The 57,671-nt window shown below is 41.9% G+C and carries 58 protein-coding genes, 3 tRNA genes and 1 other RNA gene (1 of these 62 running past the window's edge); 38 read left to right on the top strand and 24 right to left on the bottom strand.

Going from position 1 to position 57,671, the window contains the following annotated elements:
- The 4 genes in view from CJD30_RS07085 to CJD30_RS07070 are tightly spaced (at most 47 nt apart) and all read right to left on the bottom strand, a layout consistent with a single transcriptional unit that may run on beyond the window.
- Positions 1 to 1,208 carry the 5' portion of a hypothetical protein gene (locus tag CJD30_RS07085; protein WP_294917815.1) on the bottom strand. The gene continues 922 nt to the left of window position 1, outside the view, so only the first 1,208 of its 2,130 coding nucleotides appear in the window; the start codon lies at positions 1,206 to 1,208; its stop codon lies beyond the left edge, outside the window.
- 12 nt (positions 1,209 to 1,220) lie between these two features.
- Positions 1,221 to 2,432, bottom strand: a complete 1,212-nt coding sequence (gene ilvA, locus CJD30_RS07080; protein WP_294917813.1) for a threonine ammonia-lyase — start codon at positions 2,430 to 2,432, stop codon at positions 1,221 to 1,223.
- Between the two features lie 9 nt (positions 2,433 to 2,441).
- Positions 2,442 to 2,873, bottom strand: coding sequence for a CoA-binding protein (locus CJD30_RS07075; protein ID WP_294917811.1), 432 nt, complete (start codon positions 2,871 to 2,873; stop codon positions 2,442 to 2,444).
- Positions 2,874 to 2,920: 47 nt separating this feature from the next.
- Positions 2,921 to 4,189, bottom strand: a complete 1,269-nt coding sequence (locus tag CJD30_RS07070) for a citrate synthase (RefSeq protein WP_294917810.1) — start codon at positions 4,187 to 4,189, stop codon at positions 2,921 to 2,923.
- 127 nt (positions 4,190 to 4,316) lie between these two features.
- Between CJD30_RS07070 and CJD30_RS07065 the strand changes: the two genes are divergently transcribed.
- The gene (locus CJD30_RS07065; protein WP_294917808.1) at positions 4,317 to 5,825 is read left to right on the top strand and encodes an FAD-dependent oxidoreductase; all 1,509 of its coding nucleotides are present in this window, start codon (positions 4,317 to 4,319) and stop codon (positions 5,823 to 5,825) included.
- Positions 5,826 to 6,008: 183 nt separating this feature from the next.
- Here CJD30_RS07065 and CJD30_RS07060 read toward each other — a convergent pair whose 3' ends face one another.
- Entirely contained in the window at positions 6,009 to 6,260 is a 252-nt protein-coding gene (locus CJD30_RS07060) for a hypothetical protein (protein WP_294917806.1), read from the bottom strand.
- Between the two features lie 35 nt (positions 6,261 to 6,295).
- Positions 6,296 to 6,958 carry a hypothetical protein gene (locus CJD30_RS07055; RefSeq protein WP_294917804.1) on the bottom strand — a complete coding sequence of 221 codons (663 nt, stop codon included), beginning with the start codon at positions 6,956 to 6,958 and terminating at the stop codon, positions 6,296 to 6,298.
- A 238-nt stretch (positions 6,959 to 7,196) separates the two neighbouring features.
- Between CJD30_RS07055 and CJD30_RS07050 the strand changes: the two genes are divergently transcribed.
- Complete coding sequence (locus tag CJD30_RS07050; protein ID WP_294917803.1) at positions 7,197 to 8,285, top strand: methyl-accepting chemotaxis protein; 1,089 nt, start codon at positions 7,197 to 7,199, stop codon at positions 8,283 to 8,285.
- On the opposite strand, the gene rnpB is transcribed toward CJD30_RS07050, so the two are convergent.
- From rnpB to mltG, 13 genes are all read right to left on the bottom strand, one after another.
- Positions 8,285 to 8,613, bottom strand: an RNA gene (gene rnpB / locus CJD30_RS07045) — RNase P RNA component class A. The genes CJD30_RS07050 and rnpB overlap by 1 nt on opposite strands.
- A 49-nt stretch (positions 8,614 to 8,662) precedes the next feature.
- The gene (locus CJD30_RS07040) at positions 8,663 to 8,959 is read right to left on the bottom strand and encodes a DUF2018 family protein (protein WP_294917800.1); all 297 of its coding nucleotides are present in this window, start codon (positions 8,957 to 8,959) and stop codon (positions 8,663 to 8,665) included.
- A gap of 135 nt (positions 8,960 to 9,094) precedes the next feature.
- On the bottom strand, positions 9,095 to 9,652 hold the full coding sequence (locus tag CJD30_RS07035) for a 2-oxoacid:acceptor oxidoreductase family protein (protein WP_294917797.1): 558 nt from the start codon (positions 9,650 to 9,652) through the stop codon (positions 9,095 to 9,097).
- Positions 9,653 to 9,663: 11 nt separating this feature from the next.
- Positions 9,664 to 10,521 (bottom strand): 2-oxoglutarate ferredoxin oxidoreductase subunit beta, encoded by an 858-nt coding sequence (locus tag CJD30_RS07030; RefSeq protein ID WP_294917795.1) that lies wholly within the window; start codon positions 10,519 to 10,521, stop codon positions 9,664 to 9,666.
- Positions 10,521 to 11,666: a 2-oxoglutarate synthase subunit alpha gene (locus CJD30_RS07025; RefSeq protein ID WP_294917794.1), complete on the bottom strand. Its 1,146-nt coding sequence runs from the start codon at positions 11,664 to 11,666 to the stop codon at positions 10,521 to 10,523. Before CJD30_RS07025 ends, CJD30_RS07030 begins: the two co-directional genes overlap by 1 nt.
- An 11-nt stretch (positions 11,667 to 11,677) precedes the next feature.
- Entirely contained in the window at positions 11,678 to 11,995 is a 318-nt protein-coding gene (locus CJD30_RS07020; protein ID WP_294917791.1) for a 4Fe-4S binding protein, read from the bottom strand.
- Positions 11,996 to 12,017: 22 nt separating this feature from the next.
- Positions 12,018 to 12,299 (bottom strand): heavy metal-associated domain-containing protein, encoded by a 282-nt coding sequence (locus CJD30_RS07015; RefSeq protein ID WP_294917789.1) that lies wholly within the window; start codon positions 12,297 to 12,299, stop codon positions 12,018 to 12,020.
- On the bottom strand, positions 12,299 to 13,171 hold the full coding sequence (sucD, locus tag CJD30_RS07010) for a succinate--CoA ligase subunit alpha (protein ID WP_294917787.1): 873 nt from the start codon (positions 13,169 to 13,171) through the stop codon (positions 12,299 to 12,301). Before sucD ends, CJD30_RS07015 begins: the two co-directional genes overlap by 1 nt.
- Before the next feature lie 3 nt (positions 13,172 to 13,174).
- Positions 13,175 to 14,344, bottom strand: a complete 1,170-nt coding sequence (gene sucC, locus CJD30_RS07005) for an ADP-forming succinate--CoA ligase subunit beta (protein ID WP_294917784.1) — start codon at positions 14,342 to 14,344, stop codon at positions 13,175 to 13,177.
- Positions 14,345 to 14,365: 21 nt separating this feature from the next.
- Positions 14,366 to 15,757 carry a class II fumarate hydratase gene (gene fumC / locus CJD30_RS07000; protein ID WP_294917781.1) on the bottom strand — a complete coding sequence of 464 codons (1,392 nt, stop codon included), beginning with the start codon at positions 15,755 to 15,757 and terminating at the stop codon, positions 14,366 to 14,368.
- Positions 15,757 to 16,716, bottom strand: coding sequence for a malate dehydrogenase (mdh, locus tag CJD30_RS06995; RefSeq protein WP_294917779.1), 960 nt, complete (start codon positions 16,714 to 16,716; stop codon positions 15,757 to 15,759). The genes fumC and mdh overlap by 1 nt, the downstream gene beginning before the upstream one ends.
- Before the next feature lie 137 nt (positions 16,717 to 16,853).
- Entirely contained in the window at positions 16,854 to 19,028 is a 2,175-nt protein-coding gene (locus CJD30_RS06990) for an NADP-dependent isocitrate dehydrogenase (protein ID WP_294917777.1), read from the bottom strand.
- A 100-nt stretch (positions 19,029 to 19,128) separates the two neighbouring features.
- Positions 19,129 to 20,073, bottom strand: coding sequence for an endolytic transglycosylase MltG (gene mltG / locus CJD30_RS06985; protein WP_294917774.1), 945 nt, complete (start codon positions 20,071 to 20,073; stop codon positions 19,129 to 19,131).
- 211 nt (positions 20,074 to 20,284) lie between these two features.
- Between mltG and CJD30_RS06980 the strand changes: the two genes are divergently transcribed.
- Entirely contained in the window at positions 20,285 to 23,188 is a 2,904-nt protein-coding gene (locus tag CJD30_RS06980; RefSeq protein ID WP_294917772.1) for an AsmA-like C-terminal domain-containing protein, read from the top strand.
- 54 nt (positions 23,189 to 23,242) lie between these two features.
- On the top strand, positions 23,243 to 23,416 hold the full coding sequence (locus CJD30_RS06975) for a hypothetical protein (protein ID WP_294917771.1): 174 nt from the start codon (positions 23,243 to 23,245) through the stop codon (positions 23,414 to 23,416).
- A gap of 30 nt (positions 23,417 to 23,446) precedes the next feature.
- Here CJD30_RS06975 and CJD30_RS06970 read toward each other — a convergent pair whose 3' ends face one another.
- Positions 23,447 to 24,643 (bottom strand): ABC transporter permease, encoded by a 1,197-nt coding sequence (locus CJD30_RS06970; protein WP_294917770.1) that lies wholly within the window; start codon positions 24,641 to 24,643, stop codon positions 23,447 to 23,449.
- Positions 24,640 to 27,207 (bottom strand): preprotein translocase subunit SecA, encoded by a 2,568-nt coding sequence (secA, locus tag CJD30_RS06965; protein WP_294917768.1) that lies wholly within the window; start codon positions 27,205 to 27,207, stop codon positions 24,640 to 24,642. The genes CJD30_RS06970 and secA overlap by 4 nt, the downstream gene beginning before the upstream one ends.
- 118 nt (positions 27,208 to 27,325) lie before the next feature.
- On the opposite strand from secA, the gene lolA reads away from it, so the two are divergent.
- From lolA to CJD30_RS06940, 5 genes are all read left to right on the top strand, one after another.
- A complete protein-coding gene (lolA, locus tag CJD30_RS06960; protein WP_294917767.1) occupies positions 27,326 to 27,844 on the top strand; it encodes a LolA-like outer membrane lipoprotein chaperone in 519 nt (172 codons plus the stop codon).
- Between the two features lie 94 nt (positions 27,845 to 27,938).
- A complete protein-coding gene (locus tag CJD30_RS06955) occupies positions 27,939 to 28,592 on the top strand; it encodes an EF-hand domain-containing protein (RefSeq protein ID WP_294917765.1) in 654 nt (217 codons plus the stop codon).
- Between the two features lie 64 nt (positions 28,593 to 28,656).
- A complete protein-coding gene (locus CJD30_RS06950; protein WP_294917763.1) occupies positions 28,657 to 29,325 on the top strand; it encodes a response regulator transcription factor in 669 nt (222 codons plus the stop codon).
- Entirely contained in the window at positions 29,312 to 30,562 is a 1,251-nt protein-coding gene (locus CJD30_RS06945; RefSeq protein WP_294917761.1) for an ArsS family sensor histidine kinase, read from the top strand. Before CJD30_RS06950 ends, CJD30_RS06945 begins: the two co-directional genes overlap by 14 nt.
- A 27-nt stretch (positions 30,563 to 30,589) precedes the next feature.
- The gene (locus CJD30_RS06940) at positions 30,590 to 31,351 is read left to right on the top strand and encodes a hypothetical protein (protein WP_294917758.1); all 762 of its coding nucleotides are present in this window, start codon (positions 30,590 to 30,592) and stop codon (positions 31,349 to 31,351) included.
- Here CJD30_RS06940 and CJD30_RS06935 read toward each other — a convergent pair.
- Complete coding sequence (locus CJD30_RS06935) at positions 31,348 to 32,601, bottom strand: arsenic transporter (protein ID WP_294917755.1); 1,254 nt, start codon at positions 32,599 to 32,601, stop codon at positions 31,348 to 31,350. The genes CJD30_RS06940 and CJD30_RS06935 overlap by 4 nt on opposite strands.
- Before the next feature lie 99 nt (positions 32,602 to 32,700).
- On the opposite strand from CJD30_RS06935, the gene CJD30_RS06930 reads away from it, so the two are divergent.
- From CJD30_RS06930 to CJD30_RS06880, 11 genes are all read left to right on the top strand, one after another.
- Positions 32,701 to 33,024, top strand: coding sequence for a metalloregulator ArsR/SmtB family transcription factor (locus CJD30_RS06930; protein ID WP_294917752.1), 324 nt, complete (start codon positions 32,701 to 32,703; stop codon positions 33,022 to 33,024).
- Positions 33,021 to 33,425, top strand: a complete 405-nt coding sequence (locus CJD30_RS06925; RefSeq protein ID WP_294917750.1) for an arsenate reductase ArsC — start codon at positions 33,021 to 33,023, stop codon at positions 33,423 to 33,425. The genes CJD30_RS06930 and CJD30_RS06925 overlap by 4 nt, the downstream gene beginning before the upstream one ends.
- Positions 33,425 to 34,369, top strand: a complete 945-nt coding sequence (locus CJD30_RS06920) for a permease (RefSeq protein WP_294917851.1) — start codon at positions 33,425 to 33,427, stop codon at positions 34,367 to 34,369. Before CJD30_RS06925 ends, CJD30_RS06920 begins: the two co-directional genes overlap by 1 nt.
- Positions 34,370 to 34,378: 9 nt before the next feature.
- A complete protein-coding gene (locus tag CJD30_RS06915; RefSeq protein WP_294917748.1) occupies positions 34,379 to 34,639 on the top strand; it encodes a hypothetical protein in 261 nt (86 codons plus the stop codon).
- The gene (locus CJD30_RS06910; RefSeq protein ID WP_294917746.1) at positions 34,636 to 34,866 is read left to right on the top strand and encodes a thioredoxin family protein; all 231 of its coding nucleotides are present in this window, start codon (positions 34,636 to 34,638) and stop codon (positions 34,864 to 34,866) included. The genes CJD30_RS06915 and CJD30_RS06910 overlap by 4 nt, the downstream gene beginning before the upstream one ends.
- 42 nt (positions 34,867 to 34,908) lie before the next feature.
- Positions 34,909 to 35,301, top strand: a complete 393-nt coding sequence (crcB, locus tag CJD30_RS06905) for a fluoride efflux transporter CrcB (protein ID WP_294917744.1) — start codon at positions 34,909 to 34,911, stop codon at positions 35,299 to 35,301.
- Positions 35,298 to 35,609, top strand: coding sequence for a DUF190 domain-containing protein (locus CJD30_RS06900; protein ID WP_294917742.1), 312 nt, complete (start codon positions 35,298 to 35,300; stop codon positions 35,607 to 35,609). Before crcB ends, CJD30_RS06900 begins: the two co-directional genes overlap by 4 nt.
- Positions 35,610 to 35,765: 156 nt before the next feature.
- Positions 35,766 to 36,590, top strand: a complete 825-nt coding sequence (locus CJD30_RS06895; protein WP_294917740.1) for a phosphate ABC transporter substrate-binding protein — start codon at positions 35,766 to 35,768, stop codon at positions 36,588 to 36,590.
- On the top strand, positions 36,580 to 38,043 hold the full coding sequence (locus CJD30_RS06890) for a sensor domain-containing diguanylate cyclase (protein WP_294917739.1): 1,464 nt from the start codon (positions 36,580 to 36,582) through the stop codon (positions 38,041 to 38,043). Before CJD30_RS06895 ends, CJD30_RS06890 begins: the two co-directional genes overlap by 11 nt.
- Before the next feature lie 10 nt (positions 38,044 to 38,053).
- On the top strand, positions 38,054 to 39,226 hold the full coding sequence (locus CJD30_RS06885) for an MFS transporter (RefSeq protein WP_294917738.1): 1,173 nt from the start codon (positions 38,054 to 38,056) through the stop codon (positions 39,224 to 39,226).
- A 44-nt stretch (positions 39,227 to 39,270) separates the two neighbouring features.
- The gene (locus CJD30_RS06880) at positions 39,271 to 40,932 is read left to right on the top strand and encodes a SulP family inorganic anion transporter (protein WP_294917736.1); all 1,662 of its coding nucleotides are present in this window, start codon (positions 39,271 to 39,273) and stop codon (positions 40,930 to 40,932) included.
- On the opposite strand, the gene CJD30_RS06875 is transcribed toward CJD30_RS06880, so the two are convergent.
- A complete protein-coding gene (locus CJD30_RS06875) occupies positions 40,929 to 43,268 on the bottom strand; it encodes an EAL domain-containing protein (RefSeq protein ID WP_294917734.1) in 2,340 nt (779 codons plus the stop codon). The two genes, CJD30_RS06880 and CJD30_RS06875, sit on opposite strands and share 4 nt — an antisense overlap.
- 89 nt (positions 43,269 to 43,357) lie before the next feature.
- On the opposite strand from CJD30_RS06875, the gene CJD30_RS06870 reads away from it, so the two are divergent.
- From CJD30_RS06870 to CJD30_RS06815, 12 genes are all read left to right on the top strand, one after another.
- Positions 43,358 to 44,221 (top strand): flagella basal body P-ring formation protein FlgA, encoded by an 864-nt coding sequence (locus tag CJD30_RS06870; RefSeq protein ID WP_294917732.1) that lies wholly within the window; start codon positions 43,358 to 43,360, stop codon positions 44,219 to 44,221.
- On the top strand, positions 44,218 to 44,748 hold the full coding sequence (locus CJD30_RS06865) for a UbiX family flavin prenyltransferase (protein WP_294917730.1): 531 nt from the start codon (positions 44,218 to 44,220) through the stop codon (positions 44,746 to 44,748). The genes CJD30_RS06870 and CJD30_RS06865 overlap by 4 nt, the downstream gene beginning before the upstream one ends.
- Positions 44,741 to 45,232 carry a pantetheine-phosphate adenylyltransferase gene (coaD, locus tag CJD30_RS06860; RefSeq protein WP_294917848.1) on the top strand — a complete coding sequence of 164 codons (492 nt, stop codon included), beginning with the start codon at positions 44,741 to 44,743 and terminating at the stop codon, positions 45,230 to 45,232. Before CJD30_RS06865 ends, coaD begins: the two co-directional genes overlap by 8 nt.
- A complete protein-coding gene (gene tmk / locus CJD30_RS06855; protein ID WP_294917721.1) occupies positions 45,217 to 45,798 on the top strand; it encodes a dTMP kinase in 582 nt (193 codons plus the stop codon). Before coaD ends, tmk begins: the two co-directional genes overlap by 16 nt.
- Complete coding sequence (gene hisS / locus CJD30_RS06850) at positions 45,795 to 47,012, top strand: histidine--tRNA ligase (RefSeq protein ID WP_294917718.1); 1,218 nt, start codon at positions 45,795 to 45,797, stop codon at positions 47,010 to 47,012. Before tmk ends, hisS begins: the two co-directional genes overlap by 4 nt.
- 9 nt (positions 47,013 to 47,021) lie before the next feature.
- Complete coding sequence (gene speA, locus CJD30_RS06845; RefSeq protein WP_294917716.1) at positions 47,022 to 48,851, top strand: biosynthetic arginine decarboxylase; 1,830 nt, start codon at positions 47,022 to 47,024, stop codon at positions 48,849 to 48,851.
- A 9-nt stretch (positions 48,852 to 48,860) separates the two neighbouring features.
- Complete coding sequence (gene cysE / locus CJD30_RS06840) at positions 48,861 to 49,562, top strand: serine O-acetyltransferase (RefSeq protein WP_294917714.1); 702 nt, start codon at positions 48,861 to 48,863, stop codon at positions 49,560 to 49,562.
- A 76-nt stretch (positions 49,563 to 49,638) separates the two neighbouring features.
- Entirely contained in the window at positions 49,639 to 51,060 is a 1,422-nt protein-coding gene (locus CJD30_RS06835; protein WP_294917712.1) for a hypothetical protein, read from the top strand.
- Positions 51,047 to 51,415: a DUF1425 domain-containing protein gene (locus CJD30_RS06830; protein ID WP_294917709.1), complete on the top strand. Its 369-nt coding sequence runs from the start codon at positions 51,047 to 51,049 to the stop codon at positions 51,413 to 51,415. The genes CJD30_RS06835 and CJD30_RS06830 overlap by 14 nt, the downstream gene beginning before the upstream one ends.
- Positions 51,416 to 51,427: 12 nt before the next feature.
- Positions 51,428 to 52,045, top strand: a complete 618-nt coding sequence (locus tag CJD30_RS06825) for a penicillin-binding protein activator LpoB (protein ID WP_294917707.1) — start codon at positions 51,428 to 51,430, stop codon at positions 52,043 to 52,045.
- A 2-nt stretch (positions 52,046 to 52,047) separates the two neighbouring features.
- Positions 52,048 to 52,806, top strand: a complete 759-nt coding sequence (locus CJD30_RS06820; protein ID WP_294917706.1) for a hypothetical protein — start codon at positions 52,048 to 52,050, stop codon at positions 52,804 to 52,806.
- Positions 52,807 to 52,821: 15 nt separating this feature from the next.
- Complete coding sequence (locus CJD30_RS06815; RefSeq protein ID WP_294917704.1) at positions 52,822 to 53,208, top strand: glycine zipper 2TM domain-containing protein; 387 nt, start codon at positions 52,822 to 52,824, stop codon at positions 53,206 to 53,208.
- A 9-nt stretch (positions 53,209 to 53,217) separates the two neighbouring features.
- Here the strand turns inward: CJD30_RS06815 and CJD30_RS06810 are convergent, their stop codons facing one another.
- On the bottom strand, positions 53,218 to 54,255 hold the full coding sequence (locus tag CJD30_RS06810) for a bifunctional 3,4-dihydroxy-2-butanone 4-phosphate synthase/GTP cyclohydrolase II (protein ID WP_294917702.1): 1,038 nt from the start codon (positions 54,253 to 54,255) through the stop codon (positions 53,218 to 53,220).
- 159 nt (positions 54,256 to 54,414) lie between these two features.
- Between CJD30_RS06810 and CJD30_RS06805 the strand changes: the two genes are divergently transcribed.
- The 6 genes from CJD30_RS06805 (at position 54,415) to CJD30_RS06780 (ending at position 57,505) form a co-directional block, all read left to right on the top strand.
- Positions 54,415 to 54,489: transfer RNA gene (locus CJD30_RS06805), tRNA-Gln, on the top strand.
- A 25-nt stretch (positions 54,490 to 54,514) separates the two neighbouring features.
- Positions 54,515 to 54,591, top strand: a tRNA-Met gene (locus CJD30_RS06800).
- Between the two features lie 103 nt (positions 54,592 to 54,694).
- Positions 54,695 to 54,771, top strand: a tRNA-Met gene (locus CJD30_RS06795).
- 161 nt (positions 54,772 to 54,932) lie between these two features.
- Positions 54,933 to 55,865: a matrixin family metalloprotease gene (locus tag CJD30_RS06790; RefSeq protein WP_294917700.1), complete on the top strand. Its 933-nt coding sequence runs from the start codon at positions 54,933 to 54,935 to the stop codon at positions 55,863 to 55,865.
- A gap of 13 nt (positions 55,866 to 55,878) precedes the next feature.
- Positions 55,879 to 56,391: a lipocalin family protein gene (locus CJD30_RS06785; protein WP_294917698.1), complete on the top strand. Its 513-nt coding sequence runs from the start codon at positions 55,879 to 55,881 to the stop codon at positions 56,389 to 56,391.
- Between the two features lie 121 nt (positions 56,392 to 56,512).
- On the top strand, positions 56,513 to 57,505 hold the full coding sequence (locus CJD30_RS06780; RefSeq protein WP_294917697.1) for a hypothetical protein: 993 nt from the start codon (positions 56,513 to 56,515) through the stop codon (positions 57,503 to 57,505).
- Positions 57,506 to 57,671: the final 166 nt, after the last annotated feature.

Below are 57,671 nucleotides of genomic sequence, written 5' to 3'. Positions count from 1 at the left end.
TTCGCCAATGAATATGCGATGGATAAACGCCCCTCTTCAGCCGAATTTTTAAATTGCTCGTATTTCTCATACGATCGAAACATTTGGGTAATAAGTGCATTTTTTTTCGGAACGAGTGTAAATGGAGTAAAAACCTCTTTTGCTTTTGGAATTTGACTTTTTTCGAGATACCCTCGCCCTTTTTCTAAAACATCCATCCATATTTTTTCGGCTAATTCATACGTTTTAGAGTACAAAAGCATCGGATTGTCATCGAGTGCGTCATAAAAAGGCTTATATTGTCCCTCTTTGAATAATGATGCGTAGCGTTCTTCATTTCCCAACAGAGAATAAATGAGAATTTTTCCCTCTAGCGTACCAATAGCCAACCGAATAGGATCACTCAAAAATTCGGATGAAGTAATAATATCGTTCACTTTAAGATATCTAGAAGAGATTTGCTCCATAACGTTCATATCATACAAACCGATATTACCCAGCTTTGTGGTTACAAACACAAAGCGTTTGCTGGTGCTGATAGAGAGGGAGGTGATTTCATCATTCATTCTTTGAAGCCGCTTGATCACTTTTCCGCTACTCATATCCCATACGATCAGTCCCCCTTCTTTATCGGCGGAGAGGAGCTTGGCATCAGGAAGAAAAATGATTTTCACGATAGGAGCTTTGTGTCCGCGAAGTTTGATAGGTTTGTTCATCATTGCAATGTTGAGAAGATTGATCGTGGTATCAAAACTCCCCGTAGCTATCCATTGACCATTATCGTTAAAGGCAACGGTTGTAACATAATCAGCATGAGGAGGGAGAGTAAAAGCGAGCCGTGAAGTTTTCAAAACCCATCCAAACGATTTCCCATCTTGCCCACACGTGACAAAATATCGTCCATTCGGATCCAGCCCTACACTCTCAACCTCTCCATTGTGAAATCCGGCTTTGTAGAGCAATTTACGTTGTGACAAACTAAACAATGCTGCTTGATTGGTCCCTAAAATCGCTGACACCGAATATTCTCCATCAGGGGTCAAATCGACATAGCTACCGATCAGGCGTTCGTGCAAAATATTGGTTTTAAATCCATCCAATACTTGATACGTCGAAGAATCTATAATTCTCAACGCATTTTGTGCATCAATAGCGGCTAAATTACCATTTGAAAGTGTTTTAAGAAAGAGGATAGGATGTTTAAAACTTAAAACTTTTGAAACATCCATATTTATGCTTCCTTAGTGTTCTTCACTGATTAAATATCGATTATCTTTTAAAGCACTGCGAATTTGTTGTTGATGTGCTTCCCCTTTTGTCTCAAGGTGTATGGTTACATTTGCATCCCCATACGCCAATGATGTAGAAGTACGATCATACTCAATATGAACAATATTGGCATTCAAATCTTGGAGCATTCGGGTTAGCTGCATCAAAGTTCCCGGTTTGTCGATCAATGTAACCGTCAGCTTCATTTTACGACCCGATTTGATTAACCCTTTTTCGATAATAATCGAAAGCAAAGTGACATCCATATTCCCGCCGCTTAGAACTACACCTACATTTTTATCTTTCAAATGGTCCATTTTGTGATGAAGCAATGCGGCAACACCTGCAGCACCTGCCCCTTCTACTACCAATTTTTGACGTTCCAACAAAAATAAAATCGCATTCGCTATCTCTTCATCATCAACACTCACAAATTCATCGACAGAATCAAGAATATGTGCGAGGGTAATCGGTGATGTATCTCTAACTGCAATTCCATCAGCAATGGTTCGAACACTCGTCGTATCGATAGCAGTCTTTGCATCAAATGATTGACGCATGGCAGGCGCTCCAGCTGCACCGACACCGATCACACGGATATGCGGGGCAAGTGCTTTGATGGCTGAGGCCATACCTGAAATGAGCCCACCACCACCGACAGGGATGATGATTGCATCTAAATTGTCCATACATTCGAGCATCTCAAGAGCAAGTGTACCCTGCCCCGCCATAACAGCTTCATCTGCAAACGGATGAACAAAGACCAACCCGTGTTCAGCCCCATACGATGATGCATAAGCATACGCTTCATCATAATTAGAACCTGCCAAAATGACTTCCGCACCGTAATAGCTTACCCCGTTAATTTTTGTCAAAGGGGTTGATTCAGGCATGACGATAAGAGCTCGGGTTCCGAACATTTGAGCTGCCATGGCAACTCCTTGGGCATGGTTGCCTGCACTGGCCGCAATAACACCGCGAGAGCGTTCTTCATCACTGAGAGAAGCTATTTTATTATACGCCCCTCGAATTTTGAATGCTCCGGTGACTTGAAGATTCTCTTTTTTGAGATAGACGTTACATCCTGATTCTTGACTCAGTCTCGGAGCATGCCCAAAAGGGGTTTTCACGATGACATCTTTGATCCGTTCATTCGCTTCATATATAGTTTGTAAATCGATCAAACTTTCCCTTTAACCATGGATGAGACGATGCTCAACCATACTGCAATGATTTTGTACCACTTTCATCCCGGCATTACGTGCTTTCTCGGCGGCTTCGTTATTCACAATCCCTTGTTGTGCCCAAAATACTTTCACATCTTTGCGTGCAATACACGCATCTGCAATAGCGTCCAATGCATCAGGCTTACGAAATATATTCACCATATCCACTGAAAACGGGATTTCCGCTAATGATCGATATACTTTTTCCCCTAAAATCGTTTCCTCTTTCGGATAGACAGGGACAATCGTATAACCGGCATTTTTAAGATACTCAGCTACACGGTAGCTGTCTTTTGTCGAATCAGGGGAGAGCCCTAAGACCGCAATCGTTTTCACCTCATCCAAAATCGTTTTAATTTCATCATTGGTCGAATTGACGGTTGGAAATTCGCATTCCATATTAGCTCCTTCTTTGATAGATAACTTTCTTATTATAGCTAAATTATTTAAACACTTTTTTTCACTTCGCCGATATAACGCTGTCTTGGGCGAGCTATTTTCATCTCACGATCATTTTTGAGTTCAATCCATTGGGTAATCCACCCTACCGATCGACCAATAACGAAGATAATAGTAAACATCGATTTTGGAACTTTAAGTGCCGTAAGAATCAGTCCCGAATAAAAATCGATATTCGGATAGAGTTTACGCTGTATAAAGTATTCATCGCTCAATGCAATCTGTTCTATTCTCTCGGCAACCTTCAACAATTCGCTGTTGACACCGAGCTCATCTTTTAACTGATCCAAAAGATTTTTGAGTATCTTCGCCCGCGGATCAAAGTTTTTATAAACACGGTGACCAAATCCCATCAATTTAAACTCATCATTCGGATCTTTTGCACGTGCAATAAAATCATCTACTTTGTCTATACTACCAATATATTCAAGCTGTGCTATGACCGATTCATTTGCTCCACCATGTGCTCTTCCCCATAATGCGTTGATCCCTGCCGATAATGCAGCATACGGATGAGCTCCCGTAGAAGCAACGGCTCTGACAGTAGAAGTAGAAGCATTTTGTTCATGATCGGCATGGAGAGTAAAAATGGTGTCAAGGGCTTTGATTTCTACATCACGTATTTCAAGATTCTCTCCCGGATATGCACGCATCATATAAAGAAAATTTTCGGTAAATGGGCGTTCTATGTCAGGATAAATATAGGGAATACCAAACATTCTGCGATGTGTAAATGCGGCTAATGTTGGGATTTTAGCGATAATACGCCGCGCCATGATTTGCGCTTCTTCTTCGCTCTTTACGTTTAGATGTTCGAAATAAAATGTCGATAATGCGGATACAGCTGATGACATCATCGCCATCGGATGCGCTTTATCGGGAAACGCATCAAATAACCGCTTTAGCCCCTCGTGGACAAAAGAGCGTTTTCGCAATTCCATATCAAAAGAAGCCCGTTCTTTCTCATTCGGCAATTTTCCCGTTAAAAGTAAATAGGCTACATCCAGATAGCTTTTTTTTGTCGCCAAATCACCGATATTATATCCGCGATAGAGCAGTTCTCCTTTTTCACCGTCAATATAGGTGATAGATGAACTGCAGCTTGCTGTTGAAGTAAATCCAGGATCATAGGTAAACATACCCGTGTCTTTGTAGAGAGTACGTACATCTATCACATCGGGACCTATATTTCCCTCTAAAATTGGAAATTCATAACTTTTTCCCGTACGGTTATCGGTTAGGGTAACGCTTTTCATACCGTTTCCTTCTGACTTATTAAGAGGTAATATAGCATTTTTCATGTAATTTTCCCGTTATAACCTTCTTTTTGAATTTTATACTATAGAATATTCTTATTCTATCCAACCCTTTAAAAAGAGCAATATGAAGAATCACCATTATGAAGTTTTGATTGTCGGTGCAGGTATATCAGGATGTGCGTTAGCGTATGAACTCGCTCGATATACCGATATCACCCAGATTGCGGTTGTAGAAAAATATGGTTCGATTGCATCGTTAAACTCCAAAGGAACTGCGAATTCTCAAACCATTCATGTGGGTGATATCGAAACTAACTATACCCTCTCAAAAGCTGCAATTACAAAACGTACCGCTAAAATGGTCGAAAAATATTGCCTTCAGCACGGCTACCAAAATGACATCATCTTTTCCCACCAAAAAATGGCGCTTGGGATCGGGGAAGAAGAAGTAGAATTTCTACTCCATCGGTATGAAGAGTTTTCTGAACTTTTTCCGTATCTCGAAGTATGGGACAAAGAACAGCTCAAAACGCTTGAACCGCGTATTGTATTTGATCATGAGGGTAAAGAGCGTCCTGAACAAATCGTCGGCATCGGTGCTAAAGATCAATGGACGACAGTCGATTATGGCAAAATGGCTGAATCTTTCATTACAAATTCCAACAATGAACCCCATACCACGGTTGATCTCTTTTTGGATTCTCCGATCATCAACATCGAAAAAAATAGTTCTCGCGGCTATACTGTCCATACCAAAAACGGTATTTATACCGCAGACTTTGTTGTGGTCGATGCGGGTGCTCACAGTCTTTATTTAGCCCACTCTTTGGGATATGGACTAGAGTATGCGTGTCTTCCGGTAGCGGGGAGTTTTTATCTCACCAATGAGAAACTCCTCAACGGAAAAGTCTATATGATTCAAAATCCAAAACTCCCGTTTGCAGCTCTGCACGGAGATCCAGATATATTAGCAGGGGGCAATACGCGGTTCGGTCCTACAGCTCTCGTTTTACCAAAACTTGAACGCTTTACCGGCGGCACCTATCTGGATTTTTGGAAGACCTTACGGCTCGATCGAAACGTATTCAGTGCATTATGGAAACTTTTGCGGGAATCCGATATCCGAAACTATATTTTTCGTAATTTTTTATTCGAAATTCCATGGTTAAACAAACGCCTGTTTTTACACGATGCTCGTAAAATCGTCCCGTCCCTACAGCTTCATGAATTTAGCTATGCACACGGCTTTGGAGGAGTCCGTCCCCAAGTCATCGATAAAAAACAGCAAAAACTTCTTTTAGGAGAAGCGTCCATCAATACCGGCGAGGGGATTATTTTCAATATGACGCCATCTCCGGGTGCAACCAGTTGTCTAGGTAATGCAGAGAGAGATGTACGTTATATTGTCCAATATCTTGGTAAAAAGTTTGACGAAGAACGCTTTAATAATGAACTGACCGATGGCGAATATTGCGTTTTGTCAGCACCGATAGAAGCGCAAAAGAAAACCGTCAATGCAATACGCGAAGCGATGCATCAACATGAAAAAGAGTACTTTGAAGAGATCCATATCGGTAAGCCGCATGAATCATTCTGGGATAAACCCCATAGTTTATGGAAAAAGAATAAGTGATCTGAAGGATTAAAAAATCTTTTCAGCCCATACGTCACTGAATACTTCAATGTACTCATAAATAGCCGAATAGACACTTCCGATAGCAATGCTCATAACTCTTCCTTAATCCGATAAGATTAAAATGTACAAGCAAAGTTTATTCCATTTTTTTGATACGGTTAGTAAACCGAAAGTTACTGATTACTCTGCTCCGTATGCTTGTTTGATGTAATTTTCCAACTTTCCATCCATCGCACTAACGATTGAAGCCAAAATTTTATCCTTCTCATCATTGGTCAGTTTATTACCGGTTGATTTTTCGATAGAGTAAATTGCGGTTGATGCAGCCGTATCCAAAACATAGTTGTTAAGTGCCATTGCCATTTTAGCCGTATGATCGCCGACAACTTGTGATATATGATGTTGAAGTTCTAATAACAGTTGTTCATTCATTTTACTGTCCTATTTTTGATTTTCAACATTATAGCTTAGAGGATAGGTTGTATTGATTCGATCGGTATATTCTTCTTTTCATTGACATGATAAATCCCTTGAAATTGATGAGGATATATATCATTAAATTTTCCGACATATCCCTTCGGATCTGTCACTTCCGCATAAAAATACTCTTTACCGCCAATAGTTAAACGTGCGCTATTGGGATCCATTTTGGACGGATTATTAATCTCGACCGCAATAAACGCATGATCTTTAGTATAAACCAAAAGACAGTTATGGTGTGTCTCGAGAAGTATCATCGCGAGCAACTGCGCTTTTTCGTCACAATCACCCCCATTTTTATTGATCACTTCAACAGGGGTTCTATGTTTGTTCGATCGGACATAAGGGATATGCGATACATAAGTAAAGGCTTGATTTACTTCACACGCTTCATTACCGCTGCACCGATCTTGAAGATTATTGATAATCGTTTTTAGAGTACTGTGCTCATCAATGTAATACGGTGCATACAGTTCACCTACTTTGATTGCATTTGGCGGAGGGATGATTATGGTTTTCACGTGTGTGCGATTAGTATCAGGAGAAATACTTTTGCTGTTTCCCGTGTGATTTTTATAAACAGCAATGATCAAAATAAGCAAAAGAGGATAAATAACGATACGGATACTGAATGGTTTATGTTCTTTCACACGTAATACCCTCTGTTTCTGACCTTTAATATTTCATGCATTAAAATACATATAATACAACAAATTTATTCAAGAGATATCATTGAAGCTTCAATTCTCATTTGGAATCTCGATATGGACTCAATATTTAAATAATTCAACTAAATAAATTCAATCAGCATTTTGCAACAAAAATGCGTCACTAAATCTATATACTCTGAAAAATATTCCACCCTATTCGTATGAAGGCAGATGACGCATGTTTATTTCAAAAAGCAGATACAACGATTTAGAAACCCAATACAATGCATTGCTACATGAAAACAAGCTACTAAAAAATGAGATTGCAGGCTATAAAGGGAAAGAAGAAGAGAGCCTATTTGAATCCTTGTCCATGTCTGATGATAGTCAAAAATATCATCTTGAACATACTGTAGCCTCAAAATTTACAACTTCTATTATCAACGGTCTTGATATTGTTCAAAAGAATTTTGAACACACATTGGACGGGTTACAGCAAATCAGAAATCTCATTCTCAAAGAGTCAAAAGATTTACAAGATTCCAAACAAGGGATTACCCAGCTCTCCAGTTCTCTTGAGATACTTACCCATTCGTTGTTTGATTCCAACAGTAAAATGGAAGGGCTATTGCAAGGAATAAATGATGTCGGTCAAATTATGTCTTTGATCAATGATATTGCAGATCAAACAAACCTGCTAGCACTCAATGCAGCAATCGAAGCAGCCCGTGCAGGAGAGCATGGACGCGGATTTGCCGTGGTGGCCGATGAGGTGAGAAAACTTGCAGAGCGTACCCAAAAAGCGACCAAAGAGGTAGAAAACAATATTCAAATCGTGCGGCAACAATCCGGTGATATCAGTACGAGCAGCGATCACATGGTAGAAACGGCAAAAGAGGTTCAAAAAACCATTGCCTCATTCCATGAAACAATGAATCAATTTATTACAACATCCAATGGAATCACCGATAAAAGCGAAAATCTGATTGATTACGCATTTGGCAGCTTTGCGAAGATCGACCATCTCTCTTATAAAGCAAATACCTATGCATCCGTGTTCAGTTCATCACCAACGATCGATGCTAAAATGCCTATCAAACAAAATATTCGTGAGTGGTATGATCTTATTCGCCAAAACACACCGAATAAAAATCATGATTTTGAAACAATTGAAACATTACAGCGGGAAATTTTGTCTGCCGTCACCGATATTATACGTATGTTAGAAAGCGGTACCTATGGGACAAGAAAAGAAAATATCATTGAGTTGTTTGAAACGATAGAATCTATATCGCCAAAACTGTTTAACGCAATTGATAAAGCGTAAAACTAGGTATAGCGTAAGCCGGGTTCTGGATATGGCAATAATTAATCTAATACTCTGATCACTCAGAGTCTTTAGCGAAACAATAGCGATGTAGGACGCTAACCATCTGTTTCTTGCTGCGCGGTTGGGTTTACATAGCTCTCTTAGTTGCCTAAGAGACTGGTGGGCTCTTACCCCACCGTTTCACCCTCACCTCTTTCGAGGCGGTCTACTCTCTGTTGCACTGTCCCTCACGTTACCGTGGCCATCCGTTAGATGGAACCGTGTCCTACGGCAGCCCGGACTTTACCTCTTGAGTTTTAGCTCAAGCTATCACCTGCTATACCTATATGTATTATAAAACAATTTTAATTAGAAACGACTCAATACAGAGTGATTTAATCAGAAAGTTTATAGATTAAGCGCCCTGCATATTCCATATAAAGACTTTTTTTGTGAAGTTCAATCTCTTCTTGATGCATCAATGCATAGCTTTCAACAATTCGATTTAATTCATCTTCATTGTGCTGTTGCATTAACATCTTTTCCATAACAGCGATTTTAGTCATAATTTCGTCAAAATCGTATTGATACAAATCTTCACTGACTTGCTTTGCGATATCCCAGTATTTCGATTGAGGTGAACCGCTGAAAATATCGTCTTCGTCTTCAAATAATGCTTCAAATCTTGACATTATGGACTCCTTTTGTATTGCAACAGAGTATCAAACTATTGATTAATAGTAACGTATTCTGGAGAAATTAAAATTATTTTATTAAAAATGTGAAAAAAAAAAGTGTCTTGGGGAATTTTCCGCAGATGCGGAAAATTAAGAAGCCATCGCTTCAAGAGCGTATTTTTTACCGAGGTCATAAGCCTTATTATTAACATCATGAACTTTTGCCGGCACTTTTGAAAGCATAACTTCTCGAAGTAAATCATCATCCAATGCTTTCATAAACGTATTAGCGATCGCCAAAGCAACAACCGATTGAGTAATAACGTTTCCGATTTCATCTTTAGCAATCGTGATAATTGGAATCTCAACGATATTCCATTTTTTACGATCCTCTTCCGTTGGATGAACCAAGTTTGGTTCAACAACGATTGTACCACCTTCAGAAACACCGTTTTTGAAAAGGTTGTAGCTTGCTTGCGCAACGGAGAGCATGAAGTCAATCTCACCGTCATTAGCATACGGATAGAAAATTTCTTCATCGTCCAATGTGATATCAACAACCGTTGGTCCACCACGAACTTGTGAAGTATAGGTAGCGGTTTTTAGACCATGACCACCCTCTTTAATTTTTGCAGCTGCGAAAATTTCACCTGCAAGAAGTACACCCTGTCCGCCAACACCTGTAAATCTCATTAATGTTCTAGCCATTGTGTATCTCCTTAAATTTTCTTCGCGAAATCGTCTTGGGTAATCGCTTTACGTTTACCTTGATGGAATGCTTGTACCTCTTTGTACATGTCGCAGTATTCGCGTGCATTTTCATCGTGTTTCAAAACACCCGTAGGGAATTTGTTTAATTTTTCTTCATCGCTTAATGCTTCCCATTTTTTCAATGGAGTAGTAATGCTATCAATCCATTCAAGGTTCTCCATAGCACTTTGCATTTTGTTTTTACGGCCAAGGTTGATATGGCAGTTCGACATTACGTCAAAGAAAGCGAATCCGTTGTGTTGGAATCCTTTTACAAGGACTTTTTCCAATTTTTTAGGATCAAGCATCGTTTCACGCGCTACGAAAGAAGCACCAGATGCAATCGCCAAATCACATGCGTTAAATGTTGGATCGATATTTCCTGATTTTTGGCTCACTGTCCACATCCCTTGAGGAGTTGTCGGAGATGTTTGTGAGTTTGTCAACCCGTAAATAAAGTTATTGATCATAATGAATTTGATGTCAATATTACGTCGGCATCCGTGAATGGTGTGGTTACCACCGATTGCCAATGCGTCACCGTCACCAGCAACACAAATAACTTTTTTATCCGGATACGCCAATTTGATTCCGGTTGCAAACGCTACCGTACGTCCGTGCGTTGTGTGAACAGTGTTAAAATCAACATACGATGAAAAACGTCCCGAACATCCGATACCGGAAACGACACATACATCGTTTTGATCCCATCCACACGCTTCGATCGCACGAATAACGGCTTTAAGAATAACACCGTCACCACATCCCCAACACCAAAGTGTCGGCATTTTTTCTAAACGTAAATATTGGTCATAATTGAAAGCCATTAGATTATCTCCTTCACTTTGTTAACAATTTCATATGGAGAGATTGCTCGTCCGTTAACTTTATACAAACCGTGGATATCTAAACGGCTTGAAACACGTTCGACCTCTTCAGTATATTGGCGGATATTCAACTCAACACAAAGAACATTTTTGACTTTGTCTGTAAAATGTTTGATGCGATCCGCCGGACTTGGCCACAATGTGATCGGACGGAAAAGACCTGCTTTAATTCCTGCTGCACGAAGGTGACGAATCGCCTCTTTTGCCGCAAGCGATACAGAACCGTATGCGATGATAAGAACATCGTTTTCTTCAAGATCATCACACATAAACTCTTCATTAAGCTCAAGCTCATCGGTGTGCATCATAACTTTGTCTTCAAGACGTTGAATCAATTTACGGCATGTTTCAATCTCTTCAGTCGGAAACCCTTTTCCGTCATGGTGCAACCCTGTAAAATGATAGCGATACCCTTGGAACATTGGGTTCAAAACTGCTGCTTCATCCGCACCAACACCGTATGGACGATAATCTTCCGGTGCCCCAGTAAATGTTTTACGCGGAACAATCCCTTTTTTTACCTCTTCAACGGTCGGGATCATTGCTTTACCGTGCATATGTCCGATAGTCTCATCCAAAAGAACGATAACCGGTTGCATAAAGCGGTCTGCAAGATTAAATGCACGAACTGTCTCCGTATAACACTCAGCCAAGTTTCCGGCACATAAAGTTATAGAACGGTAATCTCCGTGTGATGGGTTACGTGCTTGACGAACGTCACCTTGTGATACACGAGTCGGAAGACCGGTTGATGGACCTCCACGCATAACGTTGACAAGAACCAACGGAACTTCTGCCATTTGTGCAAGCCCTAGGTTTTCAGCTTTGAGTGAAACCCCTGGACCTGATGTAGCCGTCATTGTACGAACACCTGCCATACCGGCACCGACTGCAGCTGCGATACCTGCAATTTCGTCTTCCATTTGGATCGCTGTACCGCCTACTTCCGGCAATAGATCGGAAATAGTGTGCATAACTTCAGACGATGGAGTAATCGGATACCCTCCGAAAAACATACATCCTGCATCAACAGCCGCTTCAGCAGCCAAATCATTTCCGGTTGAAATTACTTCTCTTAATTCCATATTTGCCCCCTTTAAGCGCTAAGCTTCATGTATTTATTTTTCTTGATAGCTTCAGCTCTCTCTTTAGCTTGATCTGAAAGTTTTGCAAACTTGTACTCAGATTTGTCTGCTACGTAAATAGCGAAATCAGGACAATTCAATTCACAATCATTACAGCCGATACATGCTTGAGGTTCAACGATCTCGATCATTGCACCCAATGTCGATGTTGGCTCAAGTCTCATAGCTAAAACTCCTGCCGGACATACTGATACACAGATGTCACAAGCTTTACATCTTGCTTCATCAACCCACACCGGAGTGTTTTCTGGCGCTTTAATTATTGACATTCCTTCTCCTCATTTAAATTAACTAATTTATTTTACCGATAGCGCACGAAACAAAGCTTTTTGCTTTTAGAATCGTGTCTTCCGTAAATCCTCTGTCATCAGTGCTCAGAGGATAACCGAGACTTCTTAATATAGCCTGAGCTTGTGCTGATTGCGCCTCGTCTACAATCTCGATTGTTACTTTACGAGGCTCGCACGTGAGATCAACACTGACCTCTTCAAATCCTGCTTCCTTGAGTGCTTTGGTTATTGTATTAGCACATCCGCCACAACGTACATTGGCTACCTCAAAGACAGTTTTCATTATTTTTTCATCACTTCCGCTAGAGCTTTACCGATATCCGCCGGAGAAACTACAACACGTACACCAGCATCTTCGAGAGCCGCCATTTTTTCAGCCGCAGTTCCTGAACCGCCAGAGATAATCGCTCCCGCATGCCCCATACGTTTTCCGGCAGGTGCTGTTTGCCCTGCGATAAATGCAACGACTGGTTTTGTAATATGTTCTTTAATGTAAGCAGCTGCTTGGATCTCCAAATCACCACCGATTTCACCGATCATAACGATCGCATGAGTTTCCGGATCCGCTTCAAACATCGGAAGTAGTTGTTTGTAAGAAAGACCGATAATAGGATCTCCACCAATTCCAACTGCTGTTGTAATACCAAAACCTTCATTGACTACTTGGTTTGCTGATTCATACGTCAATGTCCCTGATTTAGAGATCAGACCGACATTCCCTTTTTTGAAAATGAAGCCCGGCATAATTCCGATTTTACACTCTTCAGCGGTAATGATTCCCGGACAGTTCGGTCCGATTGTTTTCATGTTTTTCTTCACCGCATACGCTTTTGCGTACATCATATCTTTTACCGGAGCACCTTCGGTAATGATAACTGCAAGCTCAATCCCTGCATCTGCTGCTTCCATAACTGCATCCGATACGAAAGCCGGCGGTACGAAGATCATAGAAACCGTGGCACCTGTAGCACGAACCGCTTCGTCAACCGTATTGAAAACTGGTTGTCCAAGGTGCTCTTGTCCACCTTTACCAGGAGTTACACCGCCAACAATTTTAGTTCCGTATGCCATACATTGCTCTGCATGGAACGTCCCCTCTTTTCCTGTAAACCCTTGTACGATTACTTTTGTATCTTTATTTACCAAAATAGACATTAATTATTCTCCCTTCGCTGCTGCAACGGCTTTACGCGCACCGTCTGCAAGGTCTGTTGCTGCGATAATATTTGAAATTCCCGCATTGTTAAGGATATCTGCCGCTTCTTTTGCATTTGTACCATCAAGACGAACGATAACCGGTACATCTACTTTAGTCAGTTTTGTTGCTTCAAGAATACCGTTAGCAACACGATCACAACGTACGATACCACCGAAGATATTGACGAAAATCGCTTTTACATTCGGATCTTTCAAAATAATTTCAAACCCTTTTGCAACGGTTTCAGCATTCGCTCCGCCGCCCACGTCAAGGAAGTTAGCCGGTTTACCGCCTTCATAGTTGATGGTATCCATTGTACCCATCGCTAACCCGGCACCGTTAACCATACAACCGACATCACCGTCAAGTTTAATGTAGCTAAGACCGTATTTGCCCGCTTCGATCTCTGTCGGTTCTTCTTCACTCAAATCGCGCATTTCATTCACTTGGGATTGACGATAGAGAGCATTGTTATCAAAGCCCATTTTCGCATCCAATGCCAAGAATTTGCCATCACCCGTTTTGATCAACGGATTGATCTCGATCATCTCCGCATCGTGATCCATATAAACTTTATACAAAGCCGACGCAAATTTGATAAACGTATTGATCTCTTCTACCGGAAGACCCAAACCGAATGCCAATTTACGACCGTGGAAACTTTGAAAACCGGTCAACGGATCAATAGCGACTTTGATGATTTTTTCCGGCGTGTTATGCGCAACGTCCTCGATTGCCATACCACCCTCAGTAGACGCCATCATAATCGGCATTTCAGATGCACGATCAAGCAACATACCAAGATAATACTCTTTTTTAATGTCCGCACCCTCTTCGATGTAGACTTTCTGAACGAGTTTTCCCTCAGGTCCTGTTTGGTGTGTGACCAATTGCATACCTAGAATTTCAGCTGCCAATGCACGTACTTCCGATGTTGAACGAGCCAGTTTTACACCGCCGCCCAATCCGCGTCCACCTGCATGAATTTGAGCTTTGACCACCCAAATATTTCCGCCGAGCTCTTGAGCCGCTTTTACCGCTTCATCGGGTGTGAAAGCAATATGACCGCGTGGTGTCGGTACATTGTATTTTTTGAATAGTTCTTTTGCTTGATATTCGTGAATATTCATCCATTCCTCCTGTAATTTAGTTTATGCTATTGGTCTTGTCATCTCTTCAGGGATGACATACTTATCGAACTCTTCAGCTGTGAGTAGACCGAGTTTGATCGCAGTCTCTTTCAGTGTCGAGTTCTCTTTGTGTGCTGTTTTAGCAATTTTTGCCGCATTTTCATATCCGATATACGGATTGAGTGCCGTTACCAACATCAATGAATTGTTCAAATACGCATCAATTTGATCACGTACAGGCTCGATTCCTATCGCACAGTTATCGTTGAACGATACGATAGAATCAGAAAGCAAACGAACCGATTGCAAGAAGTTATAAGCAATTACCGGTTTGAATACATTAAGCTCAAAATTTCCTTGGCTTGCTGCAAAACCGATACAGGCATCGTTACCCATAACTTGACATGTAACCATCGTTACCGCTTCACTTTGTGTCGGATTGACTTTACCCGGCATGATCGATGAACCCGGCTCGTTTTCAGGAATCGTAATTTCACCAATACCACAACGCGGTCCTGATGCCAACCACCGAACGTCGTTCGCGATTTTCATCATATCGGCTGCAAGTGCTTTGAGTGCACCGTGTGCATACACAAGAGCATCATGACTCGTTAGAGCATGGAACTTATTCGGAGCAGTGACAAACTGATGACCTGTAAGCTCACTCAATTTTGCCGCAACACGCTCTCCAAGTTCAGGATGAGCATTCAGTCCTGTTCCGACCGCTGTTCCGCCCAGTGCAAGTTCACGTACAGATTCGAGAGAATCTTTTGCCATTTTCTCGCATTTGTTGAGCATCTCTACCCAACCGCTGATCTCTTGACCTAGTGTCAACGGAGTCGCATCTTGAAGATGGGTACGGCCAATTTTGACGATATCGCTGAACGCTTCACTTTTCGCAATCAAAGTTTTACGAAGATGATCAATCGCCGGAAGCAAACGTGTCTCAACCGCAATAACGGCTGCTACATGCAATGCTGTCGGATATGTATCGTTCGAACTTTGTGACTTATTAACATCATCATTCGGATGAACCAATTTTTGTGTTCTGAAATCACCGCCTAGAATCTCAGTCGCACGAGAAGCCAATACTTCGTTGTTGTTCATATTGGACTGTGTACCTGAACCGGTTTGCCAAACAACAAGCGGATAATGTGCATCAAGCTTCCCTGAGAGCATTTCATCTGCCGCCTCAGCAATCGCATCCGCTTTTTCTTTGCTCAACATTCCCAAATCACAGTTAACCAATGCTACCGCTTTTTTTAGGTATGAAAACGCTCTTGTGATTTCATAAGGCATTTTCTCTTCGCCGATTTGGAAGTTTTCCAATGAACGCTGTGTTTGCGCCCCCCAGTACGTGTCATTCGGTACACGAACTTCTCCCATCGTATCTTTTTCGATGCGAAAACTCATTATTTGGCTCCTTCAAAAAAATTATTTGTATTTAACGTATCGATCAATCCTTGAACCGATTTGCATGATGCGGCAAACATCGCTTTTTCAGCATCATCCAACGTTACTTCGATGATTTTTTCTGCACCGTTTGCTCCGAGCATTACAGGAACACCGCTAACAACTCCGCTAAAACCGTATTCTCCCTCGAGATATACCGCACACGGATGAATCTGTTTCGTATCTTTCAAAATTGCTTCTACCATGATCGCTGTTGCTTTCGCCGGAGCATAATACGCAGATCCTGTTTGCAACAATGCAACAATTTCCGCACCGCCTTTACGCGTACGATGAACGATCTCATCAATTTCGTCCGGCGTCAAAAGATCTGAAAGCGGAACCCCTGCCACTGTCGAATAGCGTGGAAGCGGAACCATATCATCACCGTGTCCACCCATAACGGAAGCACGAATTTGCCCCCCTCCGTATCCTAGTTTCTCTTGAATAAACGCTGCCATACGCGCACTGTCCAATACTCCCGCCATTCCGATTACACGGCTGCGGTTGAATCCGCTTTCGCGCAATGCAACGTATGTCATTGCATCCAACGGATTGGATACCATAATAACAATGGCGTTCGGAGAATATTTTGCAACACCCTCTATCACTTCGCGGGTTACTTTCGCATTGATCATCAATAAGTCATCGCGACTCATTCCCGGAAGACGCGGGCTTCCCGCAGTGATGACTACAACATCACAATCGGTCAAATCTGCCATCGACTCTGCGACTTTAACCGTAGAGTGACTACGTACTGCAGCAGCTGCTTGCGACATATCCAGCGCTTTTCCTTTAGCAATCTCGATCTTATTGTCACGTAAAATGATTTCATGACACGATCCGAGCATTGCCAGTGAGTAGGCAATCGTCGACCCGACATTTCCTGCCCCTACGATTCCGACACGTTTTCCGTTTATCATTTACCTACTCCTTGTGACATATCTATATTTCTATTTTAACAAAAGAAATAAAAGACGATTCAATCGCCTTTACTCTATAGACTTGATTCTACAGAGTAAAAGCGATTGGGGATTTTTCCCCAATCCAACACTATTGGTTAGATAGCATTGATGATAGCATTCAATGTCGCTGATGGGCGCATTGCTGCTTCTGCTTTTTCATCATTTGGATGGAAGTAACCGCCAATATCTTGTGGTTTTCCAGAAACAGCCATAAGCTCTTCCATGATTTTCGCTTCATTCGCTTCCAATGCATCCGCAACAGGAGCGAATTTTGCCGCAAGTGCAGCATTGCTGCTAGAAGCGAGCGCACGTGCCCAGTATTGCGCTACATAGAAATGTGATGCTTTGTTATCCGGCTCACCCGCTTTACGTCCCGGTGCTTTGTTGTTATCCAAATACGCTTGGTTCGCAACGTCAAGAGCTGCAGTTACAGCCGCAAGATCTGCATTTGGATTTTTTTGCTCGATCATACGGAGTGATTCAGCCAATGCCAAGAACTCACCCAATGAATCCCAACGGAGGTGACCTTCATTGAGGAACTGTTCAACGTGTTTCGGAGCCGATCCGCCCGCACCTGTTTCAAACAATCCACCACCTGCAAGCAATGGAACGATTGAAAGCATTTTAGCAGATGTACCAAGCTCAAGGATCGGATACATATCGGTCAAGTGGTCACGAAGTACGTTACCTGTTACAGCAATAGTGTCCAACCCTTTGCGGATGCGCTCATTGGTGAAACGCGTTGCAGCAGTGATATCTAGGATGTGGATCTCAAGACCTGCTGTATTGAATTCCGGCATATATTTTTTCACTTTTGCGATCATTTGCGCATCGTGTGCACGGTTTTCGTCCAACCAGAATACTACTGGAAGTTTTTCGATTTGGCCGCGTTCGAATGCAAGACGGATCCAGTCTTTGATCGGGATATCTTTTGCACGTGACATACGCCAGATATCACCCGCTTCACAATCGAAACTCATAAGTTCTGTACCGTCTGCTGCGCTAACGGTTACTTTTCCGCCTTCAGTAAGAACGAATGTCGTCGGGTGTGAGCCGTACTCTTCCGCTTTTTGAGCCATCAACCCGATATTTTGCATTGTACCCATTGTTGAAACGTCGTATTGACCGTTTTTCACACAATCAGCTACCATCTCAGCATGGAACATACCGTAGGTTGAATCCGGGATAACCGCAAGCGTTTCAAGCGCTGCACCGGTACGATCCCATTGTTTACCGCCCTCACGAACAACAACCGGCATCGAAGCATCGATGATAACGTCATTTGAAGCGTTAAAGTTGGTAGTCCCTTTATCAGAGTCAACCATTGCGATTTTCGGGCTGTCTGAATCAACAACCGCTTGAAATGCCGCTTTGATTTCCGCTTCTAACGGATGACCTTTGATTTTTTTCTCAAGATCTGACATACCAAGATTTGGGTTAACGCCAACTTCTTTGAATGTATCTGCATATTTTGCGAATACACCTTCAAAGAAAATCTCAAATGCATGTCCGAACATGACCGGATCAGAGATTTTCATCATGGTTGCTTTAAGATGTAATGACCAAATCACACCTTTTGCTTTTGCTTCTTCGATAGACGCTTTGTAGAATGCACGAAGCGCTTTAACCGACATAAATGTACCGTCAAGTACTTCGCCATCAACTGCATCGATGGTTTTAAGTTCTTTGCCGTTCAAAGCGATAGTGACTTTTTGTCCTTTGTCCATAGTAACTGATTTCTCGTTACCGTAGAAGTCACCATTTCCTTCCATATGCATTACTGCCGCTTTTGAATTCTCAGCATACGCACGAAGTTTATGCGGATTTTTCTGAGCGAAATTTTTAACCGCTTTTGCTGCACGTCGATCCGAGTTACCTTCACGAAGAACCGGATTAACCGCTGAACCAAGACAAACACTGTATTTTGCTTGAATCTCTTTTTCCGCATCGTTTGCAGGGTTTTCAGGGTAGTTAGGGATATTGTACCCTTGACTTTGAAGCTCAGCGATACAATCTTTGAGCTGACCTACTGATGCTGAAACGTTCGGAAGTTTAATAATATTACCTTCTGGCTTAACACAAAGTTCTCCAAGTTTTGACAATTCGTCTTCTGCAAGACCCATAGCTGCAAGAACACGTCCAGCAAGTGAAATGTCACTTTGTTCAAGCTCTACACCGCCAGCTGCACAAAACTTAGATGCGATCGGGAAGAATGAATAAGTTGCTAAAGCCGGAGCTTCATCAATTTTCGACCAAATGATTTTTGCCATCAGGTTCTCCTGTTATTTTTTTTATACGAGCATCATAACACTTACAGAGAAATTTTTACTCTTTGAAACACTTTTAGATGCAAAAAGTTGCAAATATGTTTCATTTTGTAGCATTTACTATGTTTTTGTGGTGTGTAGAAAAGTAACTACTATAGACATGCTCTCCATTTTTGCCTCTCACGAAATAGAGGTAATCGGTACGGGCTGGATTGATCGCAGCATCAACCGCTTCTTTGGATACATTACACACAGGATAAAGAGGTAATCCTTTGTTTTTGTACGTATTATAGGGAGTTTTATCATTTCGAATTCGCGCAGCCGTAACTTTTTGATGGGAGTATTCGCCGTAGTTGAGAGTACCGTCCATCTGTAGACGCATCCCTTTTTTAATACGATTGTCGATAACTGAACTGACAAAAGGCATATCAGCTATAGATGCCGCTTCTTTTTGTATAACCGATGATTTTGTTACAATTTGTAACCATTTTTGACTTTTAGCATCCATATGATACTGCTTTGCCAATTTTTTCATCTTCTTGTCGGATTCATTCAACAGATGCACAATCAATTTTTCTTCACTGATTTCATTAGGAATGCTATACGTTTCCGGTACGAAATTTCCCTCTTTCAACCTGGCATGTTTATCATACGCCTCATGCAGCTTATCAATGTCCAACGAGAGCTCATCTGCCATCTGCCGTAAAAATATTTCTGTCGTCTCTCCCGGGATCAATGTAACGGCCCTACTGATCGCTTTTGCCGTAGTCAATAAATATAGGTATTCAATACGTGTCATTTTAGGCTCTTTTATCTCAATCCACCCCTGTTGAGGCTGCCCTAACATTCGTAAAATAAAAGCGTCCATTTTATAGAGATTTACCCCATCTTTTTGGAGGTGTGATATACTTTTAAAGACAGAACCTTGCGGGATATAAACGATTTTTGGTGATGTAACGGTAGAGAGCAGGTAGGTTATGAAAGATACAATCATCACCAAAATAATCCCTAAAACCCATAGAAGTGTCTTGTTTTTTTTACTTTTCATTTTTTTTCTCGGTTTTTTTACATTTATCGCTTTAGTAGAGGGTTTGCGCATCGACAAGCTTTCCTTAGGGGGGGTCAAAGTTGAGAAATTATACCTAAAATGGGACGATTCACTCCATATCAAAGCTGCAAAATTAGATTTAACGGACCTAAAAACAGATAACACCCCCCTATCATTAAAACCTCTATCAAAACTCCCCGATATTATACGTATGGTCGATAACTGGATAGCTACGATATACATAGAAAAAATTCACTATAAAAGCTTTAGCGCTTCTTTGGAGTATCAAAAAAATCAGCAGGGAAAAATTTCCCTATTGGGATCCAAAAATGAGCATTTCATCGGATATTTTGATCTCAACACAACCGAATTTCATTTCGTATTGCCTGCGTATCAATTCAATGAAGCAACGTTTAGTACCCATCTTGATATTGATCTTACGTCACAACGTTTAAAAGGGTTCATTACACTCGCTTTGCCTCAAACACCTAAAATGACAGCTTTTTTTGTAGGTGACACAGATACGCTTAGTTTCTCGCTACAAGCGAGTCATCGTTTTACTACCCTGAAGCCCTTGGTCTCTTTTGCCAGACTTGAGCCAGATGTCGTCCCATGGATTGCAGAATATGCAAAAGCCTCCTCTATCCAACTCAATCATCTGAGCGGAAAGTTTCATTATAGCAATCCAAGCGAATTGCTTCAGAGTCTTAAAGCGGATGCCACATTCTTCAACGGGTCTTATGCGTTTGCAACCGGATTTGAACCGATTTATGCATCCAAAATCGATCTCAATTTTTCAAAAGGGAAGCTCTATATTCTTCCAAGAAACGGTACTTTTTATTCTCTTCCTACTGAACAAAGCTATCTAACGATTGATTTTTCCACTGAACATACGATGTTGGATGCTTTTATCCGCACGCAGCATGCCAAATTAAATGATCCTATTTTAGCGCTGCTCAAGTTTTATGAGATTGATTTGCCTATCAAACAAACCCTGGGAGAGTGTGCCGTTGATTTAACTCTATCCATCGATTTGCACGATTTCAATACGGTTGCAAAAGGGACATTCACCCCCTCGACATCTGAAATTCTCCTCGATAAAATACCTCTAAAAACAGAAGGCGGCATAGTACATCTCGATGGTACAAATGTTACTTTTGATCATTTTATTGCCCATTACGGAGATAATCTAGCGAGTGCACGTGTCGAAGGAAAATACGATGCGACTTTGGAAAAAGGGATGATTAATATCGATGCATACGCTGTATCTGCACTCCAAGGCAATCTAACCCTCCACAATACAAATGAACCGGTGCATGTCAGCTACATTATCGAACCCAAAGGAGATACACTAAGCGTACAACCGTCTCATTGGAATTTCTTTGGTGAGAAATTATCGCTTGAAGGGTTTAGTGCCCCGTTTGATTATACTCATGCATCCGTCAGTGTTAATTCCCTTGCCTTTAGCCTTTCCAATACGATTAGCGGCTCTGTTCAGGCTGTCTTTGACGGTATGAAAAAACAAACCGATGCAAAACTCCATCTCAAGCAATTCAAACTTGGTGAAATCGAGCTTCAACATGTTCCGCTGAATATTGATATACACTATGAAGATCAAAACGCTCATTTCAGCATCAGTAACAGTTCGGCGTGGTCGATACATCAACTTCCTGTATTAATTTCTCCATTTGATGCCGAATATAAAAATAATACGATTGTATTTGAAGATATTGAAACTGTACTGGGGGACCTTTTCAAAGGAAGCTTTAACGGAGAGTACCGTATTGATGAACAAGAAGGGACGATATCTTTAGACAATATGTTCCCTATTTCACCAAAAATGGTTCCTATTATTGATAAAAAGGAGTCATTGGAACTCAAACTCAATACAAAAGACGATGTCTTGACAATCAGTGCTCCTTCATTAAAAGCCCACTTTGCAACAATACCAAAAGGATGGAAAATATCATTGGACGATATTTCTCTTCTCTCAAACAAATCACCTCTGCTTCGCAAATATAATATCAATAACGGATTTTTAAATCTCTTTTATTCGGGAGAAAGTTCCCGTTACACATTCAATGGAGAAATTGATTATCCCTATCCCCTTATGCTCATTAATGACGCTCCGTTGTCTCATTATAAATTTAGCGGTTCCCACCAAAACACTACGACTACCGTACGGGTGAACGATCGCATTACCATCTCTCAAACGCCTGAAACAATTCATGTGCGTGCTAATAATGCGGGATTAAATCTTCCTGTTTTGTTTAAATTTCTTTCGGAACATAGTGAAGATGCCTCTCATCCTACAAGCAATGATCCCTCACCTTCGGTTCATATGTATGCTACCAATTCCTATTTGTATCTGATGAAAGGGAGAAAAATTCTTACCGATACGTTTAGTGCAATCATGGTTGATGATAAGTTTGATGCTTCATTGCGTTATATGAACGGCACAGCAAATTTAAAAATACGCAACGATCTCTTTTCAATCGAAGGAGAGGGATTCAATGACAAATTTATGGAACATCTTTTTGCTCTGAGTGATTTTAGCGGTGGAGCATTTTCTTTTCAAGCCAATGGAAAAGCAGATGCTTTTGATGGTCTTATGCGAGTAGAACACACCATTTTGAAAGATTATAAGGTGATGAATAATATCCTTGCTTTTATCAACACTATTCCATCGTTAGCCACTTTTTCATTACCGAATTACAATGCAAAAGGACTACCGGTTGATGAAGGGTATGCCCATATCGCTTATAAAAAAGGAGTTGTTTTTGTCGATAACTTCACTTTAAACTCTCCCGAAATGAAGATCATGGGCAATGGTCGCGCCGACTTTAATGAGAACCAGCTAGAAGGGACTCTGACACTAAAAACGGATCTAGGTTCAGCATTGGGCAAAGTACCGATGGTAGGATATATATTACTGGGAGATGACGGTTCACTCGCAACTACTTTATCACTTAATGGAAAACTTGACGATCCGAAAGTCGAAACAGCAATTGCCAAGGAGATCGCAACCGCACCGTTTAATATCCTCAAACGGACATTAGTCTATCCATTTTTGTGGATGCTAGACGATAAAAACACCAATAAAAAATCTCATTAAACTATTCTCTTTTCATACCGATATAAAGATGATCCTTTAGAGGAGGTGTCGCTAATGGATTCAATCAACACCAATCTTGGAACGGGTCCCGAACTGTATGCGATGAAAAAAGCGCTGGAAATACAAGGTCAGGGAATAATGAAAGTTTTAGAGAGTGCATCGCCCGCTCCTACCGTTTCAGGCTCAGAGCTTACCGGTCTAGGTCAAAACCTCGATATAAAAGCATGATCTACAGCTACCAAGTAGCTGTAGCATCGTTTATTCGTTCCGCAAAACTGTCAGTACGTCGACTTCAGATGCTTTTTTGGCAGGATACCATGCAGAGAGTAATACAATTACAAATGCACCTAAGATAATTGAGAAGAAATCGATCACACTCAAATCAAGAGGTAATGTTGATGTAGGGTAAACATCTGCAGGTAATGAGATAATATCAAATGTCCCTAATACCCACATTCCCAAGAAGCCTAATACTGCCCCCGTAGTGATTCCAAGTACTCCGATCACTATTCCCAAAATCAAAAATGTTTTTTTGACTTCAGCTTTTGAAGCACCCAGTGAGATCAGTAAAGCAATTTCACTTCTACGATTCATTACCGTCATGAGCAATGAGGAGATAATATTAATCGCTGCTATGAGAATGATGAGCATCAAGACGATAAATAGCGACATTTTCTCCATTTTCAAAGCGGCAAAGAAATTGCCGTTATCCTCCCACCATCCGCGAGCAGAAACCGTATCGGGCAATATTGCAGCAAGACGTTTGATATCCTCCTCCGGATTAGGAGAGTGAACATGAATACCGTCATAAAGATTTTCTGGAATACCTAAAATACGCTGCAATGAGTCAATAGATGTATAGGAGAACCCTTTGTCATAAGCACTCAGTCCAGAATTAAAGGTGGTAACGACGCCGAAACGTTTAATTTTAGGGGTAAGAGCCAAACCACCCGGTTCCATTTGAGTAAAAATATAGGTAAGTTTATCCCCTTTTTTGAGTTGAAATTCCTCTTTGAGTGATTTACCGACCATCACTTCAAATTTATTTGGAGTTCCCTCTCTCAGCCCCTCTGCAACAACACGATTTACTTTTGCTTCTTGTGCAAAATCAACACCAAATAAATATCCCCCCTCCATCTGTGCATCATTGCGTGATAAAACAGCTGATGTGACATACGGACTAAAGGATAAATCAGGAAATTTCTCACGTAGTGTTTCAACCAAAGCGGTATCACAGGCAGCATAGAATTTTGGTTGAATCGTAATCGGATAGTTCATGACAGTGAGTTTTTTCTTGAACTCATTGTCAAATCCGTTCATAAGGGCCATGGCAATAATGAGAACCATCACCCCTAGGGCGATTCCTGAAAATGCAAGAAGTGCGGAGAGGAAGATAAATGGCTGCTCTTTGTCAAAGCGCAAAAATCGTTTGACAAGATAGGAGACGATACTCAAGAGGCAAATACCCCTTTTTTTGGTCCCGATTTTCCGCAGCAGTTTTTATATTTTTGACCGCTTCCGCACGGGCAATCGTCATTTCGGGCGATTTTTTTCTCTTCTGTATCGTGTTCTTGATGATTAAGACTCATACGCATCGCCTCTTGGCGTTTTTCCAATTCCATTTGGCGTGCAAACGCTTCAGCCTCTTCTTCTGCGCTTTCAACTCTAAATTGGATAACATGAAGTGTTTTGATCGTATCGTATTTGATCGTCTCGACCAATTCGCTAAAGAGATTGAAACTCTCTTTTTTGTACTCAACCAACGGATCTTTTTGGTTATAAGCGCGTAGACGAATCCCCGTTTTCATACTGTCCATTTGATAAAGGTGTTCACGCCACGCAGTATCGAGAGTTTTTAGATAAATTTCACGTTCGATTTCACTGCGTACTTTATCATCCACGACCGACATTTTTTGATCGTACTGATCTTTGAGTATTGATAGAGTCGTGTCATGAATTGTTGTAAATGCTTTATCACTGTAAATCGATACATCGATATCAGCGTTCATCTCTTCTTTGATGGTCAACACCAAACGATCAAGATCGATCTCTTCTTCGGAAATACCCTCAAAAATGCCGCAATATGCCAATGTACGATCAACATAATCTGTTCGAATCAAATTGATTTTCTCAGCTATACTATAGTTTGGATCTAGCAATTCACCGCGGAAACGATAAACGATTTTACGTTGCTCATTTGCAACATCATCGTATTCAACGATGTTTTTACGCCCTTCAAAGTGCATATTTTCCACTTTTTTCTGTGCTTTCTCTACCGCACGGGTGACCATTGCGGATTCGATATATTCTCCATCCTCAACACCGAGACGTTCCATAATCGCTTTGATTTTGTCCGAGCCGAAAATGCGCAAGAGGTTATCTTCAAGTGAGAGATAAAACTGACTGGTTCCCGGATCTCCTTGACGCCCTGCACGCCCGCGGAGCTGATTATCGATACGGCGATTTTCATGTCGTTCCGTTCCGAGGATATACAATCCTCCAAGCGCTTTGATCTCATCGCTTACTTTGATGTCTACACCGCGTCCAGCCATGTTGGTTGCAATCGTAATAGCACCCTTAGCCCCGGCATTTTTGATAATTTCACCCTCTTGAGCGTGATTTTTCGCATTCAAAACCGTATGAGGGATTTTTTCGGCTTTGATCAATGCATGAAGTTTTTCCGATTTTTCAATCGATGCCGTACCGATCAATACAGGCTGACCTAGAGAATGAAGTTCTTTTACTTTTGCGATTACAGCTGCAAATTTTTCTGCTTCTGTTTTGTAAATGAGATCATTTAAATCTTGACGAACAACCGGAACATTGGTCGGAATCGAGATAACATCAAGGCTATAGATTTGAGCGAATTCAGTCGCTTCGGTTTGTGCAGTACCCGTCATACCGCCTATCTTGTTGTACATACGGAAGTAGTTTTGGTAGGTGATATCGGCGAGTGTTTGAGTCTCTTCTTTGATGATGACACCCTCTTTGGCTTCCAATGCCTGATGAAGTCCTTCAGAGTAACGACGCCCCTCGGAGAGGCGTCCTGTAAACTCATCAACGATAACGATCTGTCCCTCTTGAATCACATAATCGACATCACATTCAAAAATATAGTTCGCTTTGAGTGCTTGATCGAGATGATGCGAAAGAGCCGAGTTCTCAATACTGTAGAGGTTATCCACACCAAAAAGCTCTTCTGCCCGGGCGATCCCCTCTTCGGTGATTAGAATCAAACGATCTTTTTCATCGACACTGAAATGTTCGTCTTTGATCATCGCTTTTGCAACCGCATCGGCGCGGGTATAGTTCTCAAGCGTTCGGTTAGTCGGTCCGGAGATGATAAGCGGAGTACGCGCTTCATCGATCAAGATTGAGTCTACCTCATCGACGATGACGTAAGAGTGACCGCGTTGAACCATTTGTTCACGTGAATAGGTCATATTGTCACGGAGGTAATCAAACCCGAACTCGTTGTTCGTTCCGTAGGTGATGTCACACGCATACTGCTGACGTTTATTGGCAGGATTGTACCCTTCCTCGACCAATATCCCCGTCGAATATCCCAAAAAGGCATACAATTCAGACATTTGAGTCCCATCACGTGAGGCAAGGTAATCATTGACCGTTACGACATGAACCCCTTTGCCGCTCATCGCATTGAGTATTACCGCTAATGTTGCTACGAGAGTTTTACCCTCCCCCGTTTTCATCTCGGCAATCCGACCCTCATGCAATACCATACCGCCGATCAGCTGTACATCAAAATGACGCATCCCTAAAACACGTTTAGACGCTTCACGAGTAATAGCAAACGAGTCGACCAAAACCTGATCCAATGTTTTGGTGTTATTTTGCACCTCTTCTTTGAGTGATGCAAAAGCTGCCTGAAGATCACTGTCGCTTAGTGCTGAAAAGTGAGCCTCACGAGCGTTGATTTGCTGTACGCGTTTGTTGTATTTTTTGATTTCATGATCGTTTTTAGTACCGAAAATTTTACCGAGGAACGTTTGGAGCATTAAAAGCCTTCATTATGAACAATATTGAAAAAGTCGCTGATTTTAACATACGAAATCTATTGTTTTGGTTAATGAGCATTAGATACAATGTCATATCTATTCTATTCAAGGATTTTCTGTGCGTTTTTTACCACTTCTCTTTTCTGTAACTATGACCCTTTTTGCATCTCCTAAAGAGATCAGTTCTTTTAACGGAAAATTTCTCCAAACGATTCTTGACGGCAATGGAAAAAAAATCGTATACTCCGGTGAGTTGTGGGCTTCTAAACCGCAAAATGCTCTTTGGGTGTATCAAAAACCGATCCAAAAAAGCGTCTTTATCAACGGTCAAAAAATTACGGTCATCGAGCCTCAAATTGAACAAGTAACACTTCGCACGCTGGATGATGAGATTGATTTTTTACAAATTATTCAAAAAGCCAAAAAAGTCGACGAAGATAAGTATTCTGCAACCGTCAAAGGGCAAGTGTATACGGTATTATTCAAAAACGATACGCTCAGTTCTATCAGCTATACCGACGGGTATGACAACCGCGTCTCAATTGCTTTTTCCAATCCGTCTCAAAACAAACCGATCGATGCGAGCCGTTTCAAGCCCCTTATTCCTGCAGATTTTGATGTTATCAAAGACCGCTGATTTATACATGAGTGTTACCCAAAAGTTACTATAGCTGCTCTAAGATTCTGGTCGAGTAAGAAATATTCTTGCTACACCTGACAAGGAGTATACCATGACCATTAGTTCTAGCTATAGTAGTGCGTATTCGTCTTACAGCTCTTCCGGGGTATCTTCGTCGCAACAAAAGTCGAAGCCCAATTTTGAAGATATCGCTCAGCAGCTTCTAACATCTCTTGATACAGACAGTAACGGAAGTGTCAATACATCGGAGTTTAGCGCTGCTGTCCAATCCCTCACTTCCAATTCGGGCACGTCCTCTTCAAGCAGCGTTTCAGCAACCGATGTCTTTAATACATTGGATTCCAATAGCGATGGCGGTTTAAGTACCGATGAGCTTATGGCTGCATTGAAAAACATGAAACCGCAAGGAAAAGAGGGGCATATGCCTCCTCCACCGGGTGGAATGCCACCGCCTCCGCCAAGTGATTCCTCTTCATCAACAGAGAGTTCTGAAAGCTCATCTCTAAGTGAAATTTTTTCGGCTTTGGATACCAATCAAGACGGTTCAATATCACAAGATGAATTAGCCGCATTATTTGATAAAAAATCGAGTACAAACGGTTCTACATCGCAAACTAATACCGGAACAAGTACATCAGCTTCCACTCAAGCGAATAATGACTGGCTTCAAAAGCTTCTATCACACTATAGCAGCAATAGCAATACAACAAACTCTTCTACGTCTACTCTCAGTATTAGCGCATAATACATACCCGTGATTACGGGTATATGTTACTTAATATTTACTTTTTCATCGTTATAATCGAACCATGATAAAAGTATTGATGATCGAAGATGATGTGGAACTCGCCGAATTACTAAAGTCACGTTTATATAAAGATCATATAGATGTTACTATAGCATTAACCCCGCTGGAAGGTCTGAGCCTTTTCCAAACTCAAACATTTGATTTACTGATTCTCGACCTTTCACTGCCTCAAATGGATGGTATGGAAATATGCCGTTTGATCCGCCAAGAAAGCACGATTCCCATCATAATCTCCTCTGCACGTTCCGATATACGGGATAAAATGATGGGATTTTCCCGCGGTGCGGATGACTTTCTCCCAAAACCCTATGATCCACAGGAACTTATATTTCGGATTGATGCGATTATGCGACGTCTCCATCCTACTCTACCGAAAAGCATATCACCCTTTGAGCTCGATGAAGAACGACGTGAGATATCCCGCCACGGAACACTCTTGAAACTAACGCCGGCCGAATACGATATCGTCAATTACATGATGAAAAAAGAACGATACGCAATCTCCCGAGAAGAACTTTTAATGAATATCGGATCTATCAAATATGAGAGCAGTCTCAAAAGTATTGATGTCATTATGGGGCGAATTCGCCAAAAGATCGGTGACGATCCGAAAAATCCCCGCTATATTCTCTCTGTACGGGGCATAGGATACAAATTTGTCAATCAATAAACACTCCCTATTAACCTTCATTTCTCTCTTTTTTCTAATCATATTAATTACTATTAATACTCTTTTTTGGATTGCCCATATCCATTTTGAGAAAGAGACGGAAGGGGATCGAATGCGCCGCTTTCATTTGGCAGAACATTTAATCCATCACCAAAACAAAAATATAGACGGTGAACTTCATCAATTGATGATTGTACCCTCTTCTTTGTCTCGAGAATTTCTTCAAAGACAAGGAAATACCATAGCAGATTTCCCTTTTGGAGAGATGATCGAGTTCAATGGAAACGTCTTTTTCGTAAAATCCTCTTCGCCGAAACCACCGTTCGAACCTCACATGTTCGATTTGCCTCCCCCTCCTCCTCATGCCGACAACCATTTTCAATCCATTGTACTGCAAGATTTAAAACCCCATTCTACCTGGCTGGTTTGGAGTGTTTTTGGAGCGATGGATCTGTTAATGCTTCTCTTCTTTGGGTACATCATCAATAAACTCATTCCTCTGCATCGGTTGAAAAATGCCATCATCGATTTTAAAGAGGGAGATACCCGTCTAAATGTTGAGATAGAGGGGAAAGATGAAATAGCGCAAATTACCGGTGAGTTTAACCACGCTTTGGAAAAAATCGCCGCCATGAAAGAATCCCGTTCTCTCTTTTTGCGCAATATCCTCCATGAGCTCAAGACTCCGATTATGAAAGGTTCTCTGACCGCCGATTGTCTCGAAAGTTCCCAAGATCAGGAACGGCTAAAGAGGATATTCTCTCGTATGAACTATCTGCTCGGAGAATTTTCGACGATGGAACGCTTTAACAGCGGTGAGTGGGATCTCAATCTTCGTGAATACCGATTTGTTGATCTGCTCGATCATGCGTGCGATATTTTACTGTGCACTAAAAATAGTTTTGAAATCAGAGGAGAAGGTTCAGGACTCATCATCCATGTCGATTTTGAGCTTTTTGCGATTGCACTCAAAAATCTTCTCGATAATGCCCTCAAATACTCTGATACGAAACCCACCATTAGGATTTTGAGCAACACCATCGAAATATCCAATCTCGGCAATCCGCTTCCTCATGAGAACCGATGTTTTGAAAAACCGTTTAACCGTACCTATGAGAGTTCAATGACCGGCTTGGGATTGGGACTGTATATCACTCATGCTATCTTAAAAAAACATGGGTTTACTCTCGATTATCACTATGATAATGAGATAAACACCTTTCGAATAGTGCTATAATTCAGACAATTTATTCAAAGGCACTCCATGCTGAAACACTCATTTTTCCTTATTTCACTCCTGGGAGCATCCTCCCTTTTCGCGTCGAACTACGCCATCTCCGTTAGCGCAGATACTACCAAATTTGACTATGCGGAAACTACTAGCAGCGGGTTACTCGATACGGAAAGAGCCGATTATGGGAAAGTGAGCGGTTTTAGTGTCGCACTTACTCCACGCCATAACGGTTTTTATCTCAGTGCGTCATATGCAAAAGGCGATACCGACTATGTCGGAAGTATCTTAGGTTCTGGAAACCCTTACGGTTCTGCGGTTGGAATCACCCGTAACGAAATATCCGATTATACCTTCGGGTATAAAGCAACCGCAAAACTCGATCCTAGAGGGGGATGGGAGATGCCCGTTACTGTCGGTATCGGATATCGCCGATGGCTACGCCAGTTGGGATATGATGAACTCTATGACTGGGGCTACTATGATGCCGGTGTGGGATTACATTATGCATTTTCATCTAAACTATCGCTTGGTGTGGATGGCAACTATCGAAAAGCATTTAATTCTCAAATGTACGAGAATCTGCACGGGTATACCTTTAACCTCCAAAACGTTCACGGATATAAAATCACCGTTCCTCTTGAGGTCAAACTCGATCAAAAGTTAAGTATTTTCGGTTCTTACAATTACGAGTACTGGAATATTGGAGCTTCAAATCCTGTCGGTGGATACTATGAGCCTGACAGTGAAACGAAAAATGAAACGCTCTCATTTGGATTGAAACTCAATTTTTAGAGCAATCCTATCAATGCCGCCAATAGCACCGGCGGTGTAATGATGAGTCCCACTTTCATATATTCGCCCCATCCGATTTTGACCCCTTTTTGTGCCAAAACATGGAGCCAGAGCAATGTTGCAAGTGATCCGATAGGAGTCATCTTCGGTCCGAGGTTACATCCGAGGATGTTCGCATACGCTAACGCACTGTTCCCAGCTTCGGCAATCGCTATATCCATCACCATAACTGTCGGCATATTGTTCATTACGGAACTAAGGATCGCGGAAAGAAACCCCGTACCGATCACGGCATAAACATTCCCCATACTCTGAAGCTCCAAAATCACCTCTGCAAGATAGGTCGTGAGTCCTCCGTTTTTGAGTCCATAGACGACAACATAAAGCCCGATACTAAACCATACCACCTGCCACGGTGCCGCCTTGATCGTCATGATTGGTTTTGTGGCCTTGAAATAGGTCGCGATGGCGAGGAATAGCAACGAGCCTCCGAGTGCAAACACTGAGATAGGAAGATGATACGCATCCCCAATAAAATAACCGACCATCAACAATGCCAAAAACCACCAGCTGAGACGAAACATCGTCATATTTTTAATTGCAGACTCGGGCGTTGAGAGCTGAGTAATGTCGATACGGTTCGGAATATCTTTGCGGAAAAAGATCCACAATACGACAATTGAAGCAATGATACTCAGCAGATTCGGTAAAAACATCGTCTTGGCATATTCCCAAAAACCGATCTGAAAATATCCTGCCGTCACAATGTTGGTGAGATTCGATATCACAAGAGGATTCGAAGCGCTGTCACCAATAAATCCTCCCGCCATCAAAAAGGCGAACATCGTAACAGGGTTCATTTTGAGGTGTTTCATTTTGGCCAAAACGATCGGGGTGAGGATAAGGGCTGCGCCGTCATTGGCAAACAATGCGGAGACCAATGCACCGAGTATCAGTATATAGACGAACATCAGATGGCCGTTTCCATCCGAAAAACGTGCCATTTTGAGTGCCGCCCATTCGAAAAATCCAATTTCATCGAGCACCATCGAGAGGAGTATGATTCCGATAAAAGCGAGCGTTGCATCCCAGACGATAGAGGTTACGGTCCATACATCGGTGATACTGACTACCCCAAGCGCCAATGCTACGATCGCTCCAAACACTGCAGATGTGCCGATTTGTAATCCTCGCGGCTGCCATATGACAAATACCAATGTCGCTAAAAATACCCCTATCGCTAAAACCATATCACTCTCCGAAACAAATTGGAGAATTGTATCATAATATCAATATATCTTGATATATTATTTTTATTTCGTTACACTGTCACAAATCGGAGGTAATTCATGGACGTTTTTCTAGAAACCGTTTCGGCGCTGAACGATGAAACCCGAATCAAGCTCCTCTCTTTTCTAGATACGCACGGCGCACTGTGTGTCTGTGATCTGCAGGAGAGTTTCGGGATGATTCAATCTCGTCTCTCGCGACATCTCAAAATCCTTAAAGACGGCGGTTTTTTGCGGGTTGAGCGGTGTGGCACATGGGCTTATTACTCTATTCGCTCTCCATTGGACCGATTCCGAAGCGAAGCATTGGCAGAAATTCGCTGTCTACAACTCGAACTGCCTCCACTGAAAAAATTATCCCAAAACGAAGGTTGTACTCTATGAAAAATGTTCTCATCCTCTGCACCGGCAACAGCTGCCGCTCTATCATGGCTGAAGCGCTCATAAACGCCAAATTAGGCGATTGCGTATTTGCACAAAGTTCCGGCGTCAAAGCAAGCGGAAAAGTGAATCCGAATGCGCAAGCGCTCTTAGAATCACATGGATATTGGAGAGAAGAGTACCACTCCAAAGTAATTGAGACAGTACTAAATACACCGTTTGACCTTGTCGTCACGGTCTGCGATCATGCGCATGAAACATGTCCGATGTTTCCAAAAGCAATCAAAACTATTCACGTCGGGTTTGAAGACCCAAGCGGCAAAGCAACCGAAGAATATGCCAAAACACTCTATCTGATCGAGCAAGAGCTTCTCCCTATCATCAAAACTGAGCTATGCAACTGATGTGGCAGGAAATTAGCGGCATTTTCATACTCGATTGGCTCGGGTTTTCCGGTCGTATGGGTGATACGCTGCACTTTTTTCTCTACGATACGGTCAAAATCTGGTTTTTACTCCTATCGATCATCTTTGCCGTTTCCTTTTTGCGTACATGGTTCAATACCGAAAAAGTACGCGCTTATCTTGCTGGCAAACGTGAATTCACGGGTAATATTCTCGCTGCACTCTTTGGGATTATTACACCTTTTTGTACCTGTTCTGCAATCCCTCTTTTTTTGGGATTTTTGCAGGCACGTATCCCGATCGGAGTCACCTTTAGCTTTCTCATCAGTGCACCGCTCAATAACGAAATTGCTATCGCCATGCTGTTCGGACTGTTCGGATGGAAAATTACTGCCATCTATATCGGATTTGGTTTGGCAGTTGCAATCATCGGAGGGTGGTTGATCGGACGATTCAATGTTGAAAAATATGTCCTGATTGCAGTACCTCCTCTTTCAGGTGATATAGAACTGCCTACCTATCAACCACCGTTCAAAGAACGACTCAATGAAGCATGGATTAATACTCGTGATGTATTCCGCAAAATCTATCTGTGGGTAATGGTCGGTGTTGGTGTGGGAGCATGGTTTCACGGCTATGTCCCTGCTGAATTTATCGCACAGTACGCCGGTGGAGATGCATGGTATACCGTTCCGGTTGCTGTTTTAATGGGAATTCCGATGTACGCTTCGGCTGCGGGTGTGATGCCTTTGATCGAAGTATTGACCCAAAAAGGGATGCTGCTGGGTTCAGCGCTTTCGTTTATGATGGCAGTAACGGCTCTGAGTCTTCCCGAAGCAATCATCCTCAAACAAATTCTCCATATCCGTCTCATCGCACTCTTTTTTGCAATCATTGGAATGGGAATTATGGGGATTGGATTTATTTTTAACGCAATTTTGTAGGAGCTAGAGATGAAAATTGAAATTACAAATCAAACGAATGGAGTCAAAGCGTTTCTCAGCGGTTTTAATACCAGTGAACTCAACGCTAAAATCGAAGCGTGTCAAAACGGTCAATGCGAATGTGAGTGTGATCCAATGATAATGCAAAAAATTGATAAAATTGAACTCACTACGATCGAAGGTTGTGCTACCGTTTCGATTACAGGTGATGTCGATGCTCAAACACTTGCACCTATGATGCAATCATGCTTATTAGGAGAAAAACAATGAAAATAGAAATTTTAGGAACTGGCTGTGCCAAATGCAACGAGTTGGAGATGAAAGTCAAACAAGCAGTTGCACAAAGCGGAAAATTCGTCCAAATCGAAAAAGTCTCTGATATTCAGAAAATCATGGGGTACGGCGTCATGTCTACACCGGGACTCGTGATCGACGGTGTCGTCAAATCAACAGGACGTGTTTTGAGTGTCGAAGAGATCGCAGCCTTTCTCGTATAGGCTATAATATGGCTATCTAAAATATGTAATACAGGTTCGTTCATGATATATTCGATAACCGCTATCATCACCGGTGCCGGAATCGGTGCATTGTTACGATGGTTTTTAGGACTGAAACTCAATCCGCTTTACCCTGCCATCCCTCTTGGAACATTGGGAGCCAATCTGGTAGGCGGGTACCTAATCGGCTTGGCTATTGCATTTTTTGCCACAAACACCTCGCTCTCTCCTGAATGGAAACTCTTTATTATCACTGGCTTTTTGGGCGGTTTGACCACCTTTAGTACCTTTAGTGCTGAAATCGTCACCGCAATCCAAGAAGGGAGATTTTCTCATGCTCTAATGGGTACCCTCCTCCACGTCGGCGGATCACTCATTATGACCTTTTTAGGAATAGGCAGTATGATGTATCTACAACACAGAGGGACACTATGAAAACCGGATTTCAACTCACATTTTATACTCTTAGAAGCCGCCGTCACCATGGAATATACGTCAGTGACTGGCTTGTAGACATCGCTCAAAATATCGGCATTGGCGGTGTCACTATCACCGATGCGACCAAAGGAATAGGACATGATGGTAAATGGCACTCCGCCTCATTTTTCGAACTCTCCGACCAACCTCTTGAAATTATGATGATCGCTGATGAAGAGTTATCTGAACGTCTTTTTAAATACTTAGAATCGGAACAGCCAAATCTTTTTTATACCAAAAGCGCTATCGAGTACGGAACAATTTAGCACACCCAACTAATTGTTCCAAATCATCTTCTCCATTTGAGCCGAACAATTTTTATTCAAAAAACATATAATATTTTCTCTTTCAGTAGCAATACAGGTTTCCTCATGATAAAATCAAGAAAAATGATGCATTAGTTACAAAAAAGAGAGTAAAGAATGAGATTTTTACTAATTTTACTTTTACCAAGCCTCATATATGGAGGTGAACGGTTAGCATTTTCAGGAGCCACAACTATCCAGCCTGTAATAGAAGAAATCGCTCCTCCTTATGCTCATCAAAACAAGCTGAATCTGTCAATCGAAGGTGGCGGCAGTGATCAGGGCATAAAAGATGTTATTTCCGGTAAAACAGACATCGGCATGGTTAATCGTCCGCTCACCAATGAAGAAAAAACTTCTATAGATTATACAACTATCGGCTATGATGCAACTGCATTCATTATTCATAAAAACAATCCTATCAAAGGGATTACCCGATCGCAGCTCATAAATATTTATACAGGTAAAATCACCAATTGGCATCAACTCGGAGGAAAAAACAGAGCGATTGTTTTAATCTCAAAAAAACCAGATCGTGGAACCATGCGTATCATTGAAAAGGAAACAGGTCTTTTTCATCCATTGAATCCAAAAAATGCAGATCAAAGAAAAAAACTTTCTCGAAATACTTGGGATTCAGGATCGAACAACGATGCAATCGTATGGGTTGGCGGATTATATGACGCTATTGGATTTGTTTCCGCAGGAAGTGCGCTCAGAAATATGCAACTTGGAATGCCGATTAAACTTCTCGCCTATGAGGGGGTTATACCAAATGAAAAAAGTATCTTTGATAAGAGCTATCCTCTTGTGAGCGAACTAAATCTTGTCTATGCGAAAAACAATCCTAAAGCCAAGGGATTTGTCTCCTTTATCCTTACTTCAAAAGGACAGCAAGCACTTTCACACAATAATTTCATGAGGATAGATCATGGAAAATAAAAACTTTATTTACAAGCTGATCGGTGCGAATGCTCTCATTATTTTCTTGGTTTTTGGGACATTCTATAACGTTTATAATTTTTTGAACTATCAGATGATAAATAACAATCTCCAACGTGAAAATATTACCAATTTTATTCATTCATGCGACCATGTTTCAGTCCATCTTTACCAATCTGCGATGTTAAACAATGCTGAATATCTCACTGAAGCGGCAAAAGCTTCGAATGATGCTTTGACTTATCTTGAAGACCTCTCTGAAACTGGTATCGATACAAGAATATTGAAAGAAACCTATTACAATTATTTTCGACAAACAGTACTCACAACCTCTTTGGTACTAGAACACCGATTGGATGAATCGTATCGTGCTGATCATATAAGTCAAGATAGCGATCGAATTCTTCACAAAGCATTCAAAACTTTGCAACAAAAAATTCTTGATGACCAACAACGTATCATTTTTCAAATCAATACGTTAATGCTTTTTTCTGCACTATTGCTTGTCATCATCATTGTCGCAAATATTATAATTCTTTTTCGCTCATTTAAATCGATACGTGCTAAAGAGAATGAGCGTTCCGAAATGATTGCTGCACTCGGAGACGGTGTTTACGGAATTAATGAAGAGGGAAATTGTATTTTCATAAATCACTCCGCACTGAATATGCTTGGGTTCAAAGAAGAAGAGGTGTTAGGAAAAAATCAACACGAGCTCTTTCATCATCATCATTCCGATGGAAATATCTATTTGGAAGATGACTGCCCAATACATCTCACTGAAATGGATCGGAAAATACGTCATGTAGAAGAGATCTTTATTCGCAAAGACGGCTCACTACTACCTGTTAGTTTGACGGCTGCACCTTTGGGAACCAATAAGGCAATTGTTGTGTTTCAAGATATCACGATTCTAAAAGAAGAACAAGCAATGCTAGATCGATATGCAAACTATGATACCCTTACAGGATTGCCGAACAGAAGACTCTTTAGCATTTTAGCTGAACAAGTGATTGCCCAGGCTGATCGAGAAAACAAAGTGATTGCTATCGGCTTTTTAGATTTGGATGGGTTCAAACAGATAAACGATACTTATGGGCATGAAAGTGGTGATTTACTATTACAAGAGGTAGCTCAACGTTTTCAATCAACTTTACGTCAATCTGATATTGTCGCCCGTTTCGGAGGGGATGAATTTGTAATACTTCTAACATCACTTGATACAAAAACTGAAGCTGAACAATCCTTCAAGCGTATTCTCGATCAAGTTTCAGAACCTATCATTGCCAATAATATATCCCTGAAAGTCGGAGTAAGTATTGGATACACCCTGTATCCATTAGATACTGGAGATATTGATTTGTTGATACGTCATGCTGATATTGCGATGTATGATGCAAAACAATCCGGAAAAGGGAGACTTCAACGCTATCAGAATCAAGAAATCGTGTAGATATATCTGCATGCAAATAAGATTACTGAATCGGAATATTATCGCGTTAGGTGCGAACAGTTTTTTTACAGACTTCTCCACCGAGATGATTCTCCCGCTTTTACCTATTTTTTTGGAGCGGTTTTTACATGCATCAAAAAGCGAGATCGGTCTTATCGAGGGTACAGCCGAGTTTGGTGTAGCGATGCTGATTGCGATCTCCGGGTTTTACTCCGATCGTATCGGCAAACGCAAAGGGATCACCGTATTTGGCTATGGGATGTCCAATCTGATCAAACCGCTCGCTTTTTTTGCCCAAAACGCTACGATGATCGCTGCTATCCGTATCGGAGATCGTTTGGCTAAAGGGGTACGTGTTGCTCCGCGCGATGCGCTGATCAGTGCTTCTACCCCAAAAGAGATCAGCGGTTTTGTCTTCGGATTTCACAAAATGATGGACAGTGCAGGAGCACTGGCAGGTGCACTAACAGCATTTGGAGCACTATGGTATTGGGGAGAGAGCGAATCAACATTTCGGTCTATTTTTGCCATAAGTCTCATTCCCGGAATCATTTCAATGATGATCCTCATCTTTTGGGTTACCGATGCCCCCTTTACCCCCTCACCAACAGGCCGTTTTCGTCCAAGATTGCTCAGTGCCCCGTTTTACTGGCTCGTTATTTTTCAAAGCCTTTTTAGCCTTTTTGCGATGAACTACTCGTTTATGCTTCTAAAAGCTGAAAATAACGGTCTAGCCCTTGCTATGATCCCTCTTGCCTATGCACTTTACAACCTTATACAATCGCTCTTCGCGATTCCGATTGGTCAACTGGCAGATCGTTTCGGTAAAGGGACACTTTTATCCATCGTCTATATTGCTTTTGGATTGGGTGCTTTTGCCATGTCCAAGGGTTCAACATACGGAGCATGGATCGGGTTTGGAATATACGGTTTTTTTGCCGGAGGATTTAATGCGCTAGCCAAAGCGATCATCTCCGATACCGCACCGCTTGAACTAAAAGCAACAGCATATGGCATCTATTATACTTCTGTAGGATGTATGACTCTGATTTCACTCAGCGGTGCAGGATGGCTATGGGATCACTACGGCAGTGAGGTCCCATTTACGATAGCATCTTTCTCTGCAATGATTTTAGGACTATTACTTTATCTAATGCGTAAAAAGCTATTGCACACCGAATAAAAAGTGCTAAACTATCCGTATTTATTTCCCAAGGACATTTTTCGATGCTTCGCTCATTACATGACTCTCTGGAGCCGAAACTCATAACTCTTTTTCGTCGTCAGGGCTATTCATGGTCTGATTTTAGTGCCGATGCGATTGCAGGCCTTGCCGTAGCCATCGTCGCTCTTCCACTGGCTATGGCCATCGCTATTGCCTCGAATCTCCCTCCGGAGCGAGGTCTATTCACCGCTATCGTCGCAGGATTTCTGATCTCCGCACACGGAGGAAGCCGATATCAGATCGGAGGTCCTACGGCAGCATTTATCGTCACAGTTGCGACGGTTGCCATGAAACATGGCTATGAAGGACTGGTGCTTGCCACTCTCATGGCAGGCGGGATACTCATCCTCATGGCTTTTTTTCGTGCCGGAGAGATGATCAAATTCATCCCCTACCCTGTAATTGTCGGCTTTACGTCAGGAATTGCACTTTTAATTGCTTTTTCACAGATACGAGATTTTTTCGGCCTCTCGATCACAACCGTTCCACCCGATTTTATCGATAAACTTACCATCTACGTGACCCATCTTCATGAGACCAATTTTATCGCTATCCTCGTAGCCCTCGCCTCAATCGGTATCATTCTCCTCACCAAACGCTATACCCCTAAAATTCCCGGACCGATCATGGTCGTCATTTTCTCAGGAATTGCCGTTTGGGCACTGAACCTTCCCGTTGAGACGATTGAAAGCCGTTTCGGTACCATCCCCTCGATGCTCCCTACGCCGACATGGCCGCATATCACGTTTGAAAAACTTCGATTATTGCTCCCTGATGCCATTACGATTGCGACCTTAGCAGCAATCGAATCGCTTCTATCCGCCGTAGTCGCGGATGGGATGAGTGGAACACGACATAAGTCCAATGCCGAACTTCTCGGTCAAGGGATCGGCAATATTGCCTCAGCCATTTTTGGAGGATTGCCTGCAACCGGAGCCATTGCGCGTACAGCAACGAATGTCAAAGCAGGAGCGCGGACACCGGTAGCGGGTATGATGCACGCACTATGGCTCTTTTTATTTATGCTCCTTCTCTCACCGTTGATCGTCAAAGTTCCTCTCTCTGCATTGGCGGCTATTCTCATGATAGTAGCATGGAATATGTCCGAATTCAAACACGTCCGTGAGATTATGCAAGCGCCACGAAGCGACCGTATTGTCTTGATCCTGACATTCGCCCTCACCGTTCTCGTCGATCTGAATTTTGCGATTCAAGCGGGGATAGCTCTCGCCTCGATTCTTTTCATTAATCAAATGATGAAAGCGACTCAAATTCGCTCTGTAGAGTCTGAAGAGGATGATCCGGACTCGATTCATCACAAATCGATCCCTGAATGGGTAGAAGTCTATGAGATCCAAGGGCCCCTCTTTTTCGGGGTTGCCGAAAAACTTGTCGATACCCTTTCACTGTTTGAAACTCCACCGAAAATATTCATTCTTCGGATGCGCTACGTCCCTCTCATCGACGCAGCAGGGTTACACGCCCTTGAAGTTTTGCACGAAAGACTTGCTCAACAACAAACGCGTTTAATTCTATCGGGAGTCAATCCCCAAGTACGCCGTTTTATTGCCCAATCGCATATTGATGAAAAAATCGGCGTAGAGAATATCGTTGATCATATCGATAAAGCATTGATACGTTCAAACGAGCTTTTGCACCTTTAGACGGTGCATCTTTGGATGTCGTGCGTTAACAGTTCTTCAAAATGTTCAACCTGAACCGGTTTGCTGCACAAGTATCCTTGGAAATATTGACATCCATGATCTTCGAGGAATTTAAACTGTTCAATCGTCTCAACTCCCTCAGCAATAACCTCGAATTTAAAAATAGATGCCATCGAGAGTATGGTTTCGATCAATGCCGCGTCATCTTCATCGCTCATGATATCACGAACGAAACTGCGATCGATTTTTAATGTTGTAAAGGGGAGCTTTTTCAAATACGCCAAGGACGAATATCCGGTACCGAAATCATCCATCGAGATATTGATTCCGGCTGCTCGTAGACGATTCATTTTATCGATAACGATATCAATTTTGTCAATAACCGTTGATTCCGTCAATTCAAGTTCGAGCATGGAAGGGACGATTCCGGTTTCAGCTACGATCCGAATGACGTTATCGACAAAATTGCTCTGTCTGAATTGGATAGCACTGACATTCACCGCAATCCGATCGATGTGTATTTGACTCAAATTTTCGGCACGCCACACAACGAACTGCCGACACGCTTCATGCAATACCCATTCACCGATTGAAACAATAAGACCGCTCTCTTCTGCAATACTGATAATTTCATCGGGCATCACCATTCCCAACTCGGGATGATTCCATCGAAGCAATGCCTCCGCACCGATAATCCGTTTGGTTGCAATTTCAATCACTGGCTGATAATAGAGTTCAAGTTCATTGTTCTTGATCGCATGTCGAAGGGCATTTTCAAGCAACAACCGGTGTTTAATCCATTGATCCATTTTTTCTTGATAAAAACGGGTCGTATTTCTCCCCTCTTTTTTCGCTTGATACATTGCGGTATCCGCATATTTTAACAAATCATCTGCACTGAGCGTATGCGATGTCGCCAATGCAATCCCGATGCTGGAACTTGTCACAATCGCCTCAGATAACCCGATATCAAACGGCGTTGATAAAGCCTCATGGATTTTTTCGGCTACGCTCTCTACTTTTGTTGCCGCGATATGGGAATCATTTCCTAGCTCATTCAACAAAATGACAAACTCATCGCCACCCAAACGAGAGACAGTATCTACCTCCCGACATATACTTTTGAGCCGTTTCGCCGTTTCGATCAACAACGCATCACCAATATGATGCCCCAGCGAATCATTAATGCTTTTAAAATGATCCAAATCTAAAAACATGACTGCGACAATATTGTCACTTCGGCGATAGTGAGCAAGAGATTGTGCCAAACGATCTTTTAACAAGATACGGTTTGGAATATCGGTCAGTGCATCGTAATATGCTTGATGTTTGATTTTTTCTTCGGCGTGCATACGTTCGGTAATGTCGGTTACTAACGCTACCCCGCCGATAATTTCACGCTGAGCATTGTATATCGGAGACGTACGCAGCGTTATCCAGAGCTTAAGTTGATGATACATTGAGGTATATGGCCCCTCATAGTACCCTTTATTTCCATTCATAGGAGCATTAAGCGCTTCAACCAACGAGGTATCAGGAAGCTTTTTTAAATCTAATCCAATCATTTGTTCAAGGGTGATTTGTAAAATCTGCATCATTTCTACATTCGTTTCAACAACGAGCAAATTGGTATTGTAATAAAAAATCCCTGCCGGCGCTTCTTTAAAAATAGTTTCAAATTGCTCTTCAGAGAGGGCTAATGCCTGAGTTGCCTTCTCATGCAAAATTTTTGATTGTAATGCACTGGTGATATTGAGGTGTATTCGCTTCGACGCATTGACCAGCAACGCATAAAATGCTACAACCAAAATTGCCATCATCTGAAATTCAAGCCCCTCATGAAATAGCATGACAATAAATAGCGGAGCGACTAAGAAAGACAAGAAAACAACCGACAATCCAAACAAAGAGGCCAATGTTCCCGAAGCGATCGAGGAAAGTCCGGACAAGATAAAAAGAAGAGCAAACTGATCCATCAATTCATCTGTTTTGAAAAGAAAAAATGCCGTAATCCCCCATAAAAATGCTGCAAAATACATTACGATTTGAAAATGTTTTTCCCAAACCGCATTGCTAAATTTTTGCGGATTTTTTTTATAGATCAGCAATAGAGCAAGCCGCCAAAGCAATGCTAGACTCATCACATAAAACCAAATATCGACATATTTGGAAAAAGGTGCGTCCCGAAATAAATATACAACGATTAAAGATCCTAGAAATAGAGGAAAAATAGAGGCGAATGCTTGTCTGAATGCTATTGCAATTTGTTCAGAACGAATACGCTCAACATCACTATCGTCCATGTTTTTAGTGTATTTATTTTTATTAAATCGCATTACGTCCACATTGTGTAGAATTTAATTAAAGCTGCTTAGGATAGCGTAATTCGTATGAAAAAGAAATCTCATTATGTTACAATTGCGCAATGTATAAATTTCTTTTTTTAGCATCTATTTTTTTAAGCCTAAATGCTTACACGCTTCAAGAGAACTATACCTATACAAATTCTACAGTTTATTCCAATGATCTCTTTCCTGAACTCCAAAAAAAATTTGAAGTGTTGAAAATTCCGGATGACAAAACACAGTACCGGATCAATGCTCAAATTATTACTAAAACCTTTGAACTCAATGGTCTTCAAATCGATACGGCAAACGTTCGGTATGTTAATTTTACACAGCTCAGCCCCGTCGATTTTACTCCCTTAAAAACTCAACTCGAGTCACTGTTGAGTGCCCAATATCCATCCATTCGAATCGAAGAGATCACTATTTCGCCCAGAGGATATCTAAAATCCCTCCCGAAAAAAGCACGTGGTGTATTTGATGAACGCTTTTTCCAAAACGGCAAAGGAACTTTCTACATTATTGACGAAAGCGGTACCCGTCACTATCTTGACTACACCGTACGTGCTACCATCAATATTCTCCATACCAATCAAAAAGTTTCCATGCGTGATCCACTCAACGGATTTAATACTCTGATAAAACAAGTACCTTTCGCCTCTTTTAGAGATACGCCCCTAACACTCTTACCCAATGAGCCCTCTCGCTTTCGCTCGAACCTCAAAGCAGGACAACTTTTGACCATTCGTAACATTGAAAAAATACCCCCCGTTTTAAAAAATGAAAAAGTTATCGTCGAAGTCAAAAGTGATGCTGTCGTTGTCGAGTTTGGGGCTGTTGCAACACAAGAGGGACAACTCTATGATATTATTACGATCCAAAAAAATGACGGCAGCAGAGTCAAAGCAAAAGTGATCGGAGAGCATCGGGTGGAACTACAATGAAAATCGTGGTCGGTATCAGCGGAGCAAGCGGTGCGGGACTAGGGCTCAAATTCCTCCATGCACTTCCACATGAGATAAAAAAACATCTCATTGTCTCCGAACACGCATCCATCGTACTGGACAAAGAGGAAAACATTACTCTTCACCAAAACGATGAGATATGGGCATCCGTAGCATCCGGTTCTTATGGAGCAGATGCCATGATCATCACCCCTTGCAGTATGAATACGCTCGCTAAAATTGCGTGCGGTATAGCCGACAATCTGATCACTCGTGCTGCGGCGGTGATGATCAAAGAGCGCCGAACTCTCGTACTTGCGCCGCGTGAAATCCCCTTTTCACCTATCGCGTTGGAGAATATGTACAAACTTTCCATGATGGGAGTGATCATCGCGCCTCCCGTTCTTGCTTACTACGGAGATCAAGAAGATTTGGAGTCGATGGAAAATTTCATGATCGGCAAATGGCTTGATCTGCTGGGGATACAAAATAATCTTTACAAACGTTGGGATGACTCTCATGCATAAAATCGCCCTTTATCCCGGAACTTTCGATCCTATCACGAACGGTCATTTTGATATTATTGAACGCGGTATCCGACTCTTTGACGAAGTGATTGTAGCCGTTGCCGATTCTCAGGAAAAAAAACCGATGTTCACCCTGCAAGAGCGGGTCGACATGGTTAAATTGGCAGTAAGGGATTTAGACCGTGTCACTGTGGTCGGATTTGATAATCTCACCGTAGAACTTGCCAATACCCTCGGCGCGACCGTGCTGATACGCGGGTTGCGCGCCGTGAGCGATTTTGAATTTGAATTGCAATTGGGCTATCTTAATAATTCACTCGATCCCAACATCGAAACCGTCTATCTGATGCCCAAACTCAAGCATGCATTTATCAGTTCGTCCATCGTTCGCAATCTCCTTAAATTCAACGGTAAAACAGAGCACTTGCTTCCACAACCGGTCCAAAATGTTATCGGAAGTATGAAATCATGTACATTGCAATAGAGGGGATCGATACGGCAGGAAAAAGCACACAGATTGAAGCGCTTCGCGCCCTTTTTCCTGAGGCGCTGATTACCAAAGAACCGGGAGGGACCCCTGCAGGAGCCGAGATCCGAAATATGGTTCTCCACGGTAATTTGACGAGTAAAACTGCGGAGTTGCTCCTCTTTTTAGCCGATCGTGCCGAACATACCGAATCGGTCATATTGCCCAATATGAACAAACTTATCATCAGTGATCGCTCCGCCGTATCAGGGATGGCATACGCAAGTGTTCAAAACCTCTGTGACGAATCGACCCTTGTGATGCTTAACCGACTTGCCACTAACGGGACTCTTCCCGACACGGTCTTTATTTTGAAACTGACACCACAAGAGCTCAGTTTTCGTTTGAGCCAAAAAGAACACGATGTGATCGAATCACGCGGTATCGAGTATTTGCTCAGTATCCAAGATGCCCTTATCGCTTCGGCGTACGCTTTGGGTATCCCGACCATCGTCATCGATGCGACACAATCTATCGATACCATTACATCTGAAATTACCACCTGTATCAAAGGAGCCTTATGATCCAATCTTTGCGCGGAATGAACGATATTCTCTCTGAGGATTATGAACGTTTTGAATACTTTATAGCTACTGCCTCTACCATCGCCAAGCGATACGGCTTTCACTATATTGAAACGCCACTGCTTGAAGAAACGGCATTGTTCAAACGCTCCGTCGGAGAAAGCAGCGACATCGTCGGCAAAGAGATGTATCAGTTTATCGACAAAGGTGAAAATGATGTATGTCTGCGCCCGGAGGGGACGGCGGGTGTCGTTCGGGCATTTATCCAGCACAAGCTCGATAAAAAAGGGGGAATCCACCGCTTTTATTATCACGGACCGATGTTTCGTTACGAACGCCCCCAAAAAGGCCGCCTACGCGAGTTTCATCAATTCGGGATCGAAAGCTTCGGGGTAGCATCCGTCTATGAAGATGCTCTGATGATCATGATGGTCTCCGATATTCTCACAGCGTTGGGAATCGGATATCGCCTCAAACTCAACTCACTGGGTGATCAACACTGTATGCCGGCCTATCGCGAAAAGCTCGTTAGTTTCATCGACAGCTGCGGCGATGCAATCTGCGGAGACTGCGAGCGTCGTAAACTCACCAACCCTATTCGGGTCCTTGATTGTAAAAACGAACACTGCCAAAGTCTCTATCTCAATGCTCCGAAATTGATCGATCATCTCTGCGAAGGATGCCAAAGCGATTTTGAAACCCTCAAATCGATCCTGGATCAGCACGCTATCGCGTATGAAATCGATACAAATCTCGTACGCGGATTGGATTATTATTCGAAAACGGCATTTGAATTTGTCAGCGATAATATCGGCAGCCAGAGTGCGATTGCCGGAGGTGGACGCTACGACCGTCTTATCGAATTTTTGGACGGCAAACCGACACCGGCTGTCGGATTTGCGCTGGGAATCGAGCGTTTGATGGAGCTCATCGTTATGCCAGAATCAGTGCGTGAGGGATACTATTTTGGTGCCATGGATGAAACGGCGATAAAACCTATCCTTTTAGCGGCGGAAAAAGCACGCCGAAACCAAAAAGCGGTTGTGGAGTATAAACCTAGAAAGCTTCAAGATCATCTCAAAGGAGCCGATCGCATTAATGCCCGCTATTGTGCTATTATCGGTGAGAATGAGCTGAACCAAAACAGTATTTGGGTCAAAGATTTGGTCGAAAAAAACGAAAAGCTTATCCCTTTGAATGAATTTTTTGCCTAAGGAGCGGTGATGAAAACATACGGTATCGATATTTGGGGCGAAAATAACTTTATGATTGACCAAGGGAAGATCAAGGTCAACTATAAAAGTTCCCCATCCCTTCTTGAAATCACCCAAAAAGTGCGAAAAACCAACCTTCGCGGTCCACTTATTTTACGTTTTCCGCACCTTATCGGAAAACAGATTGATGCGCTCTATTCCAATTTCCGCCGCGCTATTTTTGAAAATGACTACACCGGAAAATTCAATGCTGTTTTTCCTCTCAAAGTAAACCAATTTCCCGAAGCGGTTGACGCTATCGTCGAGCACGGTGAGAGCTACTGCTACGGATTGGAAGCGGGATCAAAAGCCGAACTTGCCCTCGCTATGGCCAAAACTCCCATCGGTTCACCTATTACGGTCAACGGATTCAAAGATGAAGAGATGGTTACACTTGGATTTATGGCCGCACAAATGGGGCACAACATCACCATCACGATTGAAGGTCTCGGTGAGTTGGAGTGGATTATCGACGTTGCCCAAAGCTGTAATCTCAAAGTCCCTAATATCGGTATCCGTGTACGCCTTCAATCGGAGGGAAGCGGTATTTGGGCAAAAAGCAGCGGTCTAAGTGCGAAATTCGGACTAACGTCTACCGAGTTGATCGAAGCGATGGCAATGCTCACCGAGAGCAATATGCTAGAGCACTTTACCATGATCCATTTTCATGTCGGAAGCCAGATGCAAGAGATTGCTACCTTAAAACGGGTACTGCGTGAAGCGGGCAACATTTATGCCGAACTCAAAAAAATGGGCGCGGACAACCTGAGTGCCATCAATATCGGTGGAGGTTTGGCGGTAGAATACTCTCAACACACCTCTACACGTATGCGTAACTATACCCTAGAAGAGTTCTCAAACAGCGTCGTCTTTTTGCTTCGTGAAATAATGAACGCCAAAGGGGTTGCCCATCCCGATATTTTCACCGAATCCGGACGCTTTATCGTTGCTTCCCACTCGGTTTTGATTGCCCCCGTTCTAGAATTGTTCAGTCACGACTATCAGGAGAAATCGCTCAAGCTCAAAGAGCAGAACCCTCCACTGATCGAAGAGCTTCGAGAACTCAATTCCCTCCTCTCTCCACGCACGTGTATCGAGTATATGCATGATGCTCTCGATCATATGGAGTCGTTACTCACTCTTTTCAATCTCGGACATATTGATCTTCAGGATCGTTCCAATGCCGAGATTTTAGTGCATCAGATTATCAAAAAATCGCTCTATCTCTCTCAGGACAACCCTCTTCCTGATATTGAGCGGCTTCAAGTAAAACTCCAAGAGCGCTACTTGATCAACAGCTCCATTTTCCAGAGTATTCCAGATTATTGGGGCTTGCAGCAGCAGTTTCCGATCATGCCGCTCGATCGCCTTGATGTTCCTGCGATCCGTGCTGCGTCACTTTGGGATATCACCTGCGATAGCGACGGTGAGATACGGTTCAAACCCGAAACCCCTTTGTATCTGCACGATATTGATTTGGACGAGGAGGAGTATTTCTTGGCCTTTTTCAACGTCGGAGCGTATCAAGAAACGTTGGGGATGAATCACAATCTATTTACCCACCCGAGCGAATGTACGATTCTTATCAACGACAACGGATATGAGATTGAAAACTTTACCGAATCGGATAATGTCCTCAATATCCTCGAAGATATAGGATACGATTCCTCCAAACTTCTGACAAACCTTAAGAATAAACTTGCCTTGAGCGATTTTAGGACAGAAGAAGAAAAAAGTGATACACTTCAAAAACTCGAAATGTACCTGTACCAAAACGGGTATCTGCGAACCACACGATAAGGATTGAATTTGGGACTTTTTTCAGAGATTGCGGAAGATTTTTCAAATGTTTACAAAAATGATCCCGCTATCAGTTCGCGAATAGAACTCTTCTTCAACTATCCAGGTGTATGGGCTATCTTTTGGTACCGTATTTCGAATCGTCTCTATCGCAATGGCTTCAAATCGATTGCCCGCATACTCATGGGGATCAACCAAATCTTTACAAACATTGATATCCATCCCGGTGCTACGATCGGAAGACGGGTATTTATCGATCACGGGTTCGGTGTCGTTATCGGTCAAACAACGATTATCGAAGATGATGTACTGATTTATCAAGGTGTCACCCTGGGTGGAGTAAGTCTTGTTGCCGGAAAGCGTCACCCGACGATCAAAAGCGGTGTCGTAATCGGTGCCGGGGCAAAAGTTCTCGGGAACATCACAATCGGAGCCAATTCCAAAATCGGTGCCAATTCCGTCGTTGTACGTGAAGTACCCGATAATTCTACCGCGATCGGTATTCCTGCCCATGTTATCCAAAAGGGGCGCGATAAAGACCCATTTAGCCACAACAAACTCCCAGATATCAATAAAGAGATGTTTGAGTATCTTCTCCGCAGAGTCGCTGTTCTTGAACACTATATGGTTCAAGACAATTCTGAGATTTTAGAACAAGATTTGCAACTCGAAAACATCTATGAATCGTTTATCAAGGCTATGAAAAATTAAGGGATCCGTTAAAGATTTTTTAATCCTAAAGCCATTACAATGAACCCTTAATATTTTTGTCTAATAAAGGTTTTTAATGGTGAACAGGCTCCATATCGTAACGTGCTCTTTGCTTTGTGCACTCCAACTCAGTGCTACATCGCTCGATTCGAATGCACTGCGTTCCAGCCTCTCAAAGCCTCAATTTGATCAGACGTTATCCACTCTCCGTGATGACACCTCCGATCAAAGCGAGTTTTGGTATTGGCTCAATCTTGCTCGTATGCAACAGGCTCACGGTGATTTTAACGCATCGATCAACTCCTTTCAAAAATCGTTTGAAATTTTGGATGAATACGAGAATCGTGCAAAAGTAAGCCTTCGCAATATCGGCTCTTTTTTAGGATCGACTTTTTTATCCAAAGGGGCTGAAACCTATTACGGAAAAGGGTATGAACGCTCTTTGATGCATACGCTCAATGCACTCAATTATGCAATGAACGGTAATTTTCAAGGGGCATCGGTAGAGATGCGACGGATGGAACAACGCCAAGAATTCTGGTTGAGTGAAACAGAAGCAAAAATCAAAGAAGCTGCAGAAGAACAAGCCAAAGCCGAAAAAGAGGGAAACAACGTCTCTTCTATTCCTAGTGAGTATTCAATGGCTGCCATGCTTGAAGACCCGAGTATTCGCAGTTTGGCCAACAGCTATCAAGATCCTTTTTCCTATACCCTCAGCAGTATCATTACCGACATTGCATTTCCAAGCGAAAAATTGGGAGAAGTGAGCCTAAAACGAGCCCTTAGCCTAAATCCCGATGTTTCAAAAGCATTTGTGAAACTTCCGAAACCTGCCGTTGAGACTGTTGCAAAACCAAAACAGCCGCCTGTACAAAAAGGCAAAAAAGGTACTCAGCAACCCCTAGTCCAAGCAATCGAACCTAAAATTGACAAAATGGATGTGACAGTTGTCGTCTTAGCCGGAGAAGCCCCTGCCGTTAAAATTGAAAAAATTCGTTTTCCTCTTTTTAACGGTGCGAATTATGCCAGTATCGATCTTCCGGCATACAATCCGCCAATAAATGACGTGAGCGTAGTAACAATATCCACCAATAAACTCATCCTCCAGCCTCCTCGATTACTTCAAACCAATGCAATGGCCTACAAAACACTCAAAGATGAATTTGTCGGGGAACTCTCAAAAGCGGTAGTACGAGCTACGGCAAAAGCGGTCGTCGCCAAACAAGCTTCCGATAATTTTGGTGCTTTTGGGGGACTTATGGCATCATTAGCAATGGACGTTGGAAGTTCAATTGCGGATTCAGGTTTTCGTAACTGGGAGCTCCTTCCGAATTCAGGCTACCTCTCTAAGTTCGAAGCCATTCAAGGGGAAACTTTAACCATCACTTTGAACGATCGGCAAGAATCGTTCACCCTTCCAAAAGATAAAAAAGGGGTTCTTGTTCTTGTCTCTTACATCACCAACGATAACATAAGGATTGATCATGTTGAATACTAAAAAAACACTCTTGAGTATCACTGTAGGAAGTTTTATGCTTCTTGGAATGAGCGGATGTGCAGGTAAAAACCAAGAACACTATATCGGAAAAGAACGTGTTATTCTCAAAGAACACAAAAGTTTCCAAGAAGGAAAATTCTTAAAAGTAGCCGCAACGTTCGAAAATGAAGACAATACGGAAGTTGAAGGGATGGTATATCAGGTAGAGTGGATTGACAGCCGCGGTATCGTTGTCGATCAAACGGCATGGAAACCGTTCACGATCATCGGAAAACAGCAAATTCGTGTTGTTGATATGGCAAATCGCCCTGATGTAACCGACTATCGTATTATCATTTCAACCCCAAATAAATAAGGAAAACAAAACATGACAACATTGACAAAACTTTCTCTCTCAACAACATTGATTCTCTCTTCATTCCTAATGAGCGGATGTGCAACCGGCGGAGCCGGAATGGTAGGCGCATCATCAAACGTAAAATACGGTGATGCTAAAGCGGCTGAAACGGTTACGGCCGATTTTGGCTCATCAGACTTGCAATCAACTGCCGAAACATTGACCCAATCGCTCCTAGAAACGCGTTATATCTCTAAAGCGCAACAACCACCGAAAGTTCGTCTCCGTACCGTGAATAACCTTACGTATGAGCACATCGATACCAAAGCGATTACCGATAAAATCCGTATCAAACTGCTTAAATCGGGACAAGTCCGCTTTCTCGCAGATACGGCTAATCTCAATCAAGTCAGTGCAGAGCGTGATTTGACAACAACCGCAACGACGAAAACAAAAATGAAAGCGATGACTGATTCAGATTACATCATCACCGGAAATGTCCGCTCGATCAAAAAAGCGAATGATGATGTCAAAGATGTTTATTACAACGTTTCATTGGAACTTGTCGATCCGCAAAGCGGGGAAATTCTATGGGCTGATGAAAAAGAGATCCGAAAAGTGACCTCTAAATCTTCTGTCGGATGGTAAATATGAAACTTTTTAAATACACCCTTGCGGCTTTATGTACAACTTCTATTGTACTTAGTGCCGCTATTCTTCCATCGGGTGAAAGTGTCGAGGTTAAACCTTTAACCTATAACTATGTTGTCGTTCAGGATTTTGAACACAGCGTTGCAGAGGTCTCTCATAACAAAGACGGATCTATCAAAGAAGATGAAGGTGCATCCTTTAGTGCCCATCAAGCCGGCGCAGGCTTTTTCAGCTACAATGCAGCCGCATCTGCTAATGTAAGTTCCAAACGTGATAATGAGTATAAAGACTACAAAGAGCACCATAAAGCAACGGCGAGTCGTTATAATGATACCGTGATGGTTGAAAAAGTAATGTATTCGGATAAAATGACCAGCATTATCGAAACTGCCTTCAACGATGCAGGTATCTCGATGTCAAAATCAGGAGAAAATGTCTTAAGCGGTTCGATCAAAGCAATGCGCTGCAGCAAACCAAGACTTGTTCCTGATGGAAGTAAAGAGCGCTATTCTATCAGTGCAACCACATCCGTACATATCCAAATTGCCAATAAACAAACCGGTAAAGTTCTCTTTGCCAAAACATTCACCGGTACAGCGCAACAAACATTCAATATGCACGATCCGGTTCCGGTAGATGAAACGGTTGATATGTCCGTAGATGATCTGACCGAATCGATGATCGAGACATTGACAGGTAAAAAACGCTCGACCCAAGTAGATTATCAAGATTCTCCGGGAAAACGTCTCGTAGACTAATACAAAGAGGCTTACATGAAATATTATGCTGTTTTTCTCGCTTTTATGACACTCTCTCATGCAGAGATTTTAAATACGGGAAGCAATGATTACTACATGGCTCCTCCGGCATCATATTCATCAAGCCAAAGTGCGCCTACCCCTTCTGCGCAAGAGCAATGTTGGTATGAGCAAGTACCCATCAGCGGTGTTTCACAAAACGACAATACCCCTAATGTAGGCGGTGCTGTTGTAGGTGGAATCGTAGGAGGAATTGTAGGACACCAATTTGGGAGTGGGAGCGGCAATACCGCAGCTACCATAGCCGGTGCGGCAATCGGAACGGCAATCGGTGCGAATGCCGGGAAAACTCCTTCGACACCGCAATATCAGCTCATTCGTAAATGTAATACGGTTCGCTGATTTTTTTTCTTAAATCCCTTCGCTGGGATTAATTGTCTCTACTACATCCAATCCAAAACCGCTTAATCCGGCAAAATCAGATGTTTTTGTCTCTGCTATCAGCCGCATATGCTTCACCCCTAATGATTTTAGGATTTGAGCGCCGATCCCGTATTCTTTCATATTGGCCTGCTGATGCTGAGGCTTGTTAATGAAAAGCATCACACCGCTATTGTGTTTCAAATAGTTGATTGAATCTACCAAGTGGGTATATTTGCTCTGATTCAACAACAAATCAATATCCGGAACAACATTATGAACTTTTACGTTCGCCGTCTCGCCTGCTTTGTAGAATACAACTGCTGTATGACGGTTATCCTGATGATCTGCGAACTCATATTTTTTTACGTGTACACCAAAAAACTCTATTTCTTCTTCAGATATTGCTTTGACAAGGGTTTCATTCGCAAGACGAAACTCAACGATATCAGAGATATAGACCGTTTTAAGGTTATGTTTTTCTGCAAAAACATCCAAATCATCACGACGTGCCATCGTCCCGTCTTCTTTCATAATTTCACAGATTACTGCTGATTCTGCCAGACCTGCGAGTCGGCACAAATCAACTGAACCTTCGGTATGACCGATTCGGACAAGTGTTCCCCCCTCTTTTGCAATCAACGGAAAAATATGACCGGGAGCAACAAGTTCAGATGGCTGAGACAATGGATTAGCAAGAATTTTGATCGTCATATCCCGCTCAGCCGTAGAGATACCCGTAGTCGCTGCCGTAGCATCAACAGAAATCGTAAATGCAGTTTCATGCATCGAAGTATTCGATTTTACCATCGGCTCCAAATTAAGCCGTTTGGCAATCGCTGGATTAATAGCGACACAAATGAGCCCTTTTGCGTGTGTAGCCATAAAGTTGACATGATCTGGGGTTGAAAAAACAGAAGCATATACCAGATCTCCTTCGTTTTCACGATCCTCATCATCAACCATTATGACCATACGACCTTTTTTAAACTCCTCGATCGCATCCAATACTCTTTGCACTGCTGACATTCAATACTCTTTTTATATTAATATAGTAAGGAATTATAGAGTAAAAGGGTTAAAAATCCATTACTTACAAAAAAATGATATTTTTTTACTACTTGATTCAAAAATCTCTTGACAATTTATTCAAAAGTGTCTATAATTTCGGCCTCTTAACGAGAACATTGGGGTATCGCCAAGCGGTAAGGCAACTGGTTTTGGTCCAGTCATTCGGGGGTTCGAATCCCTCTTCCCCATCCACCTTTCTTTTACACAAAAGACGTACCGCGGAATAGAGCAGTCCGGTAGCTCGTCGGGCTCATAACCCGAAGGTCATAGGTTCAAATCCTGTTTCCGCAACCAACTACAAACATCGATAAATACGAACTTTCAGAGCTTTTCCATTAACTCAGAATCTTTTTAAGCATTGATAAAAATAGTCTAACGTACGGAATAGATTTTATGTCGCGGAATAGAGCAGCACGGTAGCTCGACGGGCTCATAACCCGTAGGTCACAGGTTCAAATCCTGTTTCCGCAACCAACCCATCACCACTCACACCATTTATAATAATCAAGCAAAACACTTTTTTCTAATTTAAAGCCAAAATATCAAATTTTTCAAATCGATTTGTCGCTATTGTGTTATCGATAATGAAATAAGACAAGGTATAAACCATAAAACATCTGTTCCTAATATTTATTTTGAGTACATTGGCAATGGCACACTATCAACAAGTAAAAATTGGTGCAATCAGCAGCCAATACAAAGACTCCCTCTCTCAGAAACAACTTTATACTCTTATTCAAGAGATCAAGGCTCAATTTGATTGGCAGCTTGGATACAGTGTTTTTGAATACTCCGAAAACGGTCTTCCAATCAATATCTTGTTTGCCAATGAATCTCAGAGAAGAAAAATGCTCAAAAGGTATGAAGAAGAGATTGTTTCTATTCAAAAACAAATAAACCTACTGGAAGTACAGATTACTGATGAAAAAAGTACTATTGATCAGAATCAAGAAACATTAAATGCAGAAGCCAATGCACTGAACCAGTCGATTCAAAATCTTAACAGCTATATCTCAAAGACGAATAGCACTGTTTCATCCCTATCAAAAGAACAATATGCATCCATCAAACAAAAGGTAGATACTGAACAGTCAAAAATAGCACAAATCAAAAAAAGGTATGCGCAAAATAGAGCCCGTCATAATAGGGATCTAAAAGCACTCAATCGCATCATCAGCAAACACAATTCATTAATACGGCAATACAACTCTCTTGTAGTTCGCATTGAGTCCCTGTCAGACAGTATCATGGAAGTCAAAGGGAAAGCGATTGGAAAAAATATCACTATGGTAAAAACCTATTATCAAAATGGGAAAAAAATAGTGGAAAAAGAGAATCGTGACGAGATGGAGAAAATAGAGATATATGGATTTGATGGCAATATGAATCAATTGAAAGCTATATTGGCTCATGAAATAGCGCATTTGGTCGGTGTCAATCACATCGAGGAAAAAGGGGCGCTTATGAATCCAATCTTACAGTCAAATCAAGTAGAAAGAATGAAATTGACACCAGATGACATCAACGCATTTAATCAAGTCTTCCGTTCAAATTCAACAAAAAAATAGTCATAGGATTAATATGAAAAGAATTTACTTACTCGTAGGAATTTTACTTACCTTGAGTGGTTGTTCCATCTCTACATACCCTCCACTTCAGACTGTAAAAAGCGTAAATCCTGAGCGCTACAGCGGTACGTGGATCGAAATCGCCCGTTATGAAAATCGTTTTGAGAAAGGGTGTGCAGGAGCGAGTGCCGAGTATACTTTAGAGGATGCTCATATCAACGTTACCAACCGATGTTTTGATACAACTAACACGATGATCAATGAAGCGAAAGGGAAAGCTTACGCTATTGACACCACTAATTCGAAACTCAAAGTCACTTTTTTTTGGCCATTTTACGGCGATTATCAGGTCATTATGCTAAGTGATGACTATCAATATAGTGTTGTCGGTGATCCAAATCGCAAATACCTTTGGATTTTGTCTCGTACCAAAAAGCTCAAGGAGAGCGACAAAGCATTTATCCTCTCGTCACTTCCTAACTTTGGATATGATCCTGATAAACTTTACTGGACAACTTACCCTTAAAGAGTTCCGGATTATCCAACTGGCCAACAGACAAAACTTATCATTACGCCAAAAATTCCATATTTTACTTTCTTCAATCAACAACAGTGATACAATCTCAAATCACATTCAAAGGGATAATATGACTTTATTTGACAGAATCGAAAAAAAGATTTTCTTTCGAATTGTTCGAGTAGTAACATTTGGGATAGCATTTTTGGCTTTAATCGCTACAATTGCAGGTTTTTATGCGGCATTAGACTCTACCTTTGAAGCCAAAGCAAGTAAGGTAACCGTATCAAAAGATGAAATCAACCAAGTGATTAAAGCTTCTGCGCCTGCGGCTACTACACCTGCACCTACTGGAACTGAGGTTTCATCTGTAACTCCACCGACAGAACCTGTCTTATCTCCAGAAGAGAAAGCACGAAAAGATATTGCAAAGAGCATTGCGACAAAAATATTCAAAACTATGGGAATAGAAATTACAAGTCCTGACTATAAAGAGAGATTAGAAAGTCTAACCAATGGAATTCTAGGTGATTTTGCATCGTATGACCAAGAGACCGCTATCAGCGTTCTAAGTCAGATTGATGAACTAGCAGGCGGTTTTTCAAAAGCGACCATAGAGCAAGAATATAATGCAGCTAGAATATTATTTTTCAAAAAATATCAGCATGAACAAGATTTGGTTACTCAGAAAAACATGGCAAATGAAATTCATAAAATGCAAGGTGCAATGGCATTTGGAAGTGGGATTGTCGTATTTGCTCTCTTTGTAATGATTTTAGTACTTATGAGAATTGAAAAAAATACTCGTCCTATTGATAGCGAGGATGAAACCTTTACTACGTCTGATAAAAAAATATTCTTATCGATTATTGGAATTGGTGTCGCCATTGCGGTTTTTACTGGATGGTTATATACACATAATGCTTCAAAAAACGAAGAGTTCAACGCGGTTGACGAAGCAACTCAAAGCATGCCAATGAGTAATTTATCAGCGCCTGCAGCTCAAGAACCGGCAACTCCTTCAGCTGATCCAGTATCTACATCTGATGCTGCAGCACCGGCTGCTGAAGAAGCTGATTCTGAAGTAGACAATAACAATATAGACTCTGAACAAGCACAATAAAAATCTTTCTTGTTTATAGCATTTAATCACTACCGCACCTGAGACATGCAGAATAGTTTTATAACTATAATGGGTGATCATGTACTCCTAGGTCTGATGATTTATACATAATCGAGCCTTCAGCACTAGACATCAGCATCTCTGAACCTATCTAATACATTTTAAA

The sequence above is a fragment of the Sulfuricurvum sp. PD_MW2 genome, assembly GCF_002633015.1.
GTDB lineage: Bacteria > Campylobacterota > Campylobacteria > Campylobacterales > Sulfurimonadaceae > Sulfuricurvum.
Note: the sequence above shows the minus strand (reverse complement) of the source record. Positions and strands in the feature narration are given on the sequence as shown.

Excerpts from the sequence above, each read along its gene's own strand:
- CJD30_RS07075 (WP_294917811.1), bottom strand. The coding sequence starts at position 2,873 with ATGGAATGCGAATTTCCAACCGTCAATTCGACCAATGATGAAATTAAA.
- CJD30_RS07070 (WP_294917810.1), bottom strand. The coding sequence starts at position 4,189 with ATGAAAAGCGTTACCCTAACCGATAACCGTACGGGAAAAAGTTATGAA.
- CJD30_RS07065 (WP_294917808.1), top strand. The coding sequence starts at position 4,317 with ATGAAGAATCACCATTATGAAGTTTTGATTGTCGGTGCAGGTATATCA.
- CJD30_RS07060 (WP_294917806.1), bottom strand. The coding sequence starts at position 6,260 with ATGAATGAACAACTGTTATTAGAACTTCAACATCATATATCACAAGTT.
- CJD30_RS07050 (WP_294917803.1), top strand. The coding sequence starts at position 7,197 with ATGTTTATTTCAAAAAGCAGATACAACGATTTAGAAACCCAATACAAT.
- CJD30_RS07040 (WP_294917800.1), bottom strand. The coding sequence starts at position 8,959 with ATGTCAAGATTTGAAGCATTATTTGAAGACGAAGACGATATTTTCAGC.
- CJD30_RS07035 (WP_294917797.1), bottom strand. The coding sequence starts at position 9,652 with ATGGCTAGAACATTAATGAGATTTACAGGTGTTGGCGGACAGGGTGTA.
- CJD30_RS07030 (WP_294917795.1), bottom strand. The coding sequence starts at position 10,521 with ATGGCTTTCAATTATGACCAATATTTACGTTTAGAAAAAATGCCGACA.
- CJD30_RS07025 (WP_294917794.1), bottom strand. The coding sequence starts at position 11,666 with ATGGAATTAAGAGAAGTAATTTCAACCGGAAATGATTTGGCTGCTGAA.
- CJD30_RS07020 (WP_294917791.1), bottom strand. The coding sequence starts at position 11,995 with ATGTCAATAATTAAAGCGCCAGAAAACACTCCGGTGTGGGTTGATGAA.
- CJD30_RS07015 (WP_294917789.1), bottom strand. The coding sequence starts at position 12,299 with ATGAAAACTGTCTTTGAGGTAGCCAATGTACGTTGTGGCGGATGTGCT.
- sucD (WP_294917787.1), bottom strand. The coding sequence starts at position 13,171 with ATGTCTATTTTGGTAAATAAAGATACAAAAGTAATCGTACAAGGGTTT.
- sucC (WP_294917784.1), bottom strand. The coding sequence starts at position 14,344 with ATGAATATTCACGAATATCAAGCAAAAGAACTATTCAAAAAATACAAT.
- fumC (WP_294917781.1), bottom strand. The coding sequence starts at position 15,757 with ATGAGTTTTCGCATCGAAAAAGATACGATGGGAGAAGTTCGTGTACCG.
- mdh (WP_294917779.1), bottom strand. The coding sequence starts at position 16,716 with ATGATAAACGGAAAACGTGTCGGAATCGTAGGGGCAGGAAATGTCGGG.
- CJD30_RS06990 (WP_294917777.1), bottom strand. The coding sequence starts at position 19,028 with ATGGCAAAAATCATTTGGTCGAAAATTGATGAAGCTCCGGCTTTAGCA.
- mltG (WP_294917774.1), bottom strand. The coding sequence starts at position 20,073 with ATGAAAAGTAAAAAAAACAAGACACTTCTATGGGTTTTAGGGATTATT.
- CJD30_RS06980 (WP_294917772.1), top strand. The coding sequence starts at position 20,285 with ATGGTCGATAACTGGATAGCTACGATATACATAGAAAAAATTCACTAT.
- CJD30_RS06975 (WP_294917771.1), top strand. The coding sequence starts at position 23,243 with ATGGATTCAATCAACACCAATCTTGGAACGGGTCCCGAACTGTATGCG.
- secA (WP_294917768.1), bottom strand. The coding sequence starts at position 27,207 with ATGCTCCAAACGTTCCTCGGTAAAATTTTCGGTACTAAAAACGATCAT.
- CJD30_RS06955 (WP_294917765.1), top strand. The coding sequence starts at position 27,939 with ATGACCATTAGTTCTAGCTATAGTAGTGCGTATTCGTCTTACAGCTCT.
- CJD30_RS06950 (WP_294917763.1), top strand. The coding sequence starts at position 28,657 with ATGATAAAAGTATTGATGATCGAAGATGATGTGGAACTCGCCGAATTA.
- CJD30_RS06940 (WP_294917758.1), top strand. The coding sequence starts at position 30,590 with ATGCTGAAACACTCATTTTTCCTTATTTCACTCCTGGGAGCATCCTCC.
- CJD30_RS06935 (WP_294917755.1), bottom strand. The coding sequence starts at position 32,601 with ATGGTTTTAGCGATAGGGGTATTTTTAGCGACATTGGTATTTGTCATA.
- CJD30_RS06930 (WP_294917752.1), top strand. The coding sequence starts at position 32,701 with ATGGACGTTTTTCTAGAAACCGTTTCGGCGCTGAACGATGAAACCCGA.
- CJD30_RS06925 (WP_294917750.1), top strand. The coding sequence starts at position 33,021 with ATGAAAAATGTTCTCATCCTCTGCACCGGCAACAGCTGCCGCTCTATC.
- CJD30_RS06920 (WP_294917851.1), top strand. The coding sequence starts at position 33,425 with ATGTGGCAGGAAATTAGCGGCATTTTCATACTCGATTGGCTCGGGTTT.
- CJD30_RS06915 (WP_294917748.1), top strand. The coding sequence starts at position 34,379 with ATGAAAATTGAAATTACAAATCAAACGAATGGAGTCAAAGCGTTTCTC.
- CJD30_RS06910 (WP_294917746.1), top strand. The coding sequence starts at position 34,636 with ATGAAAATAGAAATTTTAGGAACTGGCTGTGCCAAATGCAACGAGTTG.
- crcB (WP_294917744.1), top strand. The coding sequence starts at position 34,909 with ATGATATATTCGATAACCGCTATCATCACCGGTGCCGGAATCGGTGCA.
- CJD30_RS06900 (WP_294917742.1), top strand. The coding sequence starts at position 35,298 with ATGAAAACCGGATTTCAACTCACATTTTATACTCTTAGAAGCCGCCGT.
- CJD30_RS06895 (WP_294917740.1), top strand. The coding sequence starts at position 35,766 with ATGAGATTTTTACTAATTTTACTTTTACCAAGCCTCATATATGGAGGT.
- CJD30_RS06890 (WP_294917739.1), top strand. The coding sequence starts at position 36,580 with ATGGAAAATAAAAACTTTATTTACAAGCTGATCGGTGCGAATGCTCTC.
- CJD30_RS06885 (WP_294917738.1), top strand. The coding sequence starts at position 38,054 with ATGCAAATAAGATTACTGAATCGGAATATTATCGCGTTAGGTGCGAAC.
- CJD30_RS06880 (WP_294917736.1), top strand. The coding sequence starts at position 39,271 with ATGCTTCGCTCATTACATGACTCTCTGGAGCCGAAACTCATAACTCTT.
- CJD30_RS06875 (WP_294917734.1), bottom strand. The coding sequence starts at position 43,268 with ATGCGATTTAATAAAAATAAATACACTAAAAACATGGACGATAGTGAT.
- CJD30_RS06870 (WP_294917732.1), top strand. The coding sequence starts at position 43,358 with ATGTATAAATTTCTTTTTTTAGCATCTATTTTTTTAAGCCTAAATGCT.
- CJD30_RS06865 (WP_294917730.1), top strand. The coding sequence starts at position 44,218 with ATGAAAATCGTGGTCGGTATCAGCGGAGCAAGCGGTGCGGGACTAGGG.
- coaD (WP_294917848.1), top strand. The coding sequence starts at position 44,741 with ATGCATAAAATCGCCCTTTATCCCGGAACTTTCGATCCTATCACGAAC.
- tmk (WP_294917721.1), top strand. The coding sequence starts at position 45,217 with ATGTACATTGCAATAGAGGGGATCGATACGGCAGGAAAAAGCACACAG.
- hisS (WP_294917718.1), top strand. The coding sequence starts at position 45,795 with ATGATCCAATCTTTGCGCGGAATGAACGATATTCTCTCTGAGGATTAT.
- speA (WP_294917716.1), top strand. The coding sequence starts at position 47,022 with ATGAAAACATACGGTATCGATATTTGGGGCGAAAATAACTTTATGATT.
- CJD30_RS06835 (WP_294917712.1), top strand. The coding sequence starts at position 49,639 with ATGGTGAACAGGCTCCATATCGTAACGTGCTCTTTGCTTTGTGCACTC.
- CJD30_RS06830 (WP_294917709.1), top strand. The coding sequence starts at position 51,047 with ATGTTGAATACTAAAAAAACACTCTTGAGTATCACTGTAGGAAGTTTT.
- CJD30_RS06825 (WP_294917707.1), top strand. The coding sequence starts at position 51,428 with ATGACAACATTGACAAAACTTTCTCTCTCAACAACATTGATTCTCTCT.
- CJD30_RS06820 (WP_294917706.1), top strand. The coding sequence starts at position 52,048 with ATGAAACTTTTTAAATACACCCTTGCGGCTTTATGTACAACTTCTATT.
- CJD30_RS06815 (WP_294917704.1), top strand. The coding sequence starts at position 52,822 with ATGAAATATTATGCTGTTTTTCTCGCTTTTATGACACTCTCTCATGCA.
- CJD30_RS06810 (WP_294917702.1), bottom strand. The coding sequence starts at position 54,255 with ATGTCAGCAGTGCAAAGAGTATTGGATGCGATCGAGGAGTTTAAAAAA.
- CJD30_RS06785 (WP_294917698.1), top strand. The coding sequence starts at position 55,879 with ATGAAAAGAATTTACTTACTCGTAGGAATTTTACTTACCTTGAGTGGT.
- CJD30_RS06780 (WP_294917697.1), top strand. The coding sequence starts at position 56,513 with ATGACTTTATTTGACAGAATCGAAAAAAAGATTTTCTTTCGAATTGTT.